Genomic DNA, 56,649 nt, shown 5'->3' with positions numbered 1-56,649 from the left:
CATGAATCGGGCGCCCAGCGTGTGCAGGATCTCCACCAGGCCGATGTCGTCCTCTATCGGCGAGGGGTTCTGGAAACCGAAGAACACAGCGGTGCGGCCGGTTTCGCGGGCCTTGTCGATATCAGAGGCCCACTGCCCCTTCATGATCAGATCCGGGTACTGCTCGAACCAGCGGTTCCATTTCTCGAAGTTCAGGACCGTCTCGCGGAAGGTCTCATGATAGGCAATGGTGACATGGATTGCGTCCACGTTGCCCTCGCGCAGCTGGCGGAAGATTTTTTCCGACCAATTGGCATATTGCAGGCAGTCGATACGATATCCGGTCATTCAAGCACCTCGGTTTTCAAAGTCCACTACCCGGCCTGTAATGCCAGGCAGGATGCGCCCGCCTCGGGGGAAACAAGGAGGGCGGGCGCGTCCGCAAACTGGCAGGCCGACGATGCGGCACTGCCAAGAATTCAGTCTCAGACCGGCTTGCCGGCGCTGATGTAGGCGGTTTTGACGGTGGTATAGAACTCCGCCGCTGCCTTACCCTGCTCGCGCGGGCCATAGGAACTGTCGCCGCGGCCACCGAAGGGCACGTGGTAGTCGGTGCCTGCGGTTGGCAGGTTGACAGTGACCACACCGGTGCGCGCGTTGCGGCGGAAGTGGGTGGCGCGGGCCAGTGACTGGGTGACAATGCCCGAGGTCAGGCCGAAGTTGGTGTCATTCACCACCGACAGCGCCTCGTCATAGCTGCCGACCTTGATCACGCTGGTCAGCGGCGCGAACATTTCCTCGCGGTTGATGCGCATGTCGTTGGTGGTGTTGAGGAAAACGCCAGGGGACATGTAGAAGCCCTCGTGCGGCATCTGCAGACGCTGGCCGCCGCAGGCGAGTTCTGCACCTTCGGATTTGCCCAGATCGACATAGGCCAGGTTCTCGTTCAGCTGCTGCTCGCTGACCACCGGCCCCATCTGCACGCCCGCTTCCAGCGCGTGGCCCACTTTCATGGCCTGTGCCCCGGCGACAAGCTTGTCGACAAAGGCATCATGAATGGCTGTGTGGACCACGAGCCGGGAGGAGGCTGTGCATTTCTGTCCGGTGCCGCCAAAGGCGCCACCGAGGGCCAGCGTGACGGCCAGATCCAGATCTGCGTCGTCCATCACCGCCAGCGCGTTCTTGGAGCCCATCTCCATCTGCACCTTGGTCAGGTTCTGGATGGCGGCGGCAGCAATCCCTTTGCCCACCGGCACCGAGCCGGTGAAGGAGATCGCGTTCACTTTGGGGCTTTCGACCAGACGCTGGCCGATGGAACGGCCGGAGCCCATGACCAGCGAGAACAGGCCCTTGGGGATATCCTGCCGGTTGATGATCTCGGCCAGTGCGACGGCTGATGCCGGGGTGATGTTGGCCGGTTTCCACACCACGGCGTTGCCATAGCAAAGCGCCGGCGCGATTTTCCAGGAGGCGGTAGCGGTCGGGAAGTTCCAAGGGCTGATGATCGCCACCGTACCGACCGCTTCCCGGCGCACATCCACCTCGATGTCGGGACGCACGGAGTCGGCGTTTTCTCCGATCTGGCGCAGGCATTCGGCGGCGTAATAGGTGAAGAACTGGCCGGCGCGGTAAACTTCGCCTTTACCCTCGGCCAGCGGCTTGCCTTCTTCACGGCTCAGGAGCGTGCCGAGTTCTTCGGCGCGGGCCATCATCTCGTTGCCTATTGCGTTCAGCACGGCCTGCTTACGCTCAAGCCCATAGGCTGCCCATTCACGCTGGGCCACCTGCGCCTGATCCAATGTCGCATCCAGTTGATCGGCGCTGGCCTGCGCGAAGATACCAACGAGGTCGCTCAGATCCGATGGGTTGCGGTTCTCAACTTCGCTCTCACCAGCCAGCCATTCACCGGCAATCAGGTTCTTTTGGATATCAGTCATGGTCGGAGGCCTCACACAGAATTCAGTTTCCATGGGTATGGACATGCGCGGCCACTTCAATCAAACTCAAATTACTGAACATCATTTCAGAAACTCTGAAGTTAGTGCTCATGGCTTTGAAAATTGAATTGCTCCGCGGTTTTGCTGCAGTCGCTCGAAGTGGAAACCTGAGTGATGCTGCCGGTATTCTTGGGCGCACGCCCTCTGCCGTATCGATGATGCTCAAGCAGCTGGAAACCCATCTTGGCGAACCGCTGTTTGAAACCGACCGTAAGAACAGGCTGACCGCCCTTGGGGCCTTTGTGCTGGAACAAGCAGAGCGCGAGTTGCAGCAATACGATACGATGGTCAAAGCCATAGAGGGCTATGCCAAGGCCACCCACGGACATGTCCGCATAGCCACGGTTCCATCGGTCGCCGGCACCGTCATGCCCTTGGTCTTTTCCAGGTACATCAACGATTTCAAGAATGTAGATATTGAGTTGCGAGATATGGACTCGATCTCGGTTCTGCATGAGCTGTCCCGTGAACGCATCGACATCGGCATTGCAACACTGGGCCAGAACAGCTCTGGATTGCACAGCCAGCATCTGCTGTCGGATGCGTTCGGAGTGATCTGCGCACCCAGTCACCCGCTGGCGCAGGAGCAGGGGAAAATCGAATGGGAGATGCTGCGCAACGAAAGGCTGATCGCCAATAGCCTGTCGGCCAGCATCAAGTCGGAGCAATCCAGAGAGCTGCACGACAGGGCGCTGTTGAAGGCACAGAACCTGACCTCCATCATGGCTATGGTGCAGGCTGAAATCGGGGTAACTATTTTGCCGGAGATGGCCGCGCGAGCCGCGAATGCGACGGGGCTGGCGTTCCGACCATTGGCTGATTCGCTTGCGACTCGCCAGATCCACCTGCTTCGCAAAACCGATACGGCGCTGTCTCCTGCGGCCCGTTTGCTGGAAAAACACATCCTGAGCTGTGCTGCCGAATTGACCAAAGGAGGCCTGTCGTGACCCTAACCAAGACGCCGCTTACGCTTGGCATTATGATCTTTCCCGGTTTCCCTATGGCTTGCCTGACGTCTTGCATCGAGCCGCTAAGGGCCGCCAATGAAATCGCGGGGAAGGAGGCGTTTCGCTGGACTGTTGTTGCCGAAACAACGGAGCCGGTCGCGTCCTCGGCAGGGGTGACGTTCAGCCCGGATCGTATGCTGGCCGATCTTACGGATCACGATTATCTGTTCTTTGCGGCGGGTCCTAATGCGCGCTTTGATCAATCGGCGCGTGCCAATGCCGCGCTCCAGCGGCTTACCCGGAAAAAGACCCGACTTGGCGCCTTCAGCGGGGGGGTGTTTCCGCTGGCACGCACCGGTTTGGTCGGGAGCGACCCGCTCTCGGTTCACTGGTGCTATGAGGCTGCTTTTGAAGCGGAATTTCCTGAGATCGAGAGGCTGAGCACAGTGATCTGCGATGAGGGGGCTTTCACCACGATTTCCGGGGCGACGGCGGTTTTCGACTATATGTTGACCTTGATAGAAGACCATCTGGGCGGCGATATCATGGCCGAAGTTGCCTGCTGGTTTCAGCATCCATATGTGCGCAGCGCCACGACGTCGCAAAAGACACCCGCGTTTTCAACAGCCAAGAGCAAGGATCTGTTGCCCAAGAAGGTGACGCAGGCCATTGAACATTTTGCCGAGCATATCGAAGACCCTATTCAAATCAGCGATGTAGCAAATGCCATTGGTGTATCGGCGCGATCCCTCGAACGCAGTTTCAAGGAGGCGACGGGTCAGAGCCCGCTGAAATACTATCGGATGATGCGGATGAATCAGGCGCGGCAACTGGTGCTGTATTCCAGCACCTCGGTCACCGAAATCGCCTATATGGTAGGTTACAGCACGCCGGGCGCGTTCCTGCGGATCTACCGCGAGAGCTTTGGCGTCACGCCGATCAATGATCGTCGGGCGAAAAACTCCCTCCGCGTAAAAAGCGGCGACGCCCTGCCTGCGGGATAGGACACCGCAGACAGGCGGGTTTTACGCGATGGAATGAGCTGCGCTGATAAGCGCGTGGTGAAGGGAAGCCGCGGAGGAGCGCGGTCCCAATACTGCGATGTGATCCTCTGCCCGGCGCCAGAGGAATACGCCGAGATGTTCCAACGTTCCCCGAATAACGCTCCCTGTTGCCATATTGCGCACAGGTGCATTACTGAGCCGTTCGAACAGATCGCAGAGTGTCGGACCGGTGACATCGAAACGGCACCAGCCATCGGTCTGTTCGACCACCGAGGCAGCCGCACCCACCACTTGTTTCAGATCACGCGCCAGCAATTCATGGCGGTCATGCGGGGCCGAGATCATCCATTGAGCGGGTCCGGTCCAAAAAACGGAGATACCCCCCGAGTCTGAAGATGTGCCGGCATCTGGAAGCGTCATGCCATGCGCCGAACCAAGAGCCGCCCGCAGTGCCGTTTCCTGATCTTTACGCGCTGTAGTCGAGGCCAGGGCCTGGTCTGTCACCTCTGAGATGGTCAGGTCGCCGACCCGGTCAATCCGGGCCGTATCGCTGCCAAGTGGGCTGATTGGACTGAGCTTATGCACGGAGCTTCTCCCCTTCCGGGTCAACAAAATGTGGGCTGACAATCTCAACCAGGACTGTTTGGTTTTCCAACGGGTTCACAAGGCGCAGCCGTTCTCCTGTGCGGTCCGACCCACCTTTGACAAAAGCCAGGCCAATCGCGCTTTTCAGGATGGGTGAATAGGCCGCGGAGGTGACATATCCCTGATCATGTGCCGCATCCACGGGGCCGTCGGCTGCCATCAGATGCCCCCCGGCAGGCAGGCTGTCGCTGCTGTTGACGGGGCGAAGCCCTACCAGATGCAGCGCCGCTTCGGTATTCATCCCCTCGCGTCGGCTGAGGACATTGCCAATGCAGTCCTTGCTGGTTGAGACCATGCGCCCGAGTCCGAGGTTTAGTGCGGATGTTGTCCCGTTCAGCTCATTGCCGGCGGCGTGTCCTTTTTCGATCCGCATGACACCCAGAGCTTCTGTGCCATAGGGGGTCACGTCGAATTCCTCACCGGCGGCCATCATTTCCCGCAGCAGCGCGTCGCCATAGCGTGTCGGCACCGCGATTTCATAGGCCAGCTCACCGGAGAAGGAGATCCGGAACAGTCGGGCGCGGCATCCGCCGCAGACGGTGATTTCGCCGCAGCCCATGAAGGGAAACGCTTCGTTTGAGATGTCAAATTCTGGGTCGACAACCTTCTGTAGCAATCTCCGCGCATTTGGCCCGGCGACGGCATATTGTGCCCAGGCCTCGGTTGTCGAAATCAGTTGAACATCCAGATCCGGACACAGGCACTGACGCACGAATTCCATATTGCGATAGACCAGAACCGCATTGGCCGTGGTTGTGGTGACGACAAAATGATCCTCTGCAAGACGGGCTGCAGTGCCGTCATCATAGGCGATACCATCCTCACGCAGCATGAGCCCATAGCGCACCTTGCCAACCGGTAATTTAGCAAACCCGTTTGCATAAATCATGTTGAGGAAGGTCGCGGCATCCGTGCCCTGAACGTCGATCTTCCCCAAAGTGGTTACGTCGCAAATGCCCACCGAATTACGCGTTTGCAGCACTTCGCGGTCGACGGATTGGCGCCAATGGGTTTCACCGTCACGCGGGAACCACTGCGCGCGCAGCCAGTTGCCGACCTCAACGAACACCGCGCCTTGTTCCTCGGCCCATTTGTGACTGGGTGTCAGGCGGGTTGGGTGGAAATCCTTACCCACCGCTCGCCCCGCCAGAGCGCCCATCGCCACCGGCGTATAGGGCGGACGAAAGATGGTCGTGCCGGTTTCCGGGATTGACTTGCCGGTGAGCTCGGCCATCACTGCCAACGCGCCAAGGTTCGAGGTTTTGCCCTGGTCGGTGGCCATGCCGAGTGTGGTGTAGCGTTTCAGATGTTCCACCGAGGTGAAGTTTTCCTGATGCGCCAGCTTCACGTCCTTTACCGTCACATCATTCTGGAAATCCAGCCAAGCGCGCTTTGCGCCTTTGACCTGCCAGAACGGGGTCAGCGAGACGGGTGCGTCTTCAGCACGGGGCAGATCGGCTGCACCGGCCGAGATGCCGAGATCGGCAAGCGCCTCGATCGTTTTCTGGACTCCCCCCGCAAGGGCCTGTGCGGTGGTCATATCTCCCATAGCAGCCCCGGCGACCAGCTGACCGGTGGGCAGCCCTGCGGCCGGAACAAAAGACTGGATGGCCTCGTTCCAGACGGGGCGACCACGCTGGTGGCACGTCAGGCCCAGATTGGGATTCCAACCCCCGGACATGGCCAGCGCGTCGCAGGCGATTGTTCGGGTTTGCCCATTTGCCAGGCGCAGGGTGACAGACGTCAGGCCAAGCCGCCCCTTGGTGTCGGTAATCTCGGCACCTGCCAGAACCTCGGTTCCTGGCAGGGCTGGCGCATCCGGTCGCACGTCAATGATCGCGGGGACCTCGACACCCTTTGCCATGAGGTCACGAGCGGTTTGATGTGCATCGTCATTGTTGGCGAACACCACGACCGAATGGCCCGGGGTCGCTGCCCAGCGATTGGCATAGGCACGCACGGCGCCCGCCAGCATAATGCCGGGCCGATCATTATTTTCAAAGGCGATCGGTCGCTCAATGGCTCCCGTGGCGATCAGCGCGCGTTTGGAATAGATCCGCCAAAGGGTCTGACGCGGTTTGCCAGCTGCGGGTTTCGTCAGATGGTCGGCATTGCGCTCAACCGCACCATAGATACCGTGATCATAGGCGCCAAAGACTGTGGTGCGGGGCATCACCCGCACATTCGGGAGCGTCGCAAGCTCTGCCTGTGTCTGGGCCACCCAGTCCGGGCCTGACATATCGGACAAAGCCTGAGTTTCACTTAGCAGACGACCGCCTAGGTGACTATCTTCATCCGCGAGAATGACCTGAGCGCCAGCGCGCCCTGCGGTCAATGCTGCGGCCAGGCCGGCTGGTCCGGCGCCTATGATCAACAGATCACAGTGCAGATATCCCTTGTCGTAGGCGTCGGGATCCGCCTCACCGGTCAGGCTGCCAAGGCCCGCTGCCTTGCGGATGATCGGTTCATAGAGCTTTTCCCAGAATGCTTTGGGCCACATGAATGTCTTGTAGTAGAACCCTGCGGTCAGGAAGTTCGAGAACCGGTCATTGATCGCCATCACGTCATGTTCGAGAGATGGCCAGCGGTTCTGCGATTGGGCCTCCAATCCTGCGTAGAGTTCGATAACCGTGGCGCGCGTATTCGGTTCCTGACGACCACCGGACCGCAGTTCAACGAGGGCGTTCGGCTCCTCGCTGCCCGCGGTCAGCACGCCCCGCGGGCGGTGGTACTTGAAGGAGCGGCCCATAAGGCGCACGCCATTGGCAAGCAGTGCTGACGCCAGCGTATCTCCCTGATGGCCTTGGTAGTTCTTACCGTCAAATTGGAACGACAAGCCTGTGTCGTGGTCGATCAGTCCGCCGGACAGACGGTTTTTCAGTGCGGGGTGCGAACTCATTGCAGCGCCTCCTGCGGCGTGTTTGCGGCTCTGTTCGCAAGGGCAACATCCCGCGCCAGTTCAACCTTCAGTATCTCATGCGTGACCGTATTGCGGGTGACGACCAGCCAGGAACGATCGCCCTGTTCATGAAACCACAATTCGCGATGCTCCCCAGCCGGGTTCTGACGCAGATAGAGGTAATCATGGAATTGCTGCAGCGCGGTCTCCGAAAGCCAATAGGGGCGGTTCATAAGGCCAGCATCGCCCAGATAGGTGAATTCCTGCGCGTCGCGTGGGCCGAGTAGCGGATGGTTGATGATCATCTGGACAAGTCCTCAATGCAGGTTCGGTTGGGCGCCCTGGCCCTTTTCGTCGATCATGCGGCCAGTCATGAAGCGATCCAGCCGGTAGGCGGTTGCCGTCTCATGCGGGCGGTCTGTTTTCAGCAGATGGGCAAAGCAATAGCCCGCAGCTGGCGTGGCCTTGAAGCCGCCGTAGCACCAGCCCCCGTTGAAATAGAGCCCGTCGATATGGGTCTTGTCGATGAAGGGAGAGCCGTCCATCGACATATCCATGATGCCGCCCCAGCTGCGCAGGAGACGCGCGCGACCAAGAGCCGGGATCAGGGACATGCCGCTTTCCACCACATCCTCGACCACTGGCAAATTCCCACGTTGTGCGTAGGAGTTATACATGTCGATATCGCCGCCAAAGACGAGCCCACCCTTGTCTGACTGGCTGCAATAAAAATGCCCGGCGCCATAGGTGATCACCCCGGGAATGAAGGGCTTCAGCCCCTCGGAGACGAAGGCCTGCAGTACATGGCTCTCGATGGGCAGGCGCATCCCGGCGAGGGCCATGACCCGGCTGGAATTGCCAGCAACCGACACGCCCACCTTTCGCGCGCCAATGTAGCCGCGAGAGGTTTCGACACCGCACACCTTGCCTCCGTCGATACGCAGGCCCGTGACCTCGCAATTCTGAATGATATCGACGCCGCGCTGATCCGCGCCCCGGGCATAGCCCCAGGCCACCGCATCGTGGCGCACCGTTCCGCCGCGCCGGTGCAGCAACCCGCCCTTGATCGGGAAGCGGGCATCGTCGAAGTTCAGGAAGGGATACATGGCGCGTACACCGGCGGTATCCAGCAGTTCCGCGTCCGAGCCGTTCAGGATCATCGCATTGCCGCGGCGCCGGGCTGCGTCGCGCTGCGCATCGCTGTGGATCAGGTTCAGGATCCCACGCTGACTGACCATCGCATTGTAGTTCAGATCCTGCTCCAGGTTTTCCCAAAGCTTGAGCGAGAACTCGTAAAAAGGCTCATTGCCATCCAGCAGGTAGTTGGATCGGATGATGGTTGTATTGCGTCCGACGTTGCCGCCACCAATCCAGCCCTTTTCCAGCACCGCGATCCGCGCGCCGCCGAACTCCTTGGCGAGGTAATAGGCAGTGGCCAGACCATGGCCGCCGCCCCCGATGATGACGTAATCGTAGGCGGGCTGTGGCGCTGCATCGCGCCATTGCGGGCGCCAGCCTTTGTGCCCGCTCAGAGCTTCCTTGATCAGTCCAAACGCAGAGTATCGCATGGGGGCTCCTGTTTCTTGCCGCACCAGTTGCCGCGAATTCGAGGGATCTTGCCGATGCGCTTTCGGACAAGATTCAGGTCAGAATCGACATTCGGGGCCTGGGCCCCTCGCCAGTCTTTGCAATCTTCGATCCCGAGTGCTTGGAGGGGTCATCCTACAGGGCCGAAAGTGGCGATGATTCCGGAGCGGGTCCAGTCGGTATTGGCGGGCGAGGCGCATGAATTCCACCACGTGGAATACGGCTCTGGCGTCATGGATGCCGGTCTGGATTTACCCGATCATCGGTCCCGATTACCCACAAAAACGGTACCAAGATGACACAGAGCCAAAATCGAGAAGAGTTCCGCGCGTTGATAGCTGATGTCGATGATGTGGTTGTGGACCGCTTAATGGTCGGTGCCGTTGATCTCCACGTGCATTCAGGACCCTCGATCATGGAACGCCAGATCGACCATATTCAGGCGGTCGAGCAAGCGGCGGCTGCAGGAATGCGTGGCATCCTGTTCAAGGACCACCATTACTCGGTTACACCGTTTTTGCCCATGATGAAGCGTCTGGTCGGGGATCTGGGCGTAGCGATGTATGGCGGGTTGGTTCTGAACAACACGACCGGGGGATTCGACCCGCATGTGGTTGATTCCCAGTTGAAACATGGCGGTACGATGATCTGGATGCCGACGGCGCAATCGGCCAATCATATCCGTTCGTCCTTTCGGAAATCGCGGTTGGCGATGAATGTGAAGCTCAAGCCTCCACGGCTTTTGACCGTCGTGGACGATCGGGGGGCGATCATTGATCCGGTCAAAGAGATATTGGATTCAATTGCCGAGTTCGATGCGGTTCTGTCCTCAGGGCATCTTCACGTCTGGGAGATATGGAAGCTGTTTGAGGAAGCCAAAACGCGTGGGGTGAAAAAACTGATCGTCAATCACCCAATGTACGGGCTTCACTTTACCTACGACGACATTCGCGAGATCGCCGAATTTGGTGCGCTGGTTGAGCAATCTGCCTGCCTGTATGTTGATAGCCGCTTTAACGTGTTCGAACCGCATCTTCTGGCTGACCACATCCGCGCTGCCGGTGTCGAACATTCTTCGATCGGATCAGATTTGGGTCAGATCGACAATCCAACTCCGGTCGAAGGAATGCGACAGGCGATCAAGCTGTGCCTCGTCAGCGGCTTCAGCGAGGATGAAATTCGCCTGCTGGTGCGGGATAACCCGTCGCGTCTTGTTGGTCTGCCGCTGGCCTCCGACGTGTGAAAGGGCAGGATATGACCTATGTTAAGGGCGGATTTCGTCAGAGGTTTCTACACGAAACCAATCTGACCGGGAGTTTTCTGAAGATTGCGCATACCATGCCTGCGGAAATCCTCGGGGTGGTCGGTTATGACTTTGTAGTGGTCGACGAGGAGCACGCTCCGATTTCTCGTGAGGCCACGGATCGGATCGTTCTGGCCTGCAAGGCGGCAGATATCGGCTGTCTCGTTCGGGTAAAGAGCGCCGAACCGGCGGACATCCTGTCGGCTTTGGATTGCGGTGCAGACGGGATTCTTGTTCCGCATGTTGACACAGCACAGAAAGCCAGGGCGATCGTCTCCGCCGCGCGCTATCGCGGCGGATCGCGGGGCTATTCGCCGACGACGCGTGCGGGTCGATTTGGGGAGGTCACGCTCGCCGAGCATGTTGAAAAGGAAGACAACAGGGGCCTGGTCATCGCGATGATCGAGGATCATTTGGCGGTCGAGCAGATTGACGCGATAGTGACGACCGATGGGCTGGATGGTGTGTTTATCGGGCGCGGCGATCTGACCGTTGCCTATGGCGAAACAAAGCCCGGGTCAGAGCCTGTATTGCGGGCGACAAAAACCATCTGCGCAACGGCGCGGGCGCATGGGGTGGCGATCTGCGCCATGGCGGGTTCGGCCAAGGATGCCGGATGGCTCTGCGAACTGGGAGCGACCGCCTTCGTGCTCGCGTCTGATCAGACGTTCATCCGCGATGCGGCCCGCGCGTGGCTTGCCGAGCTTCGCAATGCCCTTCCCGCAGTACAGGAGTGACTGATGGCCTATGACAAGACAGACCCGCGGTCGGCGCTGCGCACAAAAGCCGCGGCCAAGCCCAGAACGGGGCTAGTAGCGATTCCGCAGATTGGTGAGTTCGACAGGATCGACCCCGCTGTTCGCAGCAGCGACGGCCTGACATGGTGCCTGAGAGGCCAGAACTTTGTTGTCATGCGCACCGAAGCGGAACCGGGAGGCAGTTTTACCAGACAAAATCAGTGCGACGAATACGTTGTCCTGCTGCCGGAGAACGGCGCGACGATCACTGTCGGCGGCAATTCCTGCGACGTGCCTGGGAACTCCATTGCCTTCGTGCCACCCGGCGACAGCGCAGTGATCCTTCCCGAAGGGGGGCGTTTTTTCCGGCTGTTCACCAGCCGATCAAAGGATCTGGTGGCGCTTTGCACCAATGGTGACGCGTATCAATCGCTGCGCAGTCATATTCCGCCCTTGCAAGACTGGCCTAAGCCCACCGATGGGTGGCTACTCCGGCATTACTCGTTGGATGTCCCGCCAGAGCCGGGTCGATTTGGCCGGATTTTTCGATGCACCACCTTCATGGTCAATGTGCTTGATCCTTATGACGGGCCACGCGACACAACCAAAATGTCGCCACATCATCATGATGATTTCGAGCAATGCTCACTGGTGCTTGAGGGCGCTTATTCGCATCATTTGCGCTGGCCCTGGACCACGGATATGGCGGATTGGCGCCCTGATCAGGAGGTCAAAGTGGGCGCCCCGTCGGTGACCGTTATTCCTCCGCCCGTCATCCATACCAGTCGTGCGACGGGTGCTGACAGAAACGCAATGGTTGATGTCTTCTGTCCCCCGCGTGAGGATTTCAGTCTGAAACCCGGTTGGGTGTTGAATGCGGCTGACTATCCGATGGCGGGCTGACCGGATCGGAAAAGGCTTTGAAGGAAATGGCGATGAACGAACGAGTTGGCGTTGTTGGGCTTGGCAAGATGGGCGCGGCACTTGCGGCAAGATTGGCTGAACAGGGCTGTTCAGTTTCGGGCTGGACGCGGAGCGGGGTGGACCTGGATTGGGCCGATGCGCGGGGAATTGGTGCCCCTGCCATATTGGACGATCTGGTTGCGGAGGTCGATATTGTCCTATTGTCGCTGTTTGACGACGGGGCGGTCGCGGCAGTGCTGGACCGGCTGATAACCTGTGATTTGCGTGGCAAGCTGGTTGTCGACACCAGCACGGTTAATCCGGCCACGCTGAAAGGATATGCCGACAGGATCACGGCTGCCGGAGCTGGGGTGCTGGACGCGCCTGTTTCGGGCTGGCCCAAGGTTGTCTCGATGGGACAGGCAGGCGTCTTTATCGGCGGTGAGCCTGTTGATGTGGCCCGCTTCGTGCCGGTGGCCGAACTCTTTGCAAACCGGGTTGTTCACGTCGGCCCGTTGGGCCAGGGGTTGGCGGCAAAAATAGTCAATAACATCATGCTGGCCAGCTATTGGCAGTCGCTGCGCGAAGCGCTCGGGGTAGGGCGCAGCCTCGGCCTGCCGGGTGAGTTGATGTTGGACATTCTGATAAGCGGCCCTGCAGCAAATGGTGCTCTTTCCGGGAAGTCCGAGATTATTTTGGGCAAAGAGAGCCCGGCGAGCTTTACAGTCGCCGGCATTGCCAAGGACCTAGGGGTGTTTTGCGAGGTGGCAGCCCAAGGCGGAGTCGCGACGCCAGCCTTGCAGGCTGCGCTTGAAAGCTTCACCCAGTTTCGGGATGCCGGGTATGCAGATCGCGATTTCGCGGCCATGCCGGGTGCAATTCTGAAGGATGGCAATGATGTTCTTTGAACCGTCAAAAGGGCACGGCTTGCCACATAACCCTATCTCTGCCTGCGTTGCGCCACGGCCTATTGGCTGGATTTCGACTGTGAGTGCCGATGGCATCCATAACCTTGCGCCGTTCAGTTACTTTAATCTCGTGCATAATTTTCCGCCCACCGTCATGTTCTCGTGCAATGGGTTGAAGCCGGACGGCACGCCCAAGGACAGTTGGGTCAACGCTGAGAATACGGGTGAATTCGTCTACAATGTCGCCACCTATGATCTGCGCGAGGAGGTCAACCTGTCCTCGACCGCTTGGGGCAGCGAGGTTAGCGAGATCGACGAGGTCGGGCTAGCTTCGGTCCCGTCTAGGCTGGTCCAACCGTTGCGGGTTGCGGCTTCTCCCATTCAGTTTGAGTGCAAGACCATCGAGGTGCTGCATTTGCCAACTGAACGTCCTGAGAACCCCAATACGATCGTGTTTGGCCATGTGGTTGGTGTTCATATTGACGATGCCTGCCTCACCGACGGGATGGTGGACTACAACAAGGTCAGGCACATCAGTCGCCTGGGCTATCTGGATTTCGCCGAAATGGGGCCGCGATTTCAGTTGCCTCGGGTCTACGTCAAGAAAGAACAGGATTGAGATGATCAGATACGATGCGCTGCGGCGGCTGACCGGCGATCTTTATGATTGGTCATTAAAGAAGATCCCCGAGGACACGAAAGCACGGCTTGCCGAAGCCTATGCCGAGGAAACCGGTGAGAACGCTAAGAAGGTGCTGAACTTCATGATCCGCAGTTCGGAGCTGGCCGAAGAACACGACCGGTTTTTGTGCTCGGATGCGGGTGTGCCGGTCTATTCTGTTAAGATCGGCAGTCAGGCACGGTTCGAAGGGGATGTGAAATCTGCCTTCGTCGATGGTTTTGGCGATCTTGTTGAGCGCATCGATCCGCCGCTTTTGAAATTTGTTCAGAACCCTCTGACAAACGAACGCTCCTATCAGGGCAAGGATATGCCCATCATCAACTGGGATATCGTCGATGGCGCGGATTACATTGACATCACATGTTTACCCAAGGCGCTCGGCTCAGGTCGTTGGGCGGCGCTGGAGATCTTTGTTTATCCTGGACTGGCCGATATTGAGGAGTTCATCCTCAAGACGGTGATCAAGGCCGGCTCGCAGCATTGCCCGCCCGTCATGATTGGCGTCGGTATTGGCGGGTCCTTCGATCAGGCTGCAAAAATCGCAAAGAATGCGACCTTGCGACCGATGGGTACGACAAACCCCGAGCCGATCCTGGCAGATATGGAAAAGCGTTTGCTGAAGGCAATCAACAAGCTGGGTTTCGGTCCAATGGGGCAGGGCGGCGATACGACAGCATTGGGCATCCATATCGATTATTCCGCCGGTCATGGGTTTACCCCCGTGGCAGTGTGCTTCAACTGCTGGATCAACCGTAGAACCCGCGCTCGCCTCTATAACTCAGGCAAAATCGAGCGGATCGAATGACCAATACGCAATCCCAGAGCCACGATTTGACCTTGCCGCTGCAACAGGATTGTCTGGACAGGCTTAGGATCGGTGACCTTGTCTATCTCACAGGGGATATCGTTGTAACCGTTGGTCTGCCGACGCATAAGCGGATGAAGGACTATCTGCAAGCGGGGGTTGAGCTGCCGATAGACCTCAAAGACGGTATGTTGTGTCAGGTCGGTGCTTATATCGAACAGAGTGGATCCGACAAAACATGTCGCTACATCAACCCGTCAACCAGCACGCGATTTGAGCCCCATCTGCCAGCGATCATTCGCGCCAGTGGGGTAAAGGCGATCGGTGGAAAAGGCGGTGTCGGTCCGCAGACGGTAGAGGCAATGCGCGAGATGCGCTGTGTTTATCTGTCATTTGTGGGTGGGGCCAGCGCATTGACGTCAGAGGCGGTCGAAGATGTAATCGACGTGGCGTGGACAGATCTCATCCTGCAATTTCGGCTGACGCGCCTGCGCGTGAAGCAATTGGGCCCCTTGACCGTTGGTGTCGATGTGCTTGGCAATTCTCTCTATTCCGAGTTGCAGGCCCAAGCGGATTCCCGCTTCGAGGCGCTGATGAAAGAGTTGAACGAAACCCGAGCACGTTGACACAGCTCTCAGGTCAGATCGCGGACATTGCTGGCGATCTGTTTGGCCGCATCCTGTAGCGGGCGCAGAAAGTCGCGAACGGCATCCGCGCGCCGGACGGCCGAGCGGAAATAGGTAATACCCAAAGTCCCCAGTGCGCGGCCTTCGCCAAGGATCGGAACCGCGATCGTGTTGGAGCTTTCGTTGCCGGCGGCGCGCAGCCGCTCCGCAAATCCCTGCTGCTTGATGAGGGCCAGTCGCCCTTGCAGCCCGGTTTCTGTGTCGCCTGATTGCGGCGTCTCACTCTTGCTGCGTTCGAATATCGATTTCAACAAAATGCGCTGTTCGTCCTCGGGACAGAAAGCCAGATAGGCAAGTCCCAGCCCATGAAGATCCAAAGACAGGCGCATATTCACCGTTGCGTGAAACGGTGAAATCGGGCTGTCGGGAATGGTTGAGAACCGAACCACGACATCGCCCTGATCTGGAATGGCGATTGAGACCGGCCAAGTAACCTGCTTTGTCAGGGCAATGGCATATGCACGCCCGGCTTCGACAACCAGCGGGTCATTGTGAAACCCGGCACTAAGCGACATGACCTTTGAGGTCAGAACATAGCCCGACTGGCGTTCATCTCTGCTCACATAACCCATGTGCTCCAGCGTCTGGAGCAACCGCACGATTGTCGGTTTTGCGAGTTTGGTGCGGAGATGCAGTTGAGCAACCGTGGAGCTTTTGACGCGGTTCATTTCCTCAAGCACCGCCATCGCCCGCTCGACGGATCTGACCGGAGTATACCGTACCAACAACCTGCTCCCTTATGCGATGTCTGGAACGCTTACCATATTGTTCCACACAGTGGAACAGCCCTGCGCAATCGTTGAGAGGTCGCAGGCAAGACCTGACAGTAAATCACAGGTTAACTCAGACGCTCGTCCAGGTTTTCGACCAAGAGTTTTCAATGGGGCAAAGGCCAGGGCGACTGAGTTCTAACCAGAACAAAGGGCGGAAACCGGACCGCGTAACCGACTAGGAAGTGTGAGAAATAGAAATGACCAAAACGCTTAGAATTATGGGTCCGCTTTTGGCGATGTGCCTGGGCGGTGCCGCCGCGGCGGAAGAGACCAAGCTGCCCGATACGTTGTCGTGGACAGCCTATAATGTCGGAAGCTCGGGCTATAGCCAGTCGGTTGCTATCGGCAAGGCGCTCCAGGACGAATACGGCGTTACGCTGCGCGTTGTTCCGGCTAAAAATGACGTCTCTCGCGTTGTGCCAGTGGTGAGCGGTCAGATCGATTTTGCCGCTGCCGGATCTGGCGTGTTCTATGCAGCTGAGGGCGTCCTCGGGTGGGCGAAACCGGAACTGGGACCACAACCCCTGCAAATGGTGATGAGCGCATCCGGCAACAACTGTCTCGCGCTTGGAACTGCGGCAGACGCGAATATCGTGACTGCGGCAGATCTCAAGGGCAAGCGGTTGCCTTGGGTTGTCGGTTCACCCGCGCTACAGACCAATGTGACGGCCTTTCTCGCATATGGCGGATTGACATGGGACGATGTCACCAAAGTCGAGGTAAGCGGGTTTGACGCGGCATGGAAAGCAATCCTGAATGATCAGGCCGATGCGATGACTTCATTTACCACAGGCGGCGGCACTGAAGTTGACGCGTCTCCGCGGGGTTTGCGCTGGCTTGAAACTCCACATGATGAAACCGAAAATTGGGCGAGAATGCAGGCCGTGGCCCCTCATATGGCCAAACGGATCGCAACGGCCGGTACCAACATCTCGGATGCTAACCCGTTGCAATGCAGCGGCTTTCCCTATCCAATTCTCGTGACCGCGCCGGATCGCGATGCTGAGCTTGTGATGAACATGGCAAAGGGCATCGACGAGCAGTTCGAGAGATTTGTCGCCGCCGAGCCCTCCGCCAGCGGCTGGGCCAAGGATCGGCAGAATTTCCAATGGGTCTTGCCGTATCATGAAGGAGCGGTTGCGTATTGGAAGTCGGTTGGCCTGTGGTCTGACGAAAATGAAGCGCACAACCGGTATCTTCTGAGCCGGCAGGCTGTGATCGCAAATGCGTGGCAAGACCTGGAAGACAAAAGCGCCGATGACTTCCAGAAGCGCTGGATGGCCGCGCGTGCAGATGCGCTGCGAGCGGCAAATATGCCGACAGTTTGGGATAACTGATCCATGAGTACGAAGATGGACGACCTAGAAGCGTCGGTCAGCCGTTTCCGACCTGTCGGCAATGCCTGGCTCTGGTTGCTGCGGGCAAGCACCTGCGCCGTAGTGTTTCTTTCGATCAATCAGGCCTTCAATCTGCATTTCTTTGTGGGCCATACACTTCTTGCAAATCAGTATATGTATCTGCTTTTGCTTTTGATCATCCCGTCCGTCTTCATCATCTTGCCCATTGGCAAGGCTGCGACCGACACTAGGGTGCCGTTTTACGATATCGTCCTGGCGGTCCTGACCGGATCTGTGCTGTGCTGGTTTATCGCAAACTCGCTCAACATGATGCAAAATGGCTGGGAACTCGCGGCACCCGCGCGCGCCACCTATGTTTCGATGGCACTCTGGGTCCTGATCTTTGAGGCCTCGCGCCGCGTCGGCGGCACGGCACTCGCCGTTATTGTGGGCGTCGTGTCCCTCTATCCATTGTTTGCCGATGCCATGCCCGGCCCCATTCGCGGGTTTTCCTACCCGCTGGAGACTGCGGCGGGTTACCATGCCATGAGCAACGAGAGCATTGTGGGCATCCCGATGCGGGCGTTCGCCAATCTGGTCATCGGGTTTCTGATCTTTGGTGCAGCGCTACAGCATACCGGGGCGGGCACATTCTTCATTAATCTTGCCTTTGCTCTGCTGGGACATATTCGTGGCGGGCCAGCGAAGGTTGCGATTGTAGCAAGCGGCCTGATGGGCTCGATGAGCGGCTCGGTTGTGACCAATGTCATGACCACCGGTGTGATGACCATCCCTGCGATGCGCCGTATCAAGCTTAAGGCACCCTTTGCCGCCGGGGTCGAGGCCTGCGCTTCAACGGGTGGTGTGCTGATGCCGCCAGTTATGGGCGCCACAGCCTTCATCATGGCCAATTTTCTCGAGGTCTCTTACGCCAGTGTTGCAATGGCCGCGATTATCCCGTCGTTCTTATATTTCTTCGGGCTTTTCATCCAGATCGACGCGCGCGCGGCGCGCGAAGGTATCAAGGGGCTTGAGGCCGCGGAATTGCCATCGGTGCGACAGACGCTGAAAGAAGGGTGGTTCTATATCTTTGCCTTCGCTCTCCTTGTTTATCTGCTGCTTTTCCTTCGCCGCGAAATGCTGGCGCCGTTCTATGCAACTCCAGTGCTGCTGATCATCAATCAGCTGTTCTCAAAGAACACGCGCTGGGGACGTGACGAGCTGCTTGCCTTTGTTGACACGCTGACGAAGCTTTTTGCCGAACTCGTTAGCGTATTGGCGGGGATTGGTTTGATTGTGGGTGCCCTCTCGATGACCGGGCTTGCCGGAACGTTGGTGAATGACCTGCTGTCGATCGCTGGCGGCTCGCCTATGGTGCTGTTGATCATCGGGGCGATGACCAGCTTTGTGCTTGGTATCGGTATGACGGTGACGGCGGCCTACATCTTTCTTGCGATTATTCTTGCTCCCGCACTGGTTGCGACCGGAATGAATGCAATGGCCGTCCATATGTTCATTTTTTACTGGGGTATGCTGTCGTTCATCACGCCGCCTGTTGCGCTGGGGGCGTTTGCCGCCGCCTCGGTCGCAAAGGCACCGCCAATGGCCACGGGAGTTGAGGCGATGAGACTTGGCAGCGTCATCTACTTCATCCCCTTCTTCTTCGTGCTGGATCCGGCGTTAATTCTGGTCGGCAGCCCGGGTGAAATCGTGATCGCACTTAGCATCGCGGTCTTGGGTGTGATGTGCTTTGCCAGCGGTATGCAGGGCTATCTGGCGGGTGTTGGTCGTCTGAAGCTACACGACCGGCTGCTGCTCATTGCGGGTGCGATCATCATGCCGCTCCCCGGGCACACGGTCATCCCGCTTGAAAAGCATGAAATCCTGGGTTTGGCGGGGCTTGTGATCATCCCGGTGGTGGCCTCTGCCTTTCTGCGGGAGCGGCGGCTTGGCAAGATCGAGCTAAGCCATGATTGATGCTTTCCCAAAACTGGCCGCCGGACCGGAAACCATTCTGATCCCGGGGCCGTCGATCCTTCCCGATGCCGTGCGCACGGCGATCCAGCGCCCCTCCATCGACATCTATTCCGGGCCGCTTCTCGACGTGACGGCCCGGTGCGAGGCAGGCTTGCAGAAAGCATTCGGCACATCGCAGCGGGTCGTTCTCTATGCGGCCAACGGTCATGGCGTCTGGGATGCGGCGCTTTGCAATACGTTGTCGCGCGGAGATCGAATTCTGGTCTTGGAATCCGGCCGGTTCGCGCTTGGCTGGGGAGACATGGCAGAGGCGATGGGATTACAGATCGAGATCCTGCCGGGCGACTGGCACCGACCCATCGACACCGACGCGCTGATACGGCGATTGACAGAAGACAGCGCGAACGAGATTGCCGCAATCCTTTGTGTTCAGGTCGATACCGCCTCAGGCGTCTGCAACAAGATCGGTGCCATCCGGCAGGCCATAGACGTCACTGGTCATTCTGCTCTGCTGATGGTGGATGCCATCGCGTCGCTGGGCACCATGCCATTTGCTTTCGACGAATGGCACGTGGATGTTGCGGTATCAGCGTCACAGAAAGGTCTGATGTGTCCAGCGGGACTGGGTTTCGTGGTGGCAGGACCGCGTGCATTGGCGGCCCATGCCTCAGCGGGTCTGCGGTCCCGCTACTGGGATTGGACCGCGCGAATGACGGGTGATCACTACTCTAAATACTGTGGCACGCCGCCCGAACAGCTCTTGTTCGGGCTCGCGGCAGCACTAGACATGATGGAGCGGGAGGGGCTCGGCGCGGTCTTTGCACGTCACGCAGCTCTTAGAGATGCGACACTGGCCGCAATTGGCCAATGGTCGGCGGCGGGCGCGATGGCGAATATTATAGACCCGTCTGCTCGCGCGCCATCGGTATCGGTGCTGAACTTTGCCGACACACACGCGCATAGGATCATCGCTTTCTGCAAGCAACATTGCGGTGTTACGCTGGGCCGGGGCCTGGGCGACTGGGCCAACAAGTCGATACGGATCGGGCATATGGGCCACATCAATGCACCGACCATTCTGGGGGCGATCTCAAGCATTGATTTGGCTCTGAAGGTGCTCGGCATACAGGCCGATGCACGCGGAGCAGGGGCGGCGATAGAGGCCTTGGCCAATCTGGAAGAATCCCGCCCATGACCGACCAAGCACCCTGCATAATCTGTGTGGCAATTACCGGGTCACTGCCCCGCAAGTGGGACAATCCGGCGGTTCCAATTTCAGTTGATGAACAGATCGAAAGCACCCAGGCCGCGTTTGAGGCCGGTGCCGCGATTGCGCATTGTCATGTTCGGAACCAGGACGAAACACCCAGTTCGGATCCTGAGAAATTCGCGCGCCTGATGGAAGGAATCCGCAAGCACTGTGATGGCATGATCGTCCAGCTGTCCACAGGTGGCCGGTCCGGGTCTGGCCGGACGCGGGGCGGTATGCTGTCACTGCGGCCCGATATGGCGTCGCTTTCGGTCGGATCAAACAACTTCCCAACACGGGTCTACGAAAACCCGCCCGAGCTAGTGGATTGGCTGGCAAGCGAGATGGCGGCCTACGGTGTGATGCCGGAGATTGAAGCCTTTGATCTTAGCCATATCGTAAATGCGTGCACGATGGCGCAAGAGGGTAAGTTGCATGACCCGCCTTATGTGCAGTTTGTCATGGGGGTGCGCAATGCGATGCCCGCAGACAGAGCCATATTTGATATCTACCGGGCAACGCTGCAACGGCTGTCGCCGACATCGCCGTGGTGCGCTGCCGGCATTGGCGCTGCCCAGTTGGTTGTCAATGAATGGGCAATCTCGACAGGTGGACACACGCGAACGGGTCTTGAGGATAATGTCAGGCTCGACCGCAATACGCTGGCGCCGTCGAACGCTGCACTCGTGGAGCGTGTGACAGCGCTCTGCGAAAAATACGAGCGTCCTGTAGCGACCACAGATCAGGCACGCCGCATTCTGGGATTGCGGGCGTCGACGCCAGGGCCGCAGGTCAAGGAGACTGTGTGCTCAGGGGAACGGCTGGAAGTCGGCGGGTGACGCATGGCCAAGCTTGAGACCCGCATTGGAGATCTTTGCCTGAAGAACCCGGTGATCGCGGCGCCGGGAGAACATCTGATTGATATCGAGGGGGTCCGTGCTGCGATTGAAGCCGGCGCGGGTGCGGTGGTCGGCAAATCTATCAACGAGTCGCAAGCCGCCAGGCACCAGTTGCAGCAGGCTGAATACACTTTGCTGGATCGAGACTGGAACAAGGTGGATTGGTCCGAGGATGCTCCTCGCGGACTGACGGTGTTTACCCGATCTGGGCTACCGTCACTGACGTTTGACGCTTGGCTCTTGCAAGCTGTGAGTATGGACCGTCTGGCAGGTCAACACGACTGTCTGTTCGTACCGTCACTGGTCCTGGCCCAGCCAGCCGCAGCCCTGGACATGGCGCGCGCGATCCAGGCCGCCGGGCTGAAGCTGCTGGAACTGAACATCGGTACGCCCTACGCCAGCCAGGCGGCGCGCTGTGCTGTCAGCACGGAGCTGGTCCCCGAACGGGTGGCAAGGCTCACCGGAATGATGGTTGAAGCATTAGATATTCCGGTCTGGATCAAGATCTCAGGTCAAAGCGAACGCGTAGGCGACCTCGCTGAAGCAGCGTTTTCCGCAGGCGCCCAAAGCGTGGTTATGGCAGGCCGGTCGCTTGGGTTGGTGCCTGATCTTGAAACACAAAAACCTGTGCTGGACACAAGCTGCGGTATCGGGGGGTATTGGAACCTGCCGATCACTTGCCATTGGTTGGCAACAAGCCGACGACGTCTTGGTCCGGGCTGCCCATTGATTGGCACCAACGGCGCGACAAATGGTCGGGACGTTGCCCGGATGATGCTGGCTGGTAGCAGTGCCGTAGGGCTATCCTCCGAGGTGATGCTGCGCGGCTGGAGGGTGATCACGGACGCGGTGGATGAACTGGAAGCCTATTGCGACAAAATGGGCATGTCTGCCGCCGATCTCATCGGTCGCGCCGCCGACGCACGGCGGACCTATACAGAACTGCCCACCGTCGGGGATCACTGGCGCAATTTTATCCCATCAACAGCGGATGCCGCGCCCGAGGGATGAGGAATTGCGCCCACAAGATGATTGATAATGGTAGTTATGTTAAAAATAGGATTGATTGAGTTGACAAGACAGGTCTGGTTTCATGCACGTAAGGCCGCCGCTAGATCCTGAACGCCTTGGTCAAGTGTGTCTTCTGAGAACCCTGCAAAGCCCATGACCAGCCCTTGCATGTTGGGCGTCTGTGCAAAAAATGACGACAGCGGTCTGACGGAAACCCCGGCCAAATCGGCGCGCTGTGCAGCCTCGACATCGCTCATGCGGCTCTCGAGCGAAGATGTGAGCCTTGCCACCAAGTGCATTCCGGCAGGTACCGGATCCACGGTCAGTAGATCGCCTGCATGGACGCAGATCGCCCGCAGCAGCGCCGCATGTCGTTTTGCGTAGAGGCGCCGCATCCGCCGGATATGGGTGGCAAAATCGCCGCTCTGCATGAAACGGGCCAGCACGGGTTGCAGCATGAGTGACGCCTGCGGGTCGGTCTGTTCCAGCACGGCTTTGACCTGCGACAAAAGTGGTTCTGGAAAAACCACAAACCCTAGCCTTAGTGCAGAAAAGACCACCTTGGAGAAGCTGCCGACGTAGATCACCCGATCCTGATTGTTGAGGCTCATCATCGCCGGGAGCGGTCGACCCTGAAATCGATACTCACTGTCAAAGTCGTCCTCGATCACATAGGCCTGTCTCGCGACGGCCCATTCGATCAGTTCCAGTCGGCGGGAAAGCGGCAATGTCACGCCCAGCGGGTACTGACGCGACGGTGTCACAATCGCCGCTTTTGCCCTCGGTGTGGCTAGCAGTGCGCTCTTGATGTCGAAGCCCGACTGATCAACCGGCGACGGCACTGGGATTAGCCGGTTGTGATGCAAAGCGCGATTGAGGATCATATACCCGGGATCTTCGGTCAGGACCTCATCGCCTTCGCTCAACACGGCAGCCGCGATCAGGCCAATCGCTTCGACGACACCGGAGGTGATGAAGATCTGCTCTGGCGTGCAGGGCAAGCCACGCCATTCTCGCAAATGATCGGCAATCGCGCTGCGCAGCGGTGGCCAACCAAAAGGATCGACGCGCGCCAGCAACGCGGCTTCGGGCATACGCCAGGTTTTGTCGTGGTGGCGGCTCCATTGGCGGTATGGAAACAGTGCGATCTCAGATGCGGAGATATCAAAGGTTCGGAACTGTGCGGGCATGTCGGGAGTAGCGTCCGGCATGGCTGCGTCTGTATCCTGCGGGCCTGGTGCTCCTGGCGATCCCGGCAGCTGTTCGGGCAATTCTGCTTCGACGTAGACACCGGATCTGGCGCGCCCTTCCAGATAGCCCTCGCTGATCAACTGATCGATCACGGCGGAGACCGTCACCCGTGACACCGAGAGTTCATCAGCCAATGTCCGGCTTGATGGGAGCTTTGACCCTGGCGAAAGCACATGCTCGAGAATCAGGCGTCTCAATTGAGACAGCAGCTGTGCCTGCAACGTTTCTGGTCCGTCGCGATCCAGTGAAAGGGAGAGCAGTGCCGCTCCTGATCTGGCCTTAGTCATAGCACAACTATTGATAAGTTCGATCAGACCAGTCAAGGCGAGAACTGTCTTTGTGGCCGCTGCCCCCCGAATGGTAGGTCCCACCCACCCTGATCCGGATGGGCGAGAGGAATACTGCGTTATTCATTCGGACGAACGCGTGCAGCCGTTTTGTTCGCAAAGGCTTCAAGCCGTGCCCGTGCCGCGGGCTGCGTGTTCACAACACCGGCGACCACCGCTTCGGCATAGGCGGCATCCATACCGGACATATTGTTGAGATGGCTGATTGCGGAACAGATCGCGTAGTTGGTCAACGGCAGGTTTTCCGCCGCGCGATCGGCAAGTTCCAATGCCTTGTCAAAGCTGGATCCATCAGTGATGTATTGCGCCAGCCCAAGGTCAACGGCCTCCTGCCCCTGATAAACACGTCCCATCAGGATCATGTCGATCATCCGTGATTTGCCAATCAAATCAGAGACACGGATGGTCGCGCCGCCACCGGTGAAAATGCCACGCTGGCCCTCTGGCAGCGCGAAATATGTGGTTTGGTCCATCACCCGGATATGGGCTGCGCTGGCCAGCTCAAGACCGCCGCCAACAACCGCGCCCTGCAGGGCTGCGATGACGGGAACCCCGCCATATTCCATCTTGTTGAATGCTTCGTGCCAGCGCAGGCAGACATGCATGAATTCGTCCGGGCTGCGATCCTCTTTCCAATGTTCGACGAGGTCCAGACCTGCACAGAAATGGTCCCCCGCCCCGGCCAGCACCACCGCCTTTACACCGTTGCGATGTGCACCGCTGAAGAACTGAACCAGCTCTTCAATGGTTGCGGTGTCCAGCGCGTTTCGTTTCGAGGGGCGGTTGAGTTTTACGACACAGACACCGTTGTCGCGCACGTCGATGGCGAGGTTCTGATAGGAGCTGAAGCTGTCTTTTGCCAACATGGCGGGATCCTTTTCGGATTAAATGGGTGCCCTTGGGCGGGTATGCTGCGGAAGGTCAGAGTCGGCTTGTCTCGTCGAGGAGACTCGATGCACCGTTGATGATCCGGGCCCGGTCGCTTTCGCATTCGACCAGGACATGCCGGGCGAAGATCTGGGCGGTGGTGATTTTTTGTGCCATGAATTCAGGCTCGCTGCCCTGTTCCAACTCAATCTCGGCAGCACGCGCCGCGCGTGCCAATTGCCATCCGGCCGCAAGCGTCCCGGTTAGATTGAGGAAAGGGACGCTGCCGGCAAAGGCGGACCTGAGATCATCGCTGCCAATGTCCAGCAACCAGTCCAGGCTGGCATCAAACGCTGCCCGCGCATCGCCAAGACATTTCGCGATGTCCTGCGCCTTCGGGCTCCCAGTTTTCAGGGCGCTTTCGGTCTCTGCAATCATGGCCGAGAACCGGCGCGCTGTCTGTCCGCCATCTCGCAGCACCTTGCGTCCCAATAGGTCATTCGCCTGAATTGCCGTGGTTCCTTCGTAAATCGGCAAGATCCTGGCATCCCGGTAGAATTGCGCGACGCCGGTCTCTTCGATGAAGCCCATTCCGCCATGGACCTGCACGCCGAGGGAGGCCACTTCGACCGCTCGCTCGGTGCAGAAGGCTTTGACCAGAGGGACGAAGAATTCGGCGATCGGCGTTGCCTCTGCGCGCGTGCTGTCGGTCCCGTTCCGAGACAGGTCCAACCAGCCAGCCGCTGCCATGCTGAGCGACCGGCCACCTTCGACCAGAGCCCTCATCCGCAGCACCAGTCGGCGCACATCGGGATGGCCGATGATGGTCGGAACCTGTTCAGGGTCCAGTCCGATGCCTTGTCCCTGAACCCGCTCCTGGGCGTAGGCAAGCGCGTGCTGATAGGCGCGGTCGGACAAGGCGACCCCCTGAACGCCGACGGCAAAGCGCGCGGCATTCATCATGGTGAACATATATTCCAACCCGCGGTTTTCTGCCCCGATCAGATATCCGGTGGCACCTGCATATTCCAGAACCGCTGTCGGACTTGCCCGCACCCCCAGCTTGTGTTCGATGCTCACACAGTTGACACGGTTGCGGTCGCCGGGGTGGCCATTCTCATCAACGAGGTATTTCGGCACCAGAAACAGGCTCAGCCCCCTGTGCCCCTCCGGGGCGTCGGGAGTGCGCGCGAGAACCAGATGAATAATGTTCTCGGAGAGATCATGTTCGCCATAGGTGATGAAAATCTTGGTGCCACTGATGCTGTAGCTGCCGTCCTCGCGCGGCTCAGCTTTGCAACGCACGCGACCAAGATCACTGCCGGCCTGAGGCTCGGTCAGGTTCATTGTCCCGCTCCACTTGCCGGACACCAGCGGCCGGAGATAAATTTCCTTCTGTTCATCCGTGCCAGAGAGCTCCAGCGCGTCGATGGCACCATCGGTCAGAAGTGGGCACAGGCCAAAGCTCATGTCCGACGCATTCAGGATCTCCGTCGCGGCAGCTCCGACGGCTCGCGGCAAGCCCATTCCGCCATGGTCCGCAGGGTGTGCCAGGCTTTGCCACCCCATGTCGACAAACTGCGCGTAGGCTTTTTCATAGGCTCTTGGGAGAACGACTTTGTTCCCCTCAAGTCGCGCGCCCGCCGTGTCGGCATCATGTGACAGCGGCGCGATGAGATCCCCGCAGAACCTGCCAAATTCTTCCAATGCAGCCTGAGCGTCAGCGCGTTCAATTTCGCTGTACTTGTCCAAGGACACGATCTGCGGCCATTGGGAAAGATGTTCGAGATTGAACATCAGGTCACGGATTGGAGCTTGATAAGTCATTGGCGCCTCGCTGCTGTGCTACCTGCTGTCGCGTATCTACGGTACGGCCAGTTTGCTGCCCATTCCAGAATTTGACAAACGACTTTCCGAAAGTGACAAAACAACCTAATCTGACGCAGTGATGACACACTCCGATCCAGACACGCTGGCGACCGTATCTCTGCCATTCATTGAAGACTGGCTTCTGGCTTTGCAGACCTGCTGCAACGGAGATCAGATGAGCGCTATTCTGCAACGCTGCGGTCTTGCCCCGCTGGTCAAGCCGGAGACTGTCAAACACATGGGCGCGCAGCGGGTAACCCTTGACCAGATCGTGCAGCTCTATCAGGTTGCCGCCGTTGAAACTGGTGATGAAATGACCGGTTTGTGGGACCGCATTGTCCGGCCTCGCGCGCTGCAACACCTGTTGACCACGGTGCGTGCAGCTGGAACCCTCCCGGCGGCCCTCTATCGGTTCTCCACATTCTGGAATTTGATACTTGATGACTATCAGGTTGATTTAAAATCTGAAAATACAGATCTCATTCTCAAGATCGTCCCCCGCGGATCGCCTGAGATCCAACGGTTCGGGCATATGCTTATGCTTAAGCTGGCGCATGGTCTGCTCTCTTGGCTGGCGGGCTACGAGGTGCCGGTGAAGGCCGTGCAATTTGCCTTCGATCGCCCCGAATTCGCGCAGGATTATGGTGTCGTCTTTCCAGCCGCCGTAACATTTTCTCAGGGCTGCTCGGCCATCTCATTCGACGCCCAGCAGCTGGGCGCACCTCAGCCCCGCACTGCTGCGGAGTTGGCGGAATTCCTGGACCGCGCTCCGCGTGACTGGATCTTCACCGGCTTTCGGGAGCACCGGCTTTCGCTTCAGATCCGAGAATTCCTCTACCAATCCAACTGGGAAAACTGCCGACTGAGCGATGCTGCGGCAATGCTAAATGTGACACCTCGAACATTGATGCGGCGATTAGATGCCGAGGGAGCGTCCTTCCAGTCCATCAAGGATGCACTGCGCCGCGATATCGCGATCCGCGATTTGCGAGCCGGGCAGAAGTCGATTGAAGAGATATCGCAGGATCTTGGATTTTCCTCTGCGGCAAACTTTCATCGTGCTTTCCGGCGCTGGACAGGCGGCACAACCAGCTCCTATCGAGCCCTCGATACATAGGCACCGGGCTGCTCGGGTTCAGGATACAGGCGCGACGCATAATCGAGGATCGACCCGTGGGCTGTTAGGCGGTTAATGATTGGTGGCGTTCGGATTTTTCAGGGCAGTACGAATAAATTCGTGCTATCCAAAGACAAATATCAACGGGCCTTCTATGACGCATTCAGACCTCGGGACAGGATCGGACAAAGTTCTGGAGCGCCAGTTGGGTGTACAGCAGTTTGGTGAAACCATTCTGCTAGACTGCGTTGTGATCCCCGCAGGCAACAGCCATGCCGCCAGGCTGTTCTTCAAATCAGGGACCCATTGCAACGATATTTTGGCTTCCGACGAAAACACCACCCTGAGACATCGCCCGGATTGCGTTCAGTCCCTCGATGTCGGGTTGAATAGCCCGATGGACCCGGTCGTTATCGCCGTCAACGGTCAAGAATGCCGTGTTGAGGCCCAAGCTGCTGAGACGGACCTTTTTTCCGGGCTGAACGTGATTATAGCGACGCGCAATGGTGAAAGTGCCGAAACGGCCTTTGACTGGCTGACCTACCATGTGTCTCAGCATGGGATGCAGGCAGCCGTCATCCTAGATCAAGCGCCACCTGATGAAAGTCTGCAGTTTATCGCGGCTTTGCAAGGGTTTGCTAAAGATATTGAGGGGCTCGTGCGCGTGGTCGTGGTTCATTCTGCCTGCCCGCTTGGCAAAAAAGGCCTGCCAGCTGAAGCTCATCCACTGAATGTGTTGGGTGCACCGAAACGCAGGCAGACGGCGCCGCCGGATGACCCCTGGAGGGCGCCGCTCGGTGAGTTCGTGATCTATGAGATCATTCGGGCGCGTTTTTTGGCCAGCGCCCGTGCAGTGGCCAATCTTGATTTATGCGACCTGCTGGCCTGTAACAAAGGTCCAACGATTTTTGATCGCGCGGTTCAGGTCCCTGGTAGCTACACTTGCCTGCATGGGGTGCAGAGCTATCCTTGGCGGGTGCGTCGCGGCAGAAACGCCTCATTTTCCGATCATATCTGTACGCGGTTTGATAGCGACATACGCCACCTGCGTTGGTGCGTCGCCGCGCAAGACTGCCGCGCTGACAGCATTTGGCATCAGTCACAGATCGTAGGGGCGACGCCCGACACGGATCGCATCGCCAAGTTCTCCCGCAGTATGCTCCTGCGCCATCCAACTGAGAAGCTATCGCAAATTGTCCCGAAGGCTGGCCTCGTTGAGGCGCCGGAACTCCTTGATGTGTCGTTGCAGCATTTCGGCGCAGATCCGGTTCGTATGCCCAAGGCAAAGCTTTTGCCCACTGGCGGCAGTGGAACGCGGACGGTTGTGATCACAACGATGAAGAATGAAGGGCCTTTCGTGCTGGAGTGGCTGGCCTACCACCGTGCCATCGGCGTGGATGAGGTCCTTGTTTATACAAATGACTGCAGCGAAGGCACCGACAGTCTTTTGCGGGTTTTACAGGACAAGGGCTACGTCCAGCACAGGGATAACCCATATCGCGGAACCGACCTGAAGCCGCAGCACGCCGCGTTTCAAGCGGCGGAAGAAGAACCTGTCGTTCGCACCGCGGATTGGCTTGTCTGTATGGATGTGGATGAATTCATCAATATCAGATGCGGAAATGGGCGGCTCAGCGACCTATATGCTGCGATCGGTGACGCGAATATGATCGCTATGACCTGGCGCTTGTTCGGAAATAATGATGTGTCCAGGTTCTCCGGCGCGTTAGTCACACGAGAGTTTACGCGCTGCGCCCATGAAGTCACGCGCAGGCCGCATCAGGCTTGGGGCTTTAAAACGCTGTTTCGAAATAACGGTGTCTTCAAACGTCTCGGCGTTCACCGGCCAAAGGGGCTGCAATCACAGCACTGGCAGGACATTCGATGGGTCAACGGATCGGGTCGCCCGATGCCACGGGACATATTTCGGAATGGCTGGCGCTCGACCATCGCGACCTATGGATACGACCTGGTCCAGCTCAACCATTACGCGGTGCGCAGTGCAGAGAGTTTTCTGGTCAAACGCGACCGTGGTCGGGTGAATCACGTCGAGCGCGATCAGGGATTGTCCTACTGGTTCAGAATGAACAACAACGCCGAAGACGATCGCTCGATCCAGCGCATGATGCCTGCGCTTGAGGAGGAACTGGCCCGATTGCTGACAGATCCAGACATTGCCGCTGCGCATGAGGACTGCTGCCGAAGGCATCGTGAGAGGATCAGCGAACTCAAGGCGCGCGAGGATATGCTTGCGCTGTTTCAGGACATCACAGGTGAAAAGTTGCGAAAACTCTCGAGGATGCACGCCCATTTCTGCACCAACGTGTTTCTGGGCGGCCCCGAGGTTATACCTGACGAGGTTGCCGAACGCCCCTTAGGGAGCGACTTTTTTTTCAGCGTGAAGCGGGGCGAGACCAACCATTAAGGACAGAAGCGATCCGGGATTTGCGTATGGCTGTCCCGGTGTCTGGTGTTTTAAGTCTTGCGGTTTGTTATATTATAAAATAATAACCTGGAGCAACAAAGGGGGCCATCATGCGAAAACGCGCAACGACACGCCAATCAGATGTCCTGACCGTGTTGAAGGCCTGCGACAGGCCGATGACGGCTTATCAAATTCTTGAACAGCTTCAGGTGAGCGAGCCAAGTATTGCGCCGCCGACAGTCTATCGTACGCTGTCGGCTCTGACCGATCAGGGGCGTGCGCATCGCCTTGAGTCAATCAACGCCTTTGTCCCCTGTCGCTGCGACCATGCTGAAAGCGTGCCTGTTCTGGCCATCTGCGAAGACTGCGGATCGGTAGAGGAACACGACGGCAGTGACCTGCTTCCGAAGCTTACAGAACTGACCGATAGAAATGCCTTTAAAGCCCTGCGCCATATCGTCGAAATCCACGGCCTATGTGGCACCTGTGCTGCCTGATCATTTTCCACATTGGACATTGCTATGAAACGAACTCTCTCTCTTCTCGCAATCGTTACTGCCTTGCCTGCGTTGGCCGAGGGCACCCGTCAACTTGGCGCGCATGAACACGGCGTTGGCACGCTGAACATTGCGATCGACGGGAGCACGGTATTGATGGAGTTCCAGGCGCCCGGAGCTGACCTGGTCGGGTTTGAACATGCCGCAAAGAGTGCCGCGGATCGTTCAGCAGTTGATGCTGCAATCGCCCGGCTCAGTGATCCGTTGGCCCTGTTTGTTATGTCGGACGCCGCTAGGTGCAGCGTTGGCGAGGCGAGCGCAAAGCTGGAGACTGCCAGTGGCCACGGTCAAGATGTGCATGAGGATCATGCCGAAGATGCCGGGCATGATAACAACCAACACGGTCATAACGACCACGAAGGCCACGCGGACGACAAGCATGATGACCATGAGCATGAAGGCCATGCTGAGCATCACACCGAAGAAGCAGATCACGCCGAGTTTCATGCAAATTACATGCTAAACTGCGCCGAACCTGCATCCCTGACGAATATCAGCTTCGCTTACTTCGACGCCTTTCCCAACGCGCAGAAGGTTCAGGTGCAACTGGTCGGTGCATCCGGCGCGCACGCATATCAGGTCGAACGTGGCACCCCGATCCTGACGTTGGAGCGTTGAACGTAGGTGACGGATGCAACGCTCGAAATCACTGGACTGGCCTATCGTTGGCGCGGACGAACCGGGTTCTCGCTGAGTGTCCCGCAATTCTCTCTTGCAGCGGGTGAAACAGTCCTGCTTCTGGGCGAAAGCGGGTCGGGAAAATCAACGCTGCTGTCATTGATCTGCGGTACAATCCTGCCGGATCGCGGCGAGATTTCTGTTGCCGACAGAGATATTTCCCGATTGAGCGGTGGCGCGAGAGATACGTTCAGGGCGGAGCATATCGGCGTTATCTTCCAGCAGTTCAACTTGCTCCCATTTGGATCCGTGATCGACAATATCCTGCTGCCCCTCCGCTTTGCCCCCTCACGCCGCAGGCGGGTCAGCCAGCCCGCCGCGGAGGCAGCACGCTTGTGTTCTGCCCTGGGTCTGCCCGAGCATCTTATCAACGCAAAGGCCAGGACGCTCAGCGTCGGTCAGCAACAACGCGTCGCGGTGGCCCGTGCCTTGATTGGCCAGCCCCCACTGATCATCGCGGATGAGCCGACCTCTGCCCTCGATAGCAACGCCCAGAACGCCTTTCTCGATGTGCTGTTCACACAGACTGCGTCTACGGGCTCTTCACTATTGATGGTGAGTCATGATCCCCGTCTGGGCAAAAGGTTCGACCGGGTCATCACCCTTGAGGACATCGCCGAAGTTCAGAAAGGGGTATCATGATTTTGCGGCTGGCGATTGCGTCGCTGTTTGCGCGTGCGCTGACGGTAGGCATGACAATCCTTGCTATCGCTTTGTCGGTCGCCCTTTTTCTTGGCGTCGATAAGGTGCGAACCGGGGCCAAGGCGAGCTTTGCCGACACGATTTCCGGGACCGATCTGATTGTCGGCGCCCGCTCGGGATCTGTGCAGTTGTTGCTCTATTCAGTATTTCGTATCGGGAATGCGACAAACAACGTCAGCTGGCAAAGCTATCAGGACATCGCGGGCCGGTCTGATGTGGACTGGATTGTGCCGATCTCCCTTGGCGACAGCCACCGGCAGTTCCGTGTGATGGGCACCACCCAAGAGTTTTTTGAGCATTATAGATATCGGCAAGGCAGGTCGTTGACGCTGGCAAATGGCGCCGTCATGGATGATCTTTTTGATGCGATGGTTGGGGCCGACGTCGCGTCCGCATTGGGCTACAAGGTCGGCGACCCGATCATCGTGGCGCATGGCCTTGCGTCTTTCACCGAACACAAAGATCAGCCATTCCGGGTCTCTGGAATTCTGGGAAAGACCGGTACGCCGGTTGACCGTACCGTCATCATAAGCATGGAGGCGATAGAAGCCATCCATGTCGACTGGCAGAGTGGCGCACAGATCCCCGGTCAGGCGACGCCGGTGGATGTCATCCGTCAGATGGACCTGACACCGAAAGCGATAACGGCGGCCCTCGTCGGTGTCAAAAGCCCGCTCCAGACATTTTCCCTGCAACGTTCCATCAACGAATATCGCGAAGAGCCGTTGCTGGCGATCCTGCCGGGTGTGGCCTTGCAAGAACTATGGGGTATTGTTGGCATAGCCGAAACCGCGCTTGTTGCAGTCTCGGCTATGGTGGTTGTGACCGCGCTGATCGGAATGATGGCCACGATCTTTTCCAGTCTGAATGAACGGCGCCGCGAAATGGCGATCTTTCGCGCGATGGGTGCAGGTCCGCTAACAATACTTAGCCTGCTGGTGTTGGAGGCGATGATGATGGCCACTCTCGGGGCAACACTTGGATTGGGGTTGGTATATGTAGGGTTGATCATCTCCCAACCCCTTCTCGACAGCGCGCTTGGCTTGTGGTTGCCGGTTGATGCGCCAACACTGCGCGAGTTTTGGGTCATTCTGAGCGTTATCTGTGCCGGCATGGTTGTCAGCCTCATACCTGCGATGAGAGCCTACAGAATGTCCGTTGCCGATGGTATGATGGTAAGGACGTAGTGAACTAAGCGAGGTGGACCAAATGATGAACCGCAGAACGGCGTTGATGCTCTTGTCTGGGTCGGTGGTTGCTCCAACGGTGGCCTCTGCAGCGACGCCGCGCGAGATCATGTGGGATGACCTGATCCCGCCGGGAGTTCCCTATTCGGAGATCACCGGCGAAGGCGATATGGACGTTGAGAATGACACCTGGCGGCCGATCTACGACGCAAATGCGACGAAGCTGAATGAAGAGCTGAACGGTGTGTATATCAAGATGCCAGGTTTCATCATCCCCTTCGACGTCGGAGCAAAGGGCGTGACGGAGTTCATGCTGGTGCCCTATGTCGGCGCCTGCATCCATACGCCCCCGCCCCCGGCAAACCAGCTTGTGATGGTCACCGCGACAGAACCATGGCCGGGGGATCAGCTCTGGGATCCGGTTTGGGTTACGGGAACACTGCGCACGCAACTGCAATCTACCGCGCTTGGCCAAACGGGCTATTCCATAGCCGCCGACAAGATGGAGGTCTACGTCTGGTGATGAAGCAGCTCGCCGTTTTTCGAAAGCTCCAAGCGAGGCAAGAATACCCCGCGTGAAGCCCAATCGGTCGCAGTTACTTTTTAACAAACTGTCGCGTGTGATCGCGCGGCAGTCTTGCAATTGAGCGGTGAGGCGAAGACCAGAAAACCGGCCGGCGCCGTGAGCCAGAGCTCCTGACTATGTTGATGCAATCTGCTCCGCGAACTTTATCAGCCGGTTCCGCTGAAATTCGACGAAATCGGCTGCGGGCTGGTTGGCCTCGGCAACGCCGCGGAAGGGGTCTTCGACATCGCTCTTGATGCCTGCCATGGTGGCGATCACCTCATGGGCACAGAAAGGCACCACTGCCTCGGCATAGCCGCCCTCATGCACCGCAACCAGTCTGCCACCGCACAGGTCACGCGCGGCCTTCATCACCGCGCGGGTGAGATAGGCGAACGTGCCGCTGTGGGCCGTCATTCGGCTGAGCGGATCGAAGTTATTGGCATCCAGCCCGCAGGCGATGATGATCAGATCCGGTTTGAATTCGTAAAGCGCGGGCAACACCAGCAGCTCCATCGCGTCGGCGTAAGACTGGTGGCCTGCGCCCGGCAGCAGCTCGACGTTCAAGTTGCAGTCGGCTCCTGCTCCCGCGCCGCGCTCCTCCCCCAAGCCGGAGCCAGGTGGGAAGCAGCTTTGCTGGTGAATCGAAATCGTCAGAACATCATCGCGCTCATAAAATATGTCCTGGGTGCCGTTTCCATGATGAACATCCCAGTCAAGCACCGCGACGCGGCCTAGCCCTTTTTCAGCTTTGGCGGCCTCGATCGCGATCGGGATATTAGCCAGGAGGCAGAACCCCATGGAACCATCCCGCCCAGCATGGTGCCCCGGCGGGCGCGACAGGGCATAGGCGTTCTGATAGGTTCCGTCCATCACATCGAAAACCGCCTGTCGCGCCAGCCCGGCCGACAGCGCGGCAATTTCGTAGCTGCCAGCTCCGAAAGGTGAGAACAGACCAGCGTTTCCGCCGCCCGCATCGCTGAGCGCCTTGAAACGCTCAATGTAGTCACTGCTGTGGACTCGCGCCATTTCGCATTCGGTGACGGGCCGGGCGGACTGCACGCCCAGTTGGGCGGTCAGTCCGGACACATCCATCAGCGACTTCAGCCGCCGCTTGGATTCTGGCGATTCCGCGTGACCGGCGCCAGCGGGCGGCTGCACCCAGCCCCCGACCGGCATGATCAGCGCGTGTTCGCCAGTGGTGTGCCACAGGCAATGCTCGTCAAAGTAAAATCCTGTACCCGGCATTGTCGTCTCTCCTCGATGTGCAGGTTTCAGAAGCGCAGCGTTGCGTTCAGCAGCGCGGTGAACTGGTCGTTGCGGCCGCCGCCAAACAGTGTGCCGCCGCCGTCATAGGTGTCGTAGCGAAGCTCTGGCCGGATCCGCAGCGCGGGGGTTGCCTGCCACTCCAGCCCCGCCGTCACCGCATAGACATTGCCGCCGGTGGCGCCGTTCGCGGCCCACAGGATGTTGGCGGCGTTGTCGTCGCGAAACCATTCGGCACGCCCGTTCAGGTGCAGATTGTCCGCAAGCTGGTAACGGGCCTGGGCATTGAGGCCGTACCATTCGCTTTTCTGGGTGATCGCGCCGGGGGCCGGAATATCGCCGCCCTCCTGAAAGCCGTAGCTGGCCTCAAAAGCCAGGGACAGATCAGGGTTCACCTGATGGCCAACCGTCAGGTAGGCCGCCGCCCGGTCGAGCCGTTCACCGGTGCTGCTGAGCGCGATATAGGCGGAACCGCCGCGGGACGGGCCGTAGGCATCGCCCTCGCCGTTTCCATAGATCGCCTCGAAGTCGACCCAGGTTCGGAAATCCGCACTGCGCCAGCGCAGCGCGCCGATCAGCGTCAGGCGGCTGTCTTCCACCGTGCTCCAGCCGGTCACGGCGCCCAGCTCAAAGCCCCAGAGTCCGGCTCCCTCCCGCGTGGGCAGACGAGAGCTGATCAGCACGCCGGTATGGGTCCCAGGCCCATGCTGCAGGCTGTAGGTATGGGTGGAAAACCAGTTGGGCGGGGTGAACGGCAGGCCGATTTCCTTACCAGAGACTGGCGACAGGAAGTTCCCCGCCAAGACCGTGGTGCCGCCCAGCACCGGCAGATAGACCTCAGCATAGGCCTGCGGGAAGGCCAGCTTGTTGTCATCGTCCAGATCGGAGGTGAAGTCGTCAAACCCCGCAGTACGGAAGAAGTCGGAATCCCTCCCATAGGTCGCGGTGATATTGAAACCGAACTCCACCTGCTCGCCGCGCGGCCCCGGAAACGGGCCGACCCGGGCGATAACGCCTTGCGGGCGGCCGGCCAGCGGACCGGGGCAGCTGATGCCGCGGCAGAACACCAATCCCAGCTGGTTGAGGTTCAGCCCCTCCTCGCCGGAGAAGAACGCGCCATTGCCGAGCGCTCCGTCCACGCCAGTGCTGGACGCCGTGATGGCGGTTGCATCCACCCAGCCCAAGACACCAATACGGTGGTTCTTTTCCAGGCCGTCACCCGCGATGCTGCGGAACAAGGAGCCGTAGGCGTCCGGTGGCGGCGCATCCTGAGCACGGGTAGCGGCAGGCAGCAGTGATCCGGCCAGCCAGGCGGCCAGCGTCAAACTCTTCTTCATTTTCCCCTCCTGAAGGTATGGTCTTGCAGGCCTCAGACGGCCCTTCTGATATTGGGGAGCAGGCGGTCCAGCAGGCCGCTCAGCCCCCGCGGCGCCAACAGCATCACCGCAACCGCGATGAGGCCGAGGGCAATCTGGCTCCAGCCGGGATAGGCGGCGAGCCCCTCCCGCAGGAGAACGAACAGCAGCACGCCCAGCACCGGGCCGCGGATGGTGCCAAGCCCGCCGATAACGCAGATAAAGATCGCGTTCACCGTCCAGTTGATGTCGAAGGCGGCGATTGGCGAGACATAGAGCGTGCCAAGAAAACTGATGGCGCCGGCCATGCCGCACCCCGCCGCCGAAAGGACAAAGATGGTCCCTTTGATCCGCCGGGTTTTCACCCCCAGCGAGCGGGCGGCGGTTTCGTCATCGCGCATCGCATGGACATGCAGGCCATAGGGGCTTTGCTGCAGCAGCCACAGCCCCAGACACAGCCCCGCGGACAGTGCCAGCGCAAACCAGTGCGCCGACGCGGGCAGCCAGCTGGTGTCGATCCGCCGAGCCGCATAAAGCGGCAGGCCGGACGAGCTTCCGAAGTAGTCCAGCCGGCCGACAACGATTTTTATGATCTCTGCCGCCACCCACATGCCGATGGCGAAATAGACCTCGCGCAGGCGGAACAGAACCGGGGTCAGGGCAAGCGCCAGCAGCGCCGCCCCGGCCCCGGACAACGGGACCATGATGTAGGGAGAGACAGGCAGGTCCCGTGTGACAGCAAACAAGAGGTACGCCCCGGTGGCGACAAAAGCGTGGTGGCCAAGCGACAGGAGGCCGCCATAACCCGCCAGCAGGTTCCAGCTTTGGGCGATGGCCAGCAGCACCAGCATTTCGGTCAGCAGCGCCAGCCCGCCTGCATTCAGCGCAAAAGGCGCGGCGGTAAGTGCCGTCAGCAAAAGGGCAAGAATAGCGCGGGTCATCGTGTCACCACCTTTCCGGCAAGCCCCTGCGGGCGGATGAGAAGGAAGACCAGCAGAAGCAGGTGCCCGTAGAGCAGCCCCGACGCCGGATCAAAGTAGAAGCCCGCCACATGCACCAGCGCCAGGGCGATGCCGCCAAGATAGCTGGCCCAGATTGAGCCAAGGCCGCCGATCACGATCACCTCAAAGGCGATGAGCAGCCGCTCCGCACCGGAAAACGGCGTGATCGAACTGCGTGAGGCCAGCAGCATTCCTGCCAGTGCCGCGCAGGCTGCGGAGACTGCCATGGCAATGGCAAAGATGCGTCGACGGCGGATTGCAAACAGCGCCACGGTTTCCGCATCATCCGAGGTTGCGCGCACCGCGCGCCCCAGCCGGGTCTTGCGCAGGACCAGATGCAACCCGCCGAACAGCGACAGCGACAGCAGAAAGATGCCCAGCGGCAGCCAGCCGATTGTCTGGCCTGCAATGGTGAGATTGGCGGTTTTGACCGCGCCAAGGTCGATGCTGCGGCTGTTGGCGCCATAAAGGCCGACCATGGCATTCTGCATCACTACCGACAGGCCGAATGTGACCAGAAGGGCAGGCATTGGATCGGGGCTCAGCACCCGGTTCAGCAGCTGGGTCTGCAGCAGCCAGCCAAAGGCGAAGGCGCCCGCGCAGACCAGCGGCATCAGCAGAAATGAGCTGACCGGCCAGTCCGCGCCGAGGGTGAACAGCGCCAGCGCGCCGGCAATGGCCAGCTCTCCATGAGCAATATTGGCAATCCGCATGACACCGAAGATCAGCGACAGCCCCAGCCCGAACAGCGCATAGAGCCCGCCCAGGAACAGCCCGTTCATCAGGATTTCTATGGCTGTGCTCATTGGTTCTCTCCGAAATAGGCCTGACTCACCTGCTCGAAACAGGCACCATCCGAAGCGCCTGCCAGCGACACTTGCCCGCCGAGCAGGCAGTAGAAACGGTCAGAGGCTGCCAGCGCCCTGCGGATATCCTGTTCGACCAGCACAATTGTGGTGCCGCGCGCCTTGAGGCCGGCCAAAGCCTCATACACCCGATCAACAATCACCGGCGCCAGCCCGAGGGAGGCCTCATCCACCAGCAAAAGCTCCGGGTTGGTCATCAGCGCGCGGCCGATGGCCACCATTTGCTGCTGGCCGCCCGACAGCAGACCTGCAGGTCGCTGCGCCATCGGCGCGATTTCGTCGAACAGCTGCAGCACCCGCGGCAGGGTCCAGTGGCCGCGCCGTCCGACATCGCCGCCGATCATCAGGTTTTCCGCCACGGTCAGGCTGGGAAACAGCCGACGGCCTTCCGGCACCATGGCAATGCCGCGCTGCGCCAGCGCGCCGGGATCCAGCGCCAGAATGTCCTGCCCGGCAAAGGTCAGCTGCCCCGCCTCGCGTGTGCCCAAGCCTGCAATCGCCCGCAGCAGCGTGGTCTTTCCCGCGCCATTGGCACCGATCAGCGCGACGGTCTCGCCCTTGGCTACATGCGCATCAATTCCAAACAGGGCCTGGAAATCGCCATAGCGCGCGGTCAGGTTCTGCATCTGCAACAGGGTCATGCCGCCGCCCCCAGATACAGCGCGCGCACCTGCGGGTCGGCGGCAACCACCTCCGGGCGGTCCTCAATCAGCTTGCGCCCCAGCGCCAGCATCATGATCCTGTCAGACGCTTCCTGCAGTGCGTGGGCGATATGCTCAATCCACAGGACCGCCAGCCCCGCTTCCTTCAGCCGCTTGACCAGTAGCACCATCTCGGCGGTTTCCTGATCGGTCAGCCCGCCGGACACCTCGTCCAGCAGGATCACTTTGGGGTCGGAGGCCAGTGCCTTTGCCAGTTCGAGCCGTTTGCGGTCCAACAACCGCAGCGCGGTGCCGGGATTGTTGCGGTGTGGTCCCAGACCGGTGATCTCCAGGATCTCCTCCACCCGCGCCCGTGCGGCCTTGGGCGCGATGCCGTGGCTTGCGTGCTGTGCCAGATAGAGTGTCTCTTGAACGCTGAGAGAGGCAAATGCGCGCGGCACCTGAAAGGCACGTGCCAGCCCGGCACGAACCCGCCCGGCTGTGTCCAGCCCGGTTACATCCCGCCCTGCAACATGGACCGATCCGCCATCGGCGCGTGTAACATCGGTCAGGAGATCAAAGAACGTGCTCTTGCCCGCGCCATTGCCCCCCATGATCCCAAGGCAGCTGCCCGGTGCGACGGTGACCGAGACATCCTCGATCACCCGCAGGCCGCCAAACGCCTTGCTGAGATTGCGTGCTTCCAACATGGCTCAGACCTTGGGCAGTGCGATGGTTTCGCTTTCGACGCGAATGTCAGGCGCCAGGGTGTTTTCGGTAATCACCAGTTCAAACGCATGCTTGCCCGAGGACTTGCGCCACTGGCCGCCCGCCAGCTGGGTCTTCGCCACGTTTTTGACAGGGCTGGAGGCAAAATCCACCGGCCCCACAACCGTCTCCAGTTTTGTGGCAGCAAATACGTCGCGCACTGCTGCCCGGTCCTTGGGGGCGCCGGACTGCACCAGCGCATTCAGGCCCACCTCGAACAGCGCATGGCTGTAGCCCAGCGTCTGCACCCATTGCGCGTTGCTGCCCGCCTCCCAGGCATCCGCCAGCTCACGGGCACTTTGCCCCGTGAAGGAAGAGGCGAAGGGCACATTCGGGGTCCACCAGACCTCAGTCGTCATGCCATCGCCGCGCGCGCCCATCGCTTCAATCGCCTGTGGGAACAGAAAGGCCGCCGCAAAGGTGCAGGCCTTTGGGGTGTAGCCCGCCTGCCCCGCCTGATTCCAGAAGGTGATCCAATGCGGCGGGAAGCCGAAGCCAGTCACAATATCGGCGCTTGCGTCGCGGAAGCGGCTGACCTGGGCGGAATAGTCATCCGCGTCGATCTTGAACATGCCGCCATCGGTACGCGAATACCCGCCCCGCTCGATGAAGCCCGGCAACCCCATCGCCGGATCGGCAAAGGCCTGTCCGACCGGGTTGTCGAGATAGAAATCGCCAACGCTCTTGTTGGTGTCGATCTGATCCCAAAGCCGCACAAAGGTGCTCATGGCGTCATCAGCCCCCCAGAAGAAATGGAAGGTCCAGGGAAAGCCCTGTTCCGGGTTGGAGCCGCGCGGGAACATCCAGGCTTGCCAGGGCTGCATCGTGCTCATCGTCGGGATGCCATGAATATCGGCGATCTCGCCCAAAGCCACCGCCGCATCGCCGTCGTTGATCAGCAGCATATCGACCTGATCGCGCAGGATCAGCTCATTGCCCGCAGAGATCGACCGGTTCATGTTGGACTGATTGTCCTTCACGATGATCTCGACTTCATGGGTGCTGCCGCCAGCGTTCAGCCCGCCCTCCAGCTGCTTGCGGATGCTGTCGACCATCCACTGATCCGACGTCCCGAACGAGGCGCGAGGTCCGCTCAGCGGCGAGATGAATCCGATCCGCACCTTCTTGGAGGCGGCGGTGGCAATGGACGGCATCGCCAGTGCGCCGGTTGCGGCGGCCGTTCCGGCCAGGAAACTGCGGCGGCTGAAAGATGAATGTCTGGTCATGGTGATCCTCCCTTTTCCAAAACGGTACGGAAGGGCCTGCAGCTCAAACATAGTGCATATGCACTACCCTTTGCCGCCTAACCTACAGCCATGCAGCACTGGCAAAAACATGAAGGAAACCGCAGGAAATCAGCAGTATAGTCCCGACTGCCGCCTCAACCATCAGCAAGTGGACCGCAGCTTCAACGAGGCTGGCTGCCCGCTAGGCGCAGCAGTTCAACCTTATTGTGAACGCCGGTTTTCCGATAGATGGAGGCCGCCTGATTCCGCACGGTATTGACCGAAACGCCGACGTCTTCGGCAATCGCCCGCATCGTCGCGCCGGAAATCAGCAGCTCCGCAACATGGCGTTCCTTCGGGGACAGGCGGCTCAGGGGGCTGACCGGCTGTGCCGAAATCAGCCAAAGGTCGTCAGAGTAACGGGAGCGGCCGAAGGTCGTCCCGGAGGGCGCGGTGATCACAGTATGACCCGCCAGTTCCCGCATCATGGCCGTCGGCTTCTGCCCCGGCTCAAGCCCGTCTTTCACCGCCGCATTGAAGCCGGAAGAGCACAAGAACAATTCGCCCTCATGGTCCAGCAGCGCCCATTCGTTGCAGGGGTCCACCCGCAACCCTAGGTCCAGCTGTAAGCACATCGACAACGCCTGCTCCAGATGCCGTAGGATGGCCAGAAAATCCGCAGTCTCTGTGTCGGTAAAGGCTGGCTTCTGGCCTTGCCGGTAAAGCGACATGAAAAAGTTGAACGGCCCTTCGCGCACCTTGCAATGGCCGTTAAGCATCTGGGTCAGATCGAATTCCTCGGCGAAGACCTTAAACCCGGGATCTGTCACAGCATCCTCGACCGACAGCGACCGGGCGTACCGTTTCAGGGAACGGCCGGTGCGCACAAAGGGGTCATTCACCAGATGCGCTTTGACCTTGGGCTCGAACCCCTCCGGCAAACCGCTGACCATCGTATGGACCATGGCGATCTTGCCGCCCCGGAACACCGACCAGCCCCACCAGGCGGAATCAAACACCGTAATGCCGCGCATCAGCCCGATCATGTACTGCTGGAAATGCAGCGGCGTGTGGGTGTTGGCCTTGTCCATCAGGCTCAGTACAAATTCACTTAGATCATAGCGGTTCATGGGGTCCGGGTATCCCGCGCCAAGCTGCCAAACACATAGTGCATCTGCACTATACAGCACCTCCCTTTCCCTGGCTAGCGTTGGCGTCAGCGCCCCGGGACTGCCGAGGGCATGCGCAAATCCAAGGGAGGATTACACCATGACTGCAACCCTGAAAGACGTGATCGCCGAGAAGTCGCGCCAGTTCGAGGCGGACTTTGCCGCTGGCGATGTCGCCGCGCTGGTGGAGGGCTACTACACCGCCGACCCGGTGGTGATTGGCCAGGGGATCGGGACCTTTACCGGGCGCGACGGTGCCTCAGCCTACTTCCTGGGCGCGGTGCAAGACATGAAGTTGGCCCAGCTCTCAACAACATCGGTGCAGCAAGAAGGCAGCAGCGCGATTGAGACAGGTCGCGTGGTGCTGACGCCGCGGGCCGAGGGCGCAGGCGATATCCATCTGGCCTATGTGGTTGTCTGGCAGAACGGTGACGACGGCTGGAAGGTCCATATGGACTATTTCATGCCCGCCGCCTGACCTGCAGCCAAGGAGGACACCCTATGACATTTGAGATGACAATCGGCGGCGCGCCCGCGCCAGCTGCCGCCAGTTTCGACGTTGCCAACCCGGCAGGCGGGCTGGCAGGCCAAGCACCAAACGGAACGCTTGCGGACCTGGATCGTGCGGTGGCAGCCGCGCAAGCAGCCTTTGCCAGCTGGTCGCAGCTGCCCGACACCGAACTGCGGCGCTATTGCGAAGCCGTCACGGACAAGATCGCGGAGCACGCTGAGGAGCTCGCGCAGCTAATCACCGCCGAACAGGGCAAGCCGCTTAATGGCCTCGGATCACGTTTTGAGATGGGCGGAGCTCAGGCCTGGGCCGGTTACACCGCTCAGCTGTCGCTGCCGGTCAAAGTTCTGCAGGAAGACGCCGAAGGTCGGATTGAGCTGCATCGCAAACCGCTTGGTGTCGTCGGCTCGATCACCCCTTGGAACTACCCGGTGATGATTGCGATTTGGCACATTCTGCCCGCGCTGCGGACCGGCAATACAGTGGTGATAAAACCCTCCCCGCTGACTCCGCTCAGCACGCTGCGGCTTGTGGCTTTGCTGAACGAGGTGCTGCCTGCGGGAGTCCTAAATTGTGTCGCCAGCGACGACCAGGCTGACAATCTGGGGGCAGCAATGTCTGCCCATCCGGGGATCCGCAAAATTGTCTTCACCGGCTCTTGTGCAACGGGCGAGAAGATCATGGCCTCGGCCGCGCCGACGATGAAGCGGCTGACGCTGGAAATGGGCGGCAATGACGCGGGCATCGTGCTGCCGGACGCCGATCCGCAAGCAATCGCCGAGGGGCTGTTCTGGGGCGCCTTCATCAACAACGGCCAGACCTGCGCTGCGCTGAAGCGCCTTTATGTGCATGAAGACATTCACGATGCAGTCTGTGCCGCGCTGGTGGAATTTGCCCGCACCATTCCTGTGGGTCCGGGATCCGACGAGTCCTCCATCCTTGGCCCGCTGCAAAATCCGATGCAGCACGCCAAGGTGTCCCGTCTCGTAGCCGCGGCCCGCGATAAAGGCCAGTTGCTGCTGGGCGGCAACCCTGGTGAAGGGCTGTTTTTTGAGCCGACCATCATTGCCGGCCTCGCCAATGGTGATGCGCTGGTGGATGAGGAGCAGTTCGGTCCAGCCCTGCCGGTTATCAAATTCCGCGACGTTGAGGAGGCGATTGCAGCCGCCAATGACAGCCCCAACGGGCTGGGCGGATCGGTCTGGTCCAGCGATATTGCCAAGGCGCGAACAGTGGCGGCACGACTGGAGTGCGGCTCAGTCTGGATCAACAAGCACGGGGCAATCCAGCCCAACGCGCCATTCGGCGGGGTGAAATCCTCCGGCCTCGGCGTGGAATTCGGCGAGGAAGGACTGGCAGAATACACCGATATCCAAGTGGTGTTCACCTGAACGGGCGGCCGGGGCCGCAGCCCCGGCCCTATCCTGCGTTGTCGTAGCGTTCCCGTGCAGTCATGATTTCCGGGTGCTTCTCTACCGCCCAGGCGGCCATCGCGCCGATAGGGTCAAACAAGGATCTGCCCAGCTCGGTAATGGCATAATCAACCCGCGGCGGGATCACCGGTGTGACCTTGCGCGCCACCAGCCCATCGCGTTCTAGCTGCCGCAGGGTCTGGGTCAGCATCCGCTGCGAAACATCGGGGATTGCCCGTTGAATTTCTGAAAACCGGTATTCCCCGTCCCGCAGCAACAGGATCACCAGCAGGCTCCATTTGCCGCTGATCTGCGCCAGCACGGTTCGGATCGGGCAAAGATCCAGCCCCAGCTCTCGTTCGATTTCCTCACGCCGCTTCATGGATTTTCCTTAGTTACTAAAAAGTGCCTTCTTCCACATAGGAACCACACTTCTTAATAGTAACTTATGTGACCGACTCAGGCAACAGCCACGAAGGAGACTTGAATGACCATTTTCGAGAAAGCGGCAACAACAGCGGTGCTGGCCGCAGCCGTAGCAACCTCTGCAGCCGCTGATCCCGCAGAAAACAAGGCCACCGCCCGGGCTCTTCTTGAGCAGGGCCTCGCCAAAGGCGACCGCGAGTTTATCCGCGCGCATGTCGCCGAGAATTACATCCAGCACAACCCGCAGGCCGCCGATGGGCGCAAAGGGCTGCTGGGCTTTGTTGATTTTCTTGAGACCCTGGATCCGCCAGTGCAGGTCAACCCCATCCGGGTGTTCGGTGATGACAGCTTTGTGGTGATCCATCAGACAGCGGAATTCTTCGGCCCCAAGGTGATCATCGACCTGTTCCGCTTTGAAGACGGCAAGCTGGTAGAGCATTGGGATGCGATCCAGGATGAAGTGACTGAAACCGCCAGCGGCCGTTCCATGATTGATGGCACCACCGAAATCACAGATCTGGACAAGACCGAAGCCAACAAGGCACTGGTTACCGGCCTCGTCACCGACGTGCTGATGGGCGGCGACCTTGCCAGGATCGACGACTACATCCGCGCCGACTACATGCAGCACAATCCTTATGTGCCAGACACCCGCGACGGGCTGAAGGGGTTCATCGCCTATTTGGCCGAGAACGAAATCTCCTTTGGCTACACCGAACTGCACAATGTGGTGGCTGAAGGCAATTTCGTAATGACCCAAGCTGCAGGCATCTACGACGGCAAACCCACCGCTTTCTATGACCTCTGGCGCGTCGAGGACGGGCTGATCGCCGAGCATTGGGACGCGGTGCAGGAAATCCCCGCCGAATTCGCCCACGGCAACGGCATGTTTTGATTCACAACCCCTTTAACTTCACGTCCAACGGAAAGGATACGCAATGACCAAAATCCACCTTCTCAGCACCCTCGCCGCTCTTGCCATCATGACAGGCGCAGCCGCTGCAGCAACTTACAAGACAGATCCTGGCCACACTGAGGTTCGCGTGGGCTGGAACCATGCCGGCGTCTCAATGCAGCACGGCGAATTCACTGCGGTCAGCGGCACGCTGGAACTGGACCCTGCAAACCCGGAGACCGCCAGCATCACAGCGGCCATCGCAACGGACAGCTTCTTCTCCGGCGTCGAAGCGCTTGATCAACATGCCAAAAGTCCGGATTTCCTGGACGCAGGCACCTATCCGGAGATCACCTTTACCAGCACCGGTGTAAAACTCACCGGTGAGGATACAGCCGAGATTACCGGCGACCTGACCTTGCACGGTGTCACCAAACCGGTGGTGCTTGAGGCCCGCCTGACACACCTTGGCGCGCATCCGGTCGGTCAGTTCTTTGATTACTACAAAGGCGACTGGGTGGCTTTCTCCGCGTCGGGCACAATCGACCCGGCAGATTTCGGCGTCGGCAGCAGCATCCCGGTGGGCCAGCTGACCATCGAAATCGACACCGAGCTTAAAGCAGCCGAATAAGCTCAGGTCTCAATATACCAAGTATTCCGACACCGGGGCGCCAGCTTCGGGGTCGGAGTCTGCACATCAGACTGGTAGATTCAGCGAGACGGTCCATAATGGAGGATATCCACCATGGAATTGGTCACAGCTTGCGGTTGCGAACCAAGGGTTCGCGAAATGCCTGAAGCCGACATCCATCGTGCTGTTCAGTTGTTGACCATTCAGAACTTAGGTAATCACTTGCGTTTTAATGCGCTGCAGCAAGCTTAGCGAGCGTTCTAAGTCAAAGGAGCCGCACAGCTGCAACGCATTCTAAGGTTCTTCGAGCGACTGGACACCCTAAGCAGAGGTGGTTCGGGTCGTGTGAACAGTTTCCTGCCGTTTCGTAAGTTGATTTCCCGCTCGATTATGCTGCGACCGGGATTGGTCGCAACCGTTTGAGATGTGCCTGATCGGGCGTCTGCCCGTCCAGCGATGAGTGCGGCCTCCTGCTGCTATAGAACGCCAGATATCGGCACAGGCTCTCGCGGGCTGCTGACACGCTTTCATACGCGCGCAGGTAGACCTCCTCGTATTTGATCGTCCGCCACAGCCGTTCGACAAAGACGTTGTCCCGCCACGCACCTTTGCCATCCATGCTGATCTGGATGCCCGCGTCCTTCAGCGTCTTGATGAAGTCGATGGACGTGAACTGGCTGCCCTGATCCGTGTTCATGATCTCGGGCTTGCCATGACGGCGCCTGGCATCTTTCAAAGCCTCGATGCCCGGGCCGGTTTCCAGTGTTGTCGACAATCGCCAGGCCAGAATCTTTCGGCTGAACCAGTCCAGCACCGCAACGAGATAAACAAATCCGCGCGCCATGGGGATGTAGATAATGTCCATCGCCCAGACCTGGTTTGGCCGTGTCACAGCAAGCGTTCTTAGCAGACCGGCCTTGGCGAGCGCTTCGCCTAAAAAATCGTTTTCCAGCGTCAACTGGCCTATCTTCGCGTGCAACGATTTGACATCGATCTCGGGCTCCTTCGTCCCAGCACGCTGCCGGATCAGGAGCGGAAAATCCACCTAGCTCAACTGTCCATATTTCTCGGGCCAAATCTAATGGCCGCTCTATCTCTCTTCGCAAAGATCAGGGAAAAGCTGCTCTGGCGTAGTTTGCAAAGCGTCCGCCAAAGCCTGCTCAATCTTCGCAGATCGACACATTCTTTTTCTTACCAAAGTGACAGCAGAGTCAGTCACGCCCAATTCGCGGGCGATCTTTGCGAGATAGCTTCCCCGGACGCGAAGATCGGCCCTGAGGCGTTCATGTCGATCTAACTGTTGTTTTGTGGGCTGACGCATGTTGGCACAATGACGCAGCGCAAGTTTTAGGACAACACGGAACGCCAGCGAGCAGTGTTCGGATGCTGGCTGAATGTTGCGGCGGATGAGTTCGGCCGGGACTCTGTTGGGTCAATGATGTGACGGAAAAGTCAAACACCTCTGACGTCATACACATAGGGGAAGTGGCGGACCGAGGAGGATTCGAACCCCCGACCCCTTGATTCGTAGTCAAGTACTCTATCCAGCTGAGCTATCGGTCCACTCCGGCGGGGTTTAAGCGTAGCGGCGCGGGGGTGCAAGTCAAAAGCGAGGGGTCGGCCCTTTTTTTGGCTGACCCCTGAAACGGCTTCTTACCCGGATCAATCAGAACCCCAGTTTGGACCGGGTCTGTTGAACCTGGGCCTGGAATTTATATCCACGGACGAGACCCGCATCTTTCCCCATCGGCCACCATTCGGGATCGTTCGGCCAGCTTCGCCAGATGACACCCCAGGCGTCAACCACATGGCTGATGCAGGATTTGTCGTTAGCGCTGGCTCCGGCACGGCGTCCGCTTGGGTAGTACCAAACGAGATCCTGGCACATCTGCCCGTTTGCATCGACCTCCCAGGTTCCTGCGCCCAGGTTGTCGCTTTGGTCGGCACACCAGGCGCGCGCCTGACCGCCCGGTGCGAAATAGATGCCTCCGCCGCAGTTGTTGGTCCAGAGTTCAGTCTTTCCCGAGTATATTTTTGCAATTTTCTGCGGATTGGCAATTTTTGCACTGCGCGGCAACGGGTCTGCGGATGTCACCGCAGGTAAAGTGCAAAGCAGCGCCGCAGCAATCAGGTTACGTTTAACACTAGTCATCATTTACCTCCTCGGGTCTACCTGGAATCTGTCATCTTGATCTGCTGAACCGCTCTCCAGGCGCGAAGCTTGGAGCGTCATTATATCAGAACAAGAAGTGATCGGCGTCCTGCAACTCTGTGTATGTCATGTTTTCGACGATCACGGTGACATCGGCAAAATAGATTGCTGCGTCATCGCCGACCTGACCAAAATCGACATCCTGCATGCTCTCCGCTCCGCGGCCAAGCTTGATGCGGTCCACCCCCGCCTCAAAATCGGTGATGCGATCAGTGTGATCGCCCTCATTGAAGATAAATATATCCGCCCCCGCTCCGCCGGTCATCACGTCATCACCGGCCCCGCCAAATAGGCGGTCCACACCGGCGCCGCCACGCATCGTGTCGTTGCCAGCCCCACCGATCAAACGATCGTTGCCCCGGCCGCCCCCGATGAAATCGTCACCAAGACCGCCAAAGATACGGTCACGGCCGATGCCGCCGCGCAGGATATCGTCGCCGCCGTTCCCGTGGAGCGTATCTGCACCGGAGCCTCCGCGGAGGTTGTCGATCCCCAGACCACCCGTCACGAAATCATTACCCCCGCCGGCAGCGACCGTGTCGTTTCCGGCGCCAAGTGAAATGCGATCGCCGCCGCCATAGGTACGGATGGCAGTCACATTGCTGTTGAGGAGGGCAGTGATCTCGTCGTCACCAGAGAGCAGCTCACGGGCCAAATCGTCGGCGGGCAGTGAGGCGAAGCGATCAAAGGTCATCGAGATATTGGAAACCGATACGATGGGCGCGCCGTTCAGGGAGTGGTCCATCGAGTAGATCTGCCAATCCGCCTGGTCCTCGCTGGAAAAATCCCCGCCGAGGCGCAGCACGGATCCATCGGCGCCCGTCTGTTCAAGCTCGGTGGCAGAAACAACGGTACCGAACGAGTCGCGCGAGGTTTCAAAGCTGTCAAAGGCCAGATAGTTACTCAGTGAAGATACGCCTGGAAACGACGCAACGAATACATTTGCCATTGTGGGCTCTCTTTCACACTGGTTGGAACGATTTGACTAAAAGCTGATAGGTTTATTCGGCGCTGCGGGCAAATATTTGGCGCCTTAACCATATTAACGGACTGTTAATGGGCGTCTGCGGCGTACAAACGACGAAATTTCGTGCGACTGTTTCCAATGCCGCCATGGAACGACCCGCGCTCTCCGCTCCAGAGGGAACTCCGATTCTCTTAGTTCAGGTCGTTTTTCTCATCTCGATTCGGCCGGCGGTCTTCTGCGCCAATGCGTCACCTCGATGCGCTGTTTTTCGCCGCTGGGGTGCTCAGTATAGCAGTCAGAACCGCCGATTCCCGTCCACCCTCTGATAGGTTCTTGCTATGCGGAATGCGCATCCGCCGAGGTGATTGCGCCAACAAATGCCCCATAAGTTTTTGAAATATTTTTGAAAAACAAGCTATACGCATTTTGCATAGCCGCTTTGCAATCGGCATTGGATTGTTCGCGACCCCTGCGATACCGATGAAGTAACAATACAGTAACGGGAGGACGAATAATGAAACATTTTGCGAGTACGCTCGCTGTTGCCACTCTGACGGCAACCCTGAGCACGGCCGCGATGGCCGAGGTGACCATCAAGGTCGCTTATGACGCTGATCCGGTTTCGCTGGATCCGCATGAGCAGCTTTCCGGCGGCACGCTGCAGCTGTCGCACATGGTATTTGATCCGCTGGTCCGCTGGACCAAGGATCTGCAGTTCGCTCCGCGGCTGGCAGAAAGCTGGGAGCAGATCGATGAAACCACCATGCGGTTCAAGCTGCGCGACGGTGTCACGTTCCACAGCGGCAACCCGCTGACCTCGGCAGATGTTGACTGGACGTTTGATCGTCTGAAGTCCAGCCCTGATTTCAAGGGTATCTTCGCGTCTTTCACTGACGTCGAAGTCATCGACGAGCTGACTTTCGACCTGAAGACCTCCGAGCCGTATCCGCTGGTCCTGCACACGGCGACCTACATCTTCCCGATGGACAGCCAGTTTTACTCCGGCACCACCGAGGATGGCAAAGAAAAGGCCGAGCTGGTCAAGCACGGCGACAGCTTTGCATCGCGCAACCTGTCCGGCACCGGCCCCTTCACTGTCACCGAGCGTGAACAGGGCGTGAAAGTCGTCTTTGATCGCTTTGATGGCTACTGGGACACCGCTTCCGAAGGCAACGTCGACAAGATTATCCTGACGCCGATCAAGGAAGACCCGACACGTGTCGCAGCCCTGCTGTCTGGTGACGTTGATTTTATCGCACCTGTTCCGCCAACTGATCTGAAGCGTGTCGAAGAACACGAAGGCACCACCCTGATCACCGAACCCGGCACCCGTATCATCACGTTCCAACTGAACCAGAACCGTGTTGAAGCGTTCAAAGACGCACGTGTTCGCAAGGCGATCGACTATGCGGTGAACAACGCCGGCATCGTGGATCGCATTATGCGCGGCTTTGGCACCGTTGGCGCCCAGGCAAGCCCGGCCGGCTATCTCGGCTATGACGAGAGCCTGACCCCGCGCTTTGACGTTGAAAAAGCCAAGGCTCTGATGGCCGAAGCTGGTTACGCCGATGGTTTCTCGGTCACCATGATGGCGCCGAACAACCGCTATGTGAACGACGATAAAATCGCTCAGGCCGTTGCTTCGATGCTGGCAAAGATCAACATCAAAGTTGACCTGCAGACCATGCCCAAAGCGCAGTACTGGCCGACATTTGACGAACGCGCTGCCGACATGATGATGATCGGCTGGCACTCCGACACCGAAGACTCCGCGAACTTCCACCAGTTCCTGACGCATTGCCCGGACGAAGCCACCGGCAACGGTCAGTACAATTCCGGCAACTACTGCAACCCGGAAGCCGATGCTCTGATGGCTGAAGCCAATGCGACAACCGATCAGGCGAAACGTGGCGAACTGCTGCGCAAGCTGGAAGGCATCCTTTATGAAGACGCGGCCTTCATTCCGCTGCACTGGCAGAATCTGGCCTGGGGTGCTCGCGATGGTGTCCACGCTGAAAAGATCGTGAACGCTCTGAACTTCCCCTACTTCGGCGATCTGAAAGTAGACTGATAACTCTTAGGCCGGGGCGGCGTCGCTGCCCCGGCCGATTTGCCACCAATTCCCAGATTTTCACCACTTCTTTATGGGCATGTCCCTGCCGCCCGCCGGGCGTCAATGGCGTTGTGCCCATCAACAAGTGACTGATACAAGGTAACTCCAACATGCTCGCCTACCTCGTGAAACGCGTGTTTCAGGCTATCGCGGTGATGTTTGCCATCTCGCTGATCGGCTTTGCCATCCAGGACAATCTCGGCGACCCCCTGCGCGAACTGGTCGGTCAGTCCGTTTCGGAAGAGGTCCGCCAGCAACTGCGCGACGAATTGGGTCTGAACGACAGTTTCGTGACACAGTACATCCGATTTCTTGGAAATGCCCTTCAGGGCGACCTCGGCACCAGCTATTTCTTCAAAGAACCCGCGCTCGACGTGATCCTGAAGAAGCTGCCCGCCACTTTGGAACTGGTTATGGGTGCAACCCTGATCATCGTCGGCCTCTCCGTACCCTTGGGCGTTTATACAGCGATCAAACCGAATGCGTTCTTCAGCCGCTTGATCATGGGGGTCTCGATTGTCGGCATCTCGATCCCGGTTTTCCTGACCGCAATCCTGATGATTTTTGTCTTCTCGGTGGAACTCGGATGGTTCCCATCTTACGGGCGGGGCGATGTGGTGCATGTCTTTGGCTATTGGGAAACCAATTTTGCTACCGCAGATGGCTGGGTGCACATCCTGCTGCCTTCGGTCGCGCTGGCATCGATCATGCTGCCGCTGTTCGTACGCCTGATCCGGGCTGAGATGATGGAAGTGCTGCAAAGCGAATACGTGAAATATGCCCGCGCCAAGGGCATCCGCCCCGGACGCATCTATTTTGTGCATGCGCTGAAGAATACCTTGTTGCCGGTGATCACCGTTGGTGGTGTGCAGATCGGAACTATGGTCGCCTACACTATTCTGACGGAGACCGTCTTCCAGTGGCCAGGCATGGGGTTCATGTTCCTTGAGGCGGTGAACCGCGTCGATACCCCGTTGATCGTGGCATATCTCATCATTGTGGGCTTCATCTTTGTGGTGACCAACACAATCGTCGACCTGATCTATGGGCTCGTCAATCCAACAGTCAATATTGCGAGGATGGGCGCATGAGCAGCCTTAGTACAAACCAAACCACCCCGTCGCGGTTTAGTCGCCTGTGGAACTCCAACATGGGCTACAGCTTCCGGCGCAACCCCGTGGCTATGGTGTCCTTTGCGGTGTTCATGGTCATCACCCTCGCCTCGATCCTGGCACCGGTGCTGGCACCGTTTGATCCCTATGATCCGGCCCAGATCGACATTATGAACAGCGAATACCCGCCAGCCTGGATTGACGGAGCCGACCCCCAGTTCGTGTTTGGCACCGATGATCAGGGACGGGATCTGTGGTCGACGATCCTCTACGGCACCCGCCTGTCCCTGCTGATCGGTCTTTGCGCCGTCGCCTTGCAAGCCTTCCTCGGGATCTCAATCGGGTTGGTGGCCGGCTATATCGGTGGGCGGCTCGACAGCCTTCTGATGCGCTTTGCTGATATCCAGCTGTCTTTCTCGACGTTGATGGTCGCTATCATCTTCCTCGCGGTGACACAGGCGATGTTTGGCAGCGAGACCTTCAACCAATATGCGATCTACTTCCTGATCGCAGTGATCGGCGTCGCCGAATGGCCGCAATATGCCCGAACGGTACGCGCCACTGTTCTTGCTGAGAAAAAGAAGGAATATATCGACAGCGCCCGCGTGCTGGGCTTCGGCCCGATGCGGATTATGGTGCGGCATATTCTGCCGAACTCGCTGTCGCCGATCTTTGTGATTTCGACGGTGCAGGTGGCGAATGCGATTATTTCCGAGGCGTCACTCAGCTTCCTGGGTCTTGGGATGCCCCCCAGTCAGCCCTCGCTCGGATCGCTGATCTCCTCCGGTTTTGACTATATCTTCTCCGGCAGCTGGTGGATCACCGCCATCCCCGGTGTGGTTCTCGTTGTCCTCGTTCTTGTCATCAACCTCTTGGGTGACTGGATGCGTGACGTGCTGAACCCGAAACTCTACAAAGGATAATAGCGATGTCGTTGCTTTCCGTTCGCGACCTCACGGTCAAATTTGCGATGCGTGATCACACCGTCACCGCATTGAACCAGATTTCCTTCGACCTTGGAAAAGGCGAGCGTCTGGGCATCGTAGGTGAATCCGGGGCCGGTAAATCCATCACCGGTTTCTCTCTGATGAACCTTCTCAGCCGGCCCGGATATATCGACAGTGGTGAGATCCTTTTTGGTGGCAAGGATATCGTCAAACTGTCCGACGCCGAGATGCGTACGATCCGTGGCAATCGCATGGCGATGATCTTTCAGGATCCGATGGTCACTCTGAACCCGGTCCTGACGATCGGCCAGCAAATGGTCGAAACGCTCAAGGCGCACCGCTCGCTCAGCCAGTCTGAAGCGGAACAGATCGCTATTCTGAAGTTGCGGGAGGTCTATATCCCCTCGCCCGAAGAAAGGCTGAACCAATATCCCCACGAGCTGTCCGGCGGCATGCGGCAACGGATCATCATCGCGATGGCGCTGCTTCTGGATCCGGAGCTGATCATCGCAGATGAACCGACAACTGCGCTGGATGTGACAATTCAGGCGGACATCATGGAGTTGCTGCTCGAACTCTGCCAGTCCAACAAGGTTGGCCTGATCCTGATCACTCATGATCTTGGCGTGGTCAGTCAGATGACCGAGCGCACCCTCGTCATGTACGCCGGTCGTCTGATCGAGGCAGGTCCGACGCGCGAGATTATCAACGACCCGCAACACCCCTATACCCAAGGGCTGATCAACGCGTTGCCGCAACAGACCCTGCCCGGCCAACGACTGAAACAGATCCCGGGCAACATGCCGGGGCTGACATCCATCCCCCCCGGCTGTCCCTTCAGCCCTCGCTGCGAATATGCTGTCGACCACTGCCGCAAGGTGTTGCCGGAAACAGTAAGCTATCGCCAGGTTGAGGTCGCCTGCCACGAAGTCTCCCGCCTGCAGAATACCAGCCTTGAGGAGGCAAGCGTATGACAACCCAGATACAAGACAGCAAACCTTTGCTTGAGCTGAAGAATCTTGAGAAACGCTTTGAATTGGATCGCGGGTTTCTAGAAACCATCAAGCTGCGCGGTGGTCGCATCACCCGTGAGAAACGCGCGGTGCATGCGGTCAACAATGTCTCGCTCACCGCGGACCGTGGCGAAGCGTTGTGTATTGTTGGTGAATCCGGCTGCGGAAAATCTACTGTAGCGCGGCTGGTTGCCGGGCTGCTGACGCCCAGCGGCGGTGAAATCCACTATGATGGTCAACGGATCGACGATCGCTCGCGCGGGGAAATGATGCCCCTGCGCAAGAAGATGCAAATGATCTTTCAGAATCCCTATGCCTCCCTGAACCCGCGCATGACCATCCAGCAGGCGTTGGAAGAACCCGTTCGCCACCACAATCCGTCGCTGTCGCGTGGCGAAGTGCGTGATAAAGTGTCGGAGGTCATGCGGTCTGTTGGTGTGGATCCGAGCTGGTCCAGCCGCTATCCGCATGAATTCTCGGGTGGCCAGCGCCAGCGGATCGCAATCGCCCGGGCATTGACTGTCGACCCCGAGTTCATCATCGCGGATGAACCGATTTCGGCACTGGATGTCTCGATCCAGGCACAGGTTCTGAACCTGATGTTGGAAGCCAAGGACCAGCGGGGACTGACCTATTTCTTCATCACCCACGACCTCAGTGTGGTGGAGCATTTCGGGACGCGCGTTGCGGTGCTCTATCTTGGTACGCTGTGTGAGTTGGCCGATACCCGGACATTGTTTGAAAACCCCAAACACCCCTATACCAAGGCGCTGTTGTCCGCGGTGCCACAGCTCAAGGATGAAGGGCCAAGTCACATCCGGCTGCAGGGCGAAATCCCGACACCCATCAACTTGCCTCAAGGTTGCCCCTTTCAAACGCGCTGCGCATTTGCGAATGCTAGATGTCGCGAGTCGCGTCCGCGTCCACTACGGCAAGCAGATGGCAGCACCGTTGCCTGCCACGCGGTCGAAGAGAACCGGCTCGACGGCTAAACACCGGGACCCCCGGCCCACTGGATGACCCCAGAACGGACCTAGGCAAGTTGGATATAATCTGGCTCAGAGACTTTGAAGCGCTGACAACGCACAAGAATTTTTCGCGTGCTGCAGAAGAGCGGAATGTCAGCCAACCCGCATTCTCCAGGCGTATCCGCGCCCTGGAGGATGAGGTTGGTGTGAAGCTGATCAATCGACAGACCTTCCCGCTGTCGCTGACGCCTGCTGGGGATGTGTTTCTATCGCAGGCCAAAATCATCCTACGCACCTATTCCGAGACGCTGGAACGCTGCCAAACGATTGACGCTGCGGGGGAAAATGTCATCCGCTTTGCGTCATCTCAGTCGCTTTACATGACCCATTTCCGGGACCATATCGAACCGTTGATGGAGGCCGGCGGGTTGGATGTCGATCTCAACTCCACCAGTTGGGCGGCAGATCAATTCGTCACTGCCTTGCAGCAGCGCTATTGCGACGTGATCCTGACCTACTGGCATCCCGCAATGGATTTCCTGTCGCCGCTGGAGGTCAGCAAATGCGATTACTTGACGCTATCAGAGGATGAATTCATCCCGGTGTCAAAAACGGATGCAGGTGGACACCCGCTTTTCCACCTCGGCCGCGATACCAAACGACAGATTCCGCTGCTGTCTTATGGCAGCGCATCCGCGCTGAGATCGGTTCTGGATCACACCTTGCGCCAGCAAATCTCGCCTCCAAATCTGCTGGTTGTAAACCAGAACTCTCTCGCGAACTCGGTCAAGGCGATGATCCTGGAGGGGTTCGGCCTTGGCTGGCTGCCGCGCAAGCTGTGCGAGGATGAATTGAGCGATGGGCGTCTGGCGCTTGCCGGCGGAGAGTCGTTTGTCACGCCAATTTCGGTCCGTCTGTACCGCGAGACCGAGAATACCAAACCCACATTGAATAGCCTTTGGCGCAAGATGGGCAACAGTGCAGCGATCGTCGGCTGACAGCAACAACGCGCGGACTGTTATCTGACTGTTACCGGTCGACCTCATGCTAGGAATGTTTTGAACCCCTCGCAATCCAGGGCAGGCAAAAAGGCGCTCGTCATGACGTTTCTCTCCTAACCGGCGGAATACAGCCCAACTCATCTATTGCGGGTGTTTCTGTTTTGACTTCTCGCAAAGAGGGCATAAAAGTTGTCTCGCGCGTGTCAGCCAGGGGTGGTGGCGCGCCATCTAATAGAGGCGCAGGCATTCGATGCGC

General features: G+C 58.8%; 54 protein-coding genes, 1 tRNA gene and 1 pseudogene (1 of these 56 running past the window's edge). 32 read left to right on the top strand and 24 right to left on the bottom strand.

The genetic code is table 11. From position 1 onward, the window contains the following. Together VWY75_RS00560 and VWY75_RS00555 are read right to left on the bottom strand one after the other, a co-directional pair. A protein-coding gene (locus VWY75_RS00560) for a membrane dipeptidase (protein ID WP_416538063.1) crosses the window boundary here: on the bottom strand, positions 1-327 show its 5' portion. 663 nt of this gene lie to the left of the window's left edge; the window shows 327 of its 990 coding nt (coding positions 1-327); it begins with the start codon at positions 325-327; its stop codon lies off the left edge, out of view. A gap of 137 nt (positions 328-464) precedes the next feature. Further along, on the bottom strand, positions 465-1,916 hold the full coding sequence (locus VWY75_RS00555; RefSeq protein WP_416538062.1) for an aldehyde dehydrogenase family protein: 1,452 nt from the start codon (positions 1,914-1,916) through the stop codon (positions 465-467). A gap of 110 nt (positions 1,917-2,026) precedes the next feature. On the opposite strand from VWY75_RS00555, the gene VWY75_RS00550 reads away from it, so the two are divergent. Then, on the top strand, positions 2,027-2,923 hold the full coding sequence (locus tag VWY75_RS00550; protein ID WP_416538061.1) for a LysR family transcriptional regulator: 897 nt from the start codon (positions 2,027-2,029) through the stop codon (positions 2,921-2,923). Beyond that, complete coding sequence (locus tag VWY75_RS00545; protein ID WP_416538060.1) at positions 2,920-3,927, top strand: GlxA family transcriptional regulator; 1,008 nt, start codon at positions 2,920-2,922, stop codon at positions 3,925-3,927. The genes VWY75_RS00550 and VWY75_RS00545 overlap by 4 nt, the downstream gene beginning before the upstream one ends. 21 nt (positions 3,928-3,948) lie before the next feature. Here VWY75_RS00545 and VWY75_RS00540 read toward each other — a convergent pair whose 3' ends face one another. The 4 genes from VWY75_RS00540 to VWY75_RS00525 are packed head-to-tail and all read right to left on the bottom strand — an operon-like array spanning position 3,949 to position 9,039. Continuing rightward, on the bottom strand, positions 3,949-4,512 hold the full coding sequence (locus VWY75_RS00540) for a sarcosine oxidase subunit gamma (protein ID WP_416538059.1): 564 nt from the start codon (positions 4,510-4,512) through the stop codon (positions 3,949-3,951). Beyond that, the gene (locus VWY75_RS00535; protein ID WP_416538058.1) at positions 4,505-7,471 is read right to left on the bottom strand and encodes a sarcosine oxidase subunit alpha family protein; all 2,967 of its coding nucleotides are present in this window, start codon (positions 7,469-7,471) and stop codon (positions 4,505-4,507) included. The genes VWY75_RS00540 and VWY75_RS00535 overlap by 8 nt, the downstream gene beginning before the upstream one ends. After that, positions 7,468-7,776: a sarcosine oxidase subunit delta gene (locus tag VWY75_RS00530; protein ID WP_340547678.1), complete on the bottom strand. Its 309-nt coding sequence runs from the start codon at positions 7,774-7,776 to the stop codon at positions 7,468-7,470. The genes VWY75_RS00535 and VWY75_RS00530 overlap by 4 nt, the downstream gene beginning before the upstream one ends. A 12-nt stretch (positions 7,777-7,788) precedes the next feature. Beyond that, positions 7,789-9,039 (bottom strand): sarcosine oxidase subunit beta family protein, encoded by a 1,251-nt coding sequence (locus VWY75_RS00525; protein WP_416538057.1) that lies wholly within the window; start codon positions 9,037-9,039, stop codon positions 7,789-7,791. A gap of 314 nt (positions 9,040-9,353) precedes the next feature. On the opposite strand from VWY75_RS00525, the gene VWY75_RS00520 reads away from it, so the two are divergent. From VWY75_RS00520 to VWY75_RS00490, 7 genes are read left to right on the top strand one after another with little or no spacing between them, the layout of a single operon-like run. Then, positions 9,354-10,301 carry a DUF6282 family protein gene (locus VWY75_RS00520; protein ID WP_416538056.1) on the top strand — a complete coding sequence of 316 codons (948 nt, stop codon included), beginning with the start codon at positions 9,354-9,356 and terminating at the stop codon, positions 10,299-10,301. Positions 10,302-10,312: 11 nt separating this feature from the next. Continuing rightward, complete coding sequence (locus VWY75_RS00515; RefSeq protein WP_416538088.1) at positions 10,313-11,098, top strand: HpcH/HpaI aldolase family protein; 786 nt, start codon at positions 10,313-10,315, stop codon at positions 11,096-11,098. 3 nt (positions 11,099-11,101) lie between these two features. Then, the gene (locus VWY75_RS00510; protein ID WP_416538055.1) at positions 11,102-12,001 is read left to right on the top strand and encodes a hypothetical protein; all 900 of its coding nucleotides are present in this window, start codon (positions 11,102-11,104) and stop codon (positions 11,999-12,001) included. 32 nt (positions 12,002-12,033) lie between these two features. After that, entirely contained in the window at positions 12,034-12,909 is an 876-nt protein-coding gene (locus tag VWY75_RS00505; protein WP_416538054.1) for an NAD(P)-dependent oxidoreductase, read from the top strand. Next, positions 12,896-13,528, top strand: a complete 633-nt coding sequence (locus tag VWY75_RS00500; protein ID WP_416538053.1) for a flavin reductase family protein — start codon at positions 12,896-12,898, stop codon at positions 13,526-13,528. The genes VWY75_RS00505 and VWY75_RS00500 overlap by 14 nt, the downstream gene beginning before the upstream one ends. A 1-nt stretch (position 13,529) precedes the next feature. Then, positions 13,530-14,396: a fumarate hydratase gene (locus VWY75_RS00495; protein WP_416538052.1), complete on the top strand. Its 867-nt coding sequence runs from the start codon at positions 13,530-13,532 to the stop codon at positions 14,394-14,396. Continuing rightward, positions 14,393-15,022 carry a fumarate hydratase C-terminal domain-containing protein gene (locus tag VWY75_RS00490; protein ID WP_416538051.1) on the top strand — a complete coding sequence of 210 codons (630 nt, stop codon included), beginning with the start codon at positions 14,393-14,395 and terminating at the stop codon, positions 15,020-15,022. Before VWY75_RS00495 ends, VWY75_RS00490 begins: the two co-directional genes overlap by 4 nt. An 8-nt stretch (positions 15,023-15,030) precedes the next feature. Here the strand turns inward: VWY75_RS00490 and VWY75_RS00485 are convergent, their stop codons facing one another. Beyond that, entirely contained in the window at positions 15,031-15,807 is a 777-nt protein-coding gene (locus VWY75_RS00485) for a DNA-binding transcriptional regulator (RefSeq protein ID WP_416538050.1), read from the bottom strand. A gap of 245 nt (positions 15,808-16,052) precedes the next feature. Between VWY75_RS00485 and VWY75_RS00480 the strand changes: the two genes are divergently transcribed. From VWY75_RS00480 to VWY75_RS00460, 5 genes are read left to right on the top strand one after another with little or no spacing between them, the layout of a single operon-like run. Next, positions 16,053-17,192 (top strand): TAXI family TRAP transporter solute-binding subunit, encoded by a 1,140-nt coding sequence (locus tag VWY75_RS00480; protein WP_416538049.1) that lies wholly within the window; start codon positions 16,053-16,055, stop codon positions 17,190-17,192. A gap of 3 nt (positions 17,193-17,195) precedes the next feature. Next, on the top strand, positions 17,196-19,169 hold the full coding sequence (locus VWY75_RS00475; RefSeq protein WP_416538048.1) for a TRAP transporter permease: 1,974 nt from the start codon (positions 17,196-17,198) through the stop codon (positions 19,167-19,169). Beyond that, positions 19,162-20,364, top strand: coding sequence for a pyridoxal-phosphate-dependent aminotransferase family protein (locus VWY75_RS00470; protein WP_416538047.1), 1,203 nt, complete (start codon positions 19,162-19,164; stop codon positions 20,362-20,364). Before VWY75_RS00475 ends, VWY75_RS00470 begins: the two co-directional genes overlap by 8 nt. After that, complete coding sequence (locus tag VWY75_RS00465) at positions 20,361-21,257, top strand: 3-keto-5-aminohexanoate cleavage protein (RefSeq protein ID WP_416538046.1); 897 nt, start codon at positions 20,361-20,363, stop codon at positions 21,255-21,257. The genes VWY75_RS00470 and VWY75_RS00465 overlap by 4 nt, the downstream gene beginning before the upstream one ends. A gap of 3 nt (positions 21,258-21,260) precedes the next feature. Continuing rightward, the gene (locus tag VWY75_RS00460; RefSeq protein WP_416538045.1) at positions 21,261-22,328 is read left to right on the top strand and encodes a dihydroorotate dehydrogenase; all 1,068 of its coding nucleotides are present in this window, start codon (positions 21,261-21,263) and stop codon (positions 22,326-22,328) included. Positions 22,329-22,408: 80 nt separating this feature from the next. On the opposite strand, the gene VWY75_RS00455 is transcribed toward VWY75_RS00460, so the two are convergent. The 3 genes from VWY75_RS00455 to VWY75_RS00445 all read right to left on the bottom strand — a co-directional run bounded on the left by VWY75_RS00455 (position 22,409) and on the right by VWY75_RS00445 (position 26,620). After that, a complete protein-coding gene (locus VWY75_RS00455; RefSeq protein WP_416538044.1) occupies positions 22,409-23,902 on the bottom strand; it encodes a PLP-dependent aminotransferase family protein in 1,494 nt (497 codons plus the stop codon). Positions 23,903-23,985: 83 nt separating this feature from the next. Beyond that, positions 23,986-24,792 (bottom strand): methylthioacryloyl-CoA hydratase, encoded by an 807-nt coding sequence (gene dmdD, locus VWY75_RS00450; RefSeq protein ID WP_416538043.1) that lies wholly within the window; start codon positions 24,790-24,792, stop codon positions 23,986-23,988. Between the two features lie 55 nt (positions 24,793-24,847). Then, positions 24,848-26,620, bottom strand: a complete 1,773-nt coding sequence (locus VWY75_RS00445) for an acyl-CoA dehydrogenase (RefSeq protein WP_416538042.1) — start codon at positions 26,618-26,620, stop codon at positions 24,848-24,850. A gap of 121 nt (positions 26,621-26,741) precedes the next feature. On the opposite strand from VWY75_RS00445, the gene VWY75_RS00440 reads away from it, so the two are divergent. From VWY75_RS00440 to VWY75_RS00410, 7 genes are all read left to right on the top strand, one after another. After that, the gene (locus VWY75_RS00440) at positions 26,742-27,779 is read left to right on the top strand and encodes an AraC family transcriptional regulator ligand-binding domain-containing protein (RefSeq protein WP_416538041.1); all 1,038 of its coding nucleotides are present in this window, start codon (positions 26,742-26,744) and stop codon (positions 27,777-27,779) included. A gap of 154 nt (positions 27,780-27,933) precedes the next feature. Beyond that, positions 27,934-30,204, top strand: coding sequence for a glycosyltransferase family 2 protein (locus VWY75_RS00435; protein WP_416538040.1), 2,271 nt, complete (start codon positions 27,934-27,936; stop codon positions 30,202-30,204). Between the two features lie 110 nt (positions 30,205-30,314). Further along, positions 30,315-30,701 (top strand): Fur family transcriptional regulator, encoded by a 387-nt coding sequence (locus VWY75_RS00430; RefSeq protein WP_416538039.1) that lies wholly within the window; start codon positions 30,315-30,317, stop codon positions 30,699-30,701. Between the two features lie 24 nt (positions 30,702-30,725). Continuing rightward, positions 30,726-31,379 carry a zinc uptake protein ZrgA gene (zrgA, locus tag VWY75_RS00425; protein ID WP_416538038.1) on the top strand — a complete coding sequence of 218 codons (654 nt, stop codon included), beginning with the start codon at positions 30,726-30,728 and terminating at the stop codon, positions 31,377-31,379. Between the two features lie 6 nt (positions 31,380-31,385). Beyond that, on the top strand, positions 31,386-32,081 hold the full coding sequence (locus VWY75_RS00420; RefSeq protein WP_416538037.1) for an ABC transporter ATP-binding protein: 696 nt from the start codon (positions 31,386-31,388) through the stop codon (positions 32,079-32,081). Continuing rightward, the gene (locus VWY75_RS00415) at positions 32,078-33,328 is read left to right on the top strand and encodes an ABC transporter permease (RefSeq protein WP_416542522.1); all 1,251 of its coding nucleotides are present in this window, start codon (positions 32,078-32,080) and stop codon (positions 33,326-33,328) included. The genes VWY75_RS00420 and VWY75_RS00415 overlap by 4 nt, the downstream gene beginning before the upstream one ends. 22 nt (positions 33,329-33,350) lie before the next feature. After that, positions 33,351-33,851, top strand: coding sequence for a DUF3299 domain-containing protein (locus VWY75_RS00410; RefSeq protein WP_340547655.1), 501 nt, complete (start codon positions 33,351-33,353; stop codon positions 33,849-33,851). Between the two features lie 177 nt (positions 33,852-34,028). On the opposite strand, the gene VWY75_RS00405 is transcribed toward VWY75_RS00410, so the two are convergent. The 8 genes from VWY75_RS00405 to VWY75_RS00370 form a co-directional block, all read right to left on the bottom strand. Further along, entirely contained in the window at positions 34,029-35,141 is a 1,113-nt protein-coding gene (locus VWY75_RS00405) for a class II histone deacetylase (RefSeq protein WP_416537999.1), read from the bottom strand. Between the two features lie 26 nt (positions 35,142-35,167). Beyond that, a complete protein-coding gene (locus VWY75_RS00400; protein ID WP_416537998.1) occupies positions 35,168-36,496 on the bottom strand; it encodes an outer membrane beta-barrel protein in 1,329 nt (442 codons plus the stop codon). 32 nt (positions 36,497-36,528) lie between these two features. After that, positions 36,529-37,455 (bottom strand): branched-chain amino acid ABC transporter permease, encoded by a 927-nt coding sequence (locus VWY75_RS00395; protein ID WP_416537997.1) that lies wholly within the window; start codon positions 37,453-37,455, stop codon positions 36,529-36,531. Beyond that, a complete protein-coding gene (locus VWY75_RS00390; RefSeq protein ID WP_416537996.1) occupies positions 37,452-38,321 on the bottom strand; it encodes a branched-chain amino acid ABC transporter permease in 870 nt (289 codons plus the stop codon). Before VWY75_RS00390 ends, VWY75_RS00395 begins: the two co-directional genes overlap by 4 nt. After that, a complete protein-coding gene (locus VWY75_RS00385; RefSeq protein ID WP_416537995.1) occupies positions 38,318-39,022 on the bottom strand; it encodes an ABC transporter ATP-binding protein in 705 nt (234 codons plus the stop codon). The genes VWY75_RS00390 and VWY75_RS00385 overlap by 4 nt, the downstream gene beginning before the upstream one ends. Continuing rightward, positions 39,019-39,732, bottom strand: a complete 714-nt coding sequence (locus tag VWY75_RS00380; RefSeq protein ID WP_416537994.1) for an ABC transporter ATP-binding protein — start codon at positions 39,730-39,732, stop codon at positions 39,019-39,021. The genes VWY75_RS00385 and VWY75_RS00380 overlap by 4 nt, the downstream gene beginning before the upstream one ends. Positions 39,733-39,735: 3 nt before the next feature. After that, a complete protein-coding gene (locus VWY75_RS00375; RefSeq protein ID WP_416537993.1) occupies positions 39,736-41,016 on the bottom strand; it encodes an ABC transporter substrate-binding protein in 1,281 nt (426 codons plus the stop codon). A gap of 182 nt (positions 41,017-41,198) precedes the next feature. Next, the gene (locus tag VWY75_RS00370) at positions 41,199-42,146 is read right to left on the bottom strand and encodes a helix-turn-helix transcriptional regulator (RefSeq protein ID WP_416537992.1); all 948 of its coding nucleotides are present in this window, start codon (positions 42,144-42,146) and stop codon (positions 41,199-41,201) included. Positions 42,147-42,285: 139 nt separating this feature from the next. On the opposite strand from VWY75_RS00370, the gene VWY75_RS00365 reads away from it, so the two are divergent. Beyond that, on the top strand, positions 42,286-42,663 hold the full coding sequence (locus tag VWY75_RS00365) for a nuclear transport factor 2 family protein (RefSeq protein WP_416537991.1): 378 nt from the start codon (positions 42,286-42,288) through the stop codon (positions 42,661-42,663). 23 nt (positions 42,664-42,686) lie between these two features. Continuing rightward, the gene (locus VWY75_RS00360; RefSeq protein ID WP_416537990.1) at positions 42,687-44,087 is read left to right on the top strand and encodes an aldehyde dehydrogenase family protein; all 1,401 of its coding nucleotides are present in this window, start codon (positions 42,687-42,689) and stop codon (positions 44,085-44,087) included. A 28-nt stretch (positions 44,088-44,115) separates the two neighbouring features. Here the strand turns inward: VWY75_RS00360 and VWY75_RS00355 are convergent, their stop codons facing one another. Further along, positions 44,116-44,490: a winged helix-turn-helix transcriptional regulator gene (locus VWY75_RS00355; protein WP_340547645.1), complete on the bottom strand. Its 375-nt coding sequence runs from the start codon at positions 44,488-44,490 to the stop codon at positions 44,116-44,118. Positions 44,491-44,595: 105 nt separating this feature from the next. Between VWY75_RS00355 and VWY75_RS00350 the strand changes: the two genes are divergently transcribed. The 3 genes from VWY75_RS00350 to VWY75_RS00340 all read left to right on the top strand — a co-directional run bounded on the left by VWY75_RS00350 (position 44,596) and on the right by VWY75_RS00340 (position 46,312). After that, on the top strand, positions 44,596-45,429 hold the full coding sequence (locus VWY75_RS00350; RefSeq protein WP_416537989.1) for a nuclear transport factor 2 family protein: 834 nt from the start codon (positions 44,596-44,598) through the stop codon (positions 45,427-45,429). 43 nt (positions 45,430-45,472) lie between these two features. Beyond that, a complete protein-coding gene (locus VWY75_RS00345; RefSeq protein WP_416537988.1) occupies positions 45,473-46,060 on the top strand; it encodes a YceI family protein in 588 nt (195 codons plus the stop codon). Between the two features lie 114 nt (positions 46,061-46,174). Beyond that, complete coding sequence (locus tag VWY75_RS00340) at positions 46,175-46,312, top strand: hypothetical protein (protein WP_416537987.1); 138 nt, start codon at positions 46,175-46,177, stop codon at positions 46,310-46,312. 136 nt (positions 46,313-46,448) lie between these two features. Here VWY75_RS00340 and VWY75_RS00335 read toward each other — a convergent pair. The 5 genes and pseudogenes from VWY75_RS00335 to VWY75_RS00315 form a co-directional block, all read right to left on the bottom strand. Then, positions 46,449-46,970, bottom strand: a pseudogene (locus VWY75_RS00335) (IS3 family transposase); the annotation flags it as partial. 180 nt (positions 46,971-47,150) lie between these two features. Beyond that, on the bottom strand, positions 47,151-47,381 hold the full coding sequence (locus VWY75_RS00330) for a helix-turn-helix domain-containing protein (RefSeq protein WP_416537986.1): 231 nt from the start codon (positions 47,379-47,381) through the stop codon (positions 47,151-47,153). A gap of 165 nt (positions 47,382-47,546) precedes the next feature. Beyond that, a tRNA-Arg gene (locus VWY75_RS00325) sits at positions 47,547-47,623 on the bottom strand. A gap of 103 nt (positions 47,624-47,726) precedes the next feature. After that, the gene (locus VWY75_RS00320) at positions 47,727-48,215 is read right to left on the bottom strand and encodes a DUF995 domain-containing protein (RefSeq protein WP_416537985.1); all 489 of its coding nucleotides are present in this window, start codon (positions 48,213-48,215) and stop codon (positions 47,727-47,729) included. Positions 48,216-48,297: 82 nt separating this feature from the next. Further along, a complete protein-coding gene (locus VWY75_RS00315; RefSeq protein WP_416537984.1) occupies positions 48,298-49,221 on the bottom strand; it encodes a calcium-binding protein in 924 nt (307 codons plus the stop codon). Positions 49,222-49,753: 532 nt separating this feature from the next. On the opposite strand from VWY75_RS00315, the gene VWY75_RS00310 reads away from it, so the two are divergent. The 6 genes from VWY75_RS00310 (at position 49,754) to VWY75_RS00285 (ending at position 56,390) form a co-directional block, all read left to right on the top strand. After that, entirely contained in the window at positions 49,754-51,310 is a 1,557-nt protein-coding gene (locus VWY75_RS00310) for an ABC transporter substrate-binding protein (RefSeq protein WP_416537983.1), read from the top strand. A gap of 152 nt (positions 51,311-51,462) precedes the next feature. Further along, entirely contained in the window at positions 51,463-52,443 is a 981-nt protein-coding gene (locus VWY75_RS00305) for an ABC transporter permease (RefSeq protein ID WP_340547639.1), read from the top strand. After that, the gene (locus VWY75_RS00300; RefSeq protein ID WP_416537982.1) at positions 52,440-53,387 is read left to right on the top strand and encodes an ABC transporter permease; all 948 of its coding nucleotides are present in this window, start codon (positions 52,440-52,442) and stop codon (positions 53,385-53,387) included. Before VWY75_RS00305 ends, VWY75_RS00300 begins: the two co-directional genes overlap by 4 nt. 5 nt (positions 53,388-53,392) lie before the next feature. After that, positions 53,393-54,385 carry an ABC transporter ATP-binding protein gene (locus tag VWY75_RS00295; RefSeq protein ID WP_260102075.1) on the top strand — a complete coding sequence of 331 codons (993 nt, stop codon included), beginning with the start codon at positions 53,393-53,395 and terminating at the stop codon, positions 54,383-54,385. After that, entirely contained in the window at positions 54,382-55,416 is a 1,035-nt protein-coding gene (locus VWY75_RS00290; protein WP_340547637.1) for an oligopeptide/dipeptide ABC transporter ATP-binding protein, read from the top strand. The genes VWY75_RS00295 and VWY75_RS00290 overlap by 4 nt, the downstream gene beginning before the upstream one ends. 50 nt (positions 55,417-55,466) lie before the next feature. After that, positions 55,467-56,390, top strand: coding sequence for a LysR family transcriptional regulator (locus tag VWY75_RS00285; RefSeq protein WP_340547636.1), 924 nt, complete (start codon positions 55,467-55,469; stop codon positions 56,388-56,390). Positions 56,391-56,649 lie beyond the last annotated feature (259 nt).

Source organism: Phaeobacter sp. JH20_08 (assembly GCF_048056635.1).
In the GTDB taxonomy this organism is placed as follows: domain Bacteria; phylum Pseudomonadota; class Alphaproteobacteria; order Rhodobacterales; family Rhodobacteraceae; genus Phaeobacter; species Phaeobacter bryozoorum.
The sequence above is the reverse complement of the archived record's forward strand: the minus strand, read 5'-3'. Positions and strand labels throughout refer to the sequence as shown.

Excerpts from the sequence above, each read along its gene's own strand:
- VWY75_RS00555 (WP_416538062.1), bottom strand. The coding sequence starts at position 1,916 with ATGACTGATATCCAAAAGAACCTGATTGCCGGTGAATGGCTGGCTGGT.
- VWY75_RS00550 (WP_416538061.1), top strand. The coding sequence starts at position 2,027 with ATGGCTTTGAAAATTGAATTGCTCCGCGGTTTTGCTGCAGTCGCTCGA.
- VWY75_RS00535 (WP_416538058.1), bottom strand. The coding sequence starts at position 7,471 with ATGAGTTCGCACCCCGCACTGAAAAACCGTCTGTCCGGCGGACTGATC.
- VWY75_RS00530 (WP_340547678.1), bottom strand. The coding sequence starts at position 7,776 with ATGATCATCAACCATCCGCTACTCGGCCCACGCGACGCGCAGGAATTC.
- VWY75_RS00525 (WP_416538057.1), bottom strand. The coding sequence starts at position 9,039 with ATGCGATACTCTGCGTTTGGACTGATCAAGGAAGCTCTGAGCGGGCAC.
- VWY75_RS00520 (WP_416538056.1), top strand. The coding sequence starts at position 9,354 with ATGACACAGAGCCAAAATCGAGAAGAGTTCCGCGCGTTGATAGCTGAT.
- VWY75_RS00515 (WP_416538088.1), top strand. The coding sequence starts at position 10,313 with ATGACCTATGTTAAGGGCGGATTTCGTCAGAGGTTTCTACACGAAACC.
- VWY75_RS00510 (WP_416538055.1), top strand. The coding sequence starts at position 11,102 with ATGGCCTATGACAAGACAGACCCGCGGTCGGCGCTGCGCACAAAAGCC.
- VWY75_RS00505 (WP_416538054.1), top strand. The coding sequence starts at position 12,034 with ATGAACGAACGAGTTGGCGTTGTTGGGCTTGGCAAGATGGGCGCGGCA.
- VWY75_RS00500 (WP_416538053.1), top strand. The coding sequence starts at position 12,896 with ATGATGTTCTTTGAACCGTCAAAAGGGCACGGCTTGCCACATAACCCT.
- VWY75_RS00495 (WP_416538052.1), top strand. The coding sequence starts at position 13,530 with ATGATCAGATACGATGCGCTGCGGCGGCTGACCGGCGATCTTTATGAT.
- VWY75_RS00490 (WP_416538051.1), top strand. The coding sequence starts at position 14,393 with ATGACCAATACGCAATCCCAGAGCCACGATTTGACCTTGCCGCTGCAA.
- VWY75_RS00480 (WP_416538049.1), top strand. The coding sequence starts at position 16,053 with ATGACCAAAACGCTTAGAATTATGGGTCCGCTTTTGGCGATGTGCCTG.
- VWY75_RS00475 (WP_416538048.1), top strand. The coding sequence starts at position 17,196 with ATGAGTACGAAGATGGACGACCTAGAAGCGTCGGTCAGCCGTTTCCGA.
- VWY75_RS00470 (WP_416538047.1), top strand. The coding sequence starts at position 19,162 with ATGATTGATGCTTTCCCAAAACTGGCCGCCGGACCGGAAACCATTCTG.
- VWY75_RS00465 (WP_416538046.1), top strand. The coding sequence starts at position 20,361 with ATGACCGACCAAGCACCCTGCATAATCTGTGTGGCAATTACCGGGTCA.
- VWY75_RS00460 (WP_416538045.1), top strand. The coding sequence starts at position 21,261 with ATGGCCAAGCTTGAGACCCGCATTGGAGATCTTTGCCTGAAGAACCCG.
- dmdD (WP_416538043.1), bottom strand. The coding sequence starts at position 24,792 with ATGTTGGCAAAAGACAGCTTCAGCTCCTATCAGAACCTCGCCATCGAC.
- VWY75_RS00445 (WP_416538042.1), bottom strand. The coding sequence starts at position 26,620 with ATGACTTATCAAGCTCCAATCCGTGACCTGATGTTCAATCTCGAACAT.
- VWY75_RS00440 (WP_416538041.1), top strand. The coding sequence starts at position 26,742 with ATGACACACTCCGATCCAGACACGCTGGCGACCGTATCTCTGCCATTC.
- VWY75_RS00435 (WP_416538040.1), top strand. The coding sequence starts at position 27,934 with ATGACGCATTCAGACCTCGGGACAGGATCGGACAAAGTTCTGGAGCGC.
- VWY75_RS00430 (WP_416538039.1), top strand. The coding sequence starts at position 30,315 with ATGCGAAAACGCGCAACGACACGCCAATCAGATGTCCTGACCGTGTTG.
- zrgA (WP_416538038.1), top strand. The coding sequence starts at position 30,726 with ATGAAACGAACTCTCTCTCTTCTCGCAATCGTTACTGCCTTGCCTGCG.
- VWY75_RS00415 (WP_416542522.1), top strand. The coding sequence starts at position 32,078 with ATGATTTTGCGGCTGGCGATTGCGTCGCTGTTTGCGCGTGCGCTGACG.
- VWY75_RS00410 (WP_340547655.1), top strand. The coding sequence starts at position 33,351 with ATGATGAACCGCAGAACGGCGTTGATGCTCTTGTCTGGGTCGGTGGTT.
- VWY75_RS00405 (WP_416537999.1), bottom strand. The coding sequence starts at position 35,141 with ATGCCGGGTACAGGATTTTACTTTGACGAGCATTGCCTGTGGCACACC.
- VWY75_RS00400 (WP_416537998.1), bottom strand. The coding sequence starts at position 36,496 with ATGAAGAAGAGTTTGACGCTGGCCGCCTGGCTGGCCGGATCACTGCTG.
- VWY75_RS00395 (WP_416537997.1), bottom strand. The coding sequence starts at position 37,455 with ATGACCCGCGCTATTCTTGCCCTTTTGCTGACGGCACTTACCGCCGCG.
- VWY75_RS00390 (WP_416537996.1), bottom strand. The coding sequence starts at position 38,321 with ATGAGCACAGCCATAGAAATCCTGATGAACGGGCTGTTCCTGGGCGGG.
- VWY75_RS00385 (WP_416537995.1), bottom strand. The coding sequence starts at position 39,022 with ATGACCCTGTTGCAGATGCAGAACCTGACCGCGCGCTATGGCGATTTC.
- VWY75_RS00380 (WP_416537994.1), bottom strand. The coding sequence starts at position 39,732 with ATGTTGGAAGCACGCAATCTCAGCAAGGCGTTTGGCGGCCTGCGGGTG.
- VWY75_RS00375 (WP_416537993.1), bottom strand. The coding sequence starts at position 41,016 with ATGACCAGACATTCATCTTTCAGCCGCCGCAGTTTCCTGGCCGGAACG.
- VWY75_RS00370 (WP_416537992.1), bottom strand. The coding sequence starts at position 42,146 with ATGAACCGCTATGATCTAAGTGAATTTGTACTGAGCCTGATGGACAAG.
- VWY75_RS00365 (WP_416537991.1), top strand. The coding sequence starts at position 42,286 with ATGACTGCAACCCTGAAAGACGTGATCGCCGAGAAGTCGCGCCAGTTC.
- VWY75_RS00360 (WP_416537990.1), top strand. The coding sequence starts at position 42,687 with ATGACATTTGAGATGACAATCGGCGGCGCGCCCGCGCCAGCTGCCGCC.
- VWY75_RS00355 (WP_340547645.1), bottom strand. The coding sequence starts at position 44,490 with ATGAAGCGGCGTGAGGAAATCGAACGAGAGCTGGGGCTGGATCTTTGC.
- VWY75_RS00350 (WP_416537989.1), top strand. The coding sequence starts at position 44,596 with ATGACCATTTTCGAGAAAGCGGCAACAACAGCGGTGCTGGCCGCAGCC.
- VWY75_RS00345 (WP_416537988.1), top strand. The coding sequence starts at position 45,473 with ATGACCAAAATCCACCTTCTCAGCACCCTCGCCGCTCTTGCCATCATG.
- VWY75_RS00340 (WP_416537987.1), top strand. The coding sequence starts at position 46,175 with ATGGAATTGGTCACAGCTTGCGGTTGCGAACCAAGGGTTCGCGAAATG.
- VWY75_RS00330 (WP_416537986.1), bottom strand. The coding sequence starts at position 47,381 with ATGCGTCAGCCCACAAAACAACAGTTAGATCGACATGAACGCCTCAGG.
- VWY75_RS00320 (WP_416537985.1), bottom strand. The coding sequence starts at position 48,215 with ATGATGACTAGTGTTAAACGTAACCTGATTGCTGCGGCGCTGCTTTGC.
- VWY75_RS00315 (WP_416537984.1), bottom strand. The coding sequence starts at position 49,221 with ATGGCAAATGTATTCGTTGCGTCGTTTCCAGGCGTATCTTCACTGAGT.
- VWY75_RS00310 (WP_416537983.1), top strand. The coding sequence starts at position 49,754 with ATGAAACATTTTGCGAGTACGCTCGCTGTTGCCACTCTGACGGCAACC.
- VWY75_RS00305 (WP_340547639.1), top strand. The coding sequence starts at position 51,463 with ATGCTCGCCTACCTCGTGAAACGCGTGTTTCAGGCTATCGCGGTGATG.
- VWY75_RS00300 (WP_416537982.1), top strand. The coding sequence starts at position 52,440 with ATGAGCAGCCTTAGTACAAACCAAACCACCCCGTCGCGGTTTAGTCGC.
- VWY75_RS00295 (WP_260102075.1), top strand. The coding sequence starts at position 53,393 with ATGTCGTTGCTTTCCGTTCGCGACCTCACGGTCAAATTTGCGATGCGT.
- VWY75_RS00290 (WP_340547637.1), top strand. The coding sequence starts at position 54,382 with ATGACAACCCAGATACAAGACAGCAAACCTTTGCTTGAGCTGAAGAAT.